Raw genomic sequence first — 43,567 nt, forward strand, 5'->3', positions numbered from 1 at the left:
ACTGCCAGCAGGTCATCCAGCGAAAGGCCCAGGCTTTTACGCAAGACGAGCACGATGGACTCCTGGGCCGGCGTCAGCGTGGTTTGCAGTCGATGAGGGGTATGGGAGGCGTCATGAACCGATGCACGCTTCTTCCAGCGAGCGATGGTGGAGACACTCACGCCAAAGCGCTGGGCCAGAACCCTCATGGGCTCCTTGCTGACCTGGATCTCGGCGCGGATCCTGGGTGTCGTGGTGGCGTTCTTGTGCAGCCTCAGATGCATCGTTTCAGCTCCAGCATGACCTCTCGCGCCAAGAGTAAACCACGGCGTGAACCAATTAACCAATCATCCGGGACACGACACATAGCGCTGTTCAATTGGCCGCAGCCAGCCGCAGATCGCATGCATCATCTCCTCGGTTTCTTCGTCATCGATCACCCAGTGACCGCGCGCCGGATAGTAGCGATGCGCAGCCTGCGGGTAACGCGCCACCGCCGCGCGCACCACCGCAGCTGGCGTCAATCGATCCTGTCCACAGCTCACCACATATACCGGGCAGCGCACCTCGTCTGAATGGACCGCAGCTGCACGCGCGAGATCTGCCCACCACAGCGCGATCTCGGCCGTCGCACGGCCGGATTCGTGGACCAGTGTTTCGTACAGGGTCCGGTGCCGGTCCACCGGCACGCCGTTGAACAGCGATGTACTGGCGCGCTCCAGACTCGGCTTGTAGGCATTGCGCCAGAACCGGCCGCTCATCAACCACGGTGCGAATGCAACGACGTTGGACCCGCGCAAGCCGTTGACTCCCCACGGCGGCGCCGGGGTCAGCAGCACCAGGGCCAGCGGCGGAACCCGCGCGGCAAGCTGCTGAGCGAGCAAGGCCCCCATGGAATGTCCGATCAGGATCGGGGGGAGGTCGTAATGCTGCCGCATCACTTCTTCGTACAAGGCATCGACATACTCGCGCAGACTGATGCGTGCCACCTGCAAAGGCTGATCAGGGACCGGCATGTGAGCCGGCAGCGTTGGCGCAAAACAACGGTATCCACGGGGCTCGATCAGCTCGCGCACACGCTGCCAGTTCGCGCCGGTACACCACATGCCGTGGATCAGAACGACCGGGAAAGTCATGGCCCTAGTATCCCGAGACCTGTTTGACCGTATAGCGGTTGAGCCAGGCCGGGGCGAGCTTGTTCACCAGCGCCAGCAGACGGGTCTGGGCACCGGGATACCAGTGCACACGTCGCCGGCCATTCCAGTGGGCGGCCCGCCAGATGACCGCGGCGATGTCCTCGGCCTGCAGATGAACCCCCAGCTTGCCGACACTGGGAGGCTGTTCGATGTCGGTGACCATCGCCGTATTCACGAACAGCGGCAGCACGTCCATGACGCGGACCCCATGTCGGGCCCATTCGATGTCGAGCGCCTCGGTCAGACCCTTGACCGCAAACTTCGTCGCCGAATAGCTCGCATACGCGGGCGAGCCGTAGATCGCCGAGGCCGACGACATGTTGATGACCCGACTACCCGGCGTGCGCCTCAGATGCGGTAATGCGGCAAGACAACCGTTGATGACGCCTTTGAGATTGACATCGACGAGCGCATGGTGGCGCGCCAGCGCAATGTCCTCGAAATGACCGACGGCGAGAATTCCGGCATTGTTGAACATGACATCGAGACGGCCGCCGCTGAACGCGGTGAACCTCTCCAGCGCCTGCGTCAGCGCGGCGGCATCTCTCACATCGAGATACCCGCTCACCGCGGCATCTCCCAGCTCGGCACGCAGGCGCTCGACACCGCCGGAATCGATATCGTAGAGACCGACGCACCATCCGCGCGCGGCAAACAGACGCGCCGTCGCGCGCCCGATGCCGGCTGCCGCACCGGTGATGAAAATCGCGGGTCGGGTCATGGACGCAAGCCAGAAAATAAACGGGCCGTAATCTATCAGTCCGTGCGGCTGCCCCGCATCCTCGGCATTTGCCGACCCACCCCACGACTGGAGATCCCGATGGCCGACCACTCACCCGCCTTTCTCGCCCTCGTCGCCGAGGCACGTACCCGTGTGCGCACAATCGCGGCCGAAGCCCTGCCATCGCTGCTGGCACGACAGCCGACCCTGCTTTTGATCGATGTGCGCGAAGAAAGTGAATATGCCGCAGGTCATCTGCGCGGCGCCCGACACCTCAGCAAGGGCATCATCGAACGCGACATCGAAGCCTTGTATCCGGATCGCGACACACCGCTGTATCTGTACTGCGGCGGTGGTTATCGTTCGGTGCTCGCTGCAGACAACCTGCAGAAAATGGGCTACCGCAACGTCTGGTCGATCGACGGCGGCTGGCGTGCGCTGAAGAACTTACTGCCCACCGAATGACCTCGAACCCGGGAGCAGCAAAAGAGGGGAGCGGAACGCAAAAAACCCAGGGTGCCTATACACAGACACCCTGGGCTTTTGGATCAGTGGCGGAGCGGACGGGGCTCGAACCCGCGACCCCCGGCGTGACAGGCCGGTATTCTAACCAACTGAACTACCGCTCCATGGTGGGTGCTGACGGGCTCGAACCGCCGACATTCGCCTTGTAAGGGCGACGCTCTACCAGCTGAGCTAAGCACCCGTGGCAACGCTGTCAGCAGGTGCCGAGCACATCCAACGACCCGGAACCAGCAAAGACGGCTACTTTACCATGTCCTTGAGCGCCTTGCCAGCCTTGAAGGCCGGCGTCTTGCTCGCCTTGATCTTGATCGTCGCGCCGGTCTTGGGGTTGCGGCCCGTGCGGGCGGCCCGCTCACGGACGAGAAAGGTGCCGAACCCGACGAGCGAGACCTTGTCGCGCTTCTTCAGCGCCTTACCGATGACCTCGAACAGGGCATCGACGGCACGCCCGGCATCGGCCTTGGAAAGGTCGGCCTTGTCGGCGACCGCATTGATCAATTCCGTCTTGTTCATCTCGAGTGTCCCCTGAGAAATGTTGATGAGTGGCAGTTGCCGCGTGGCTGGATCCTCTATGCACCGCGATGACGACCCGTGCAGCAGAATCCGTCGCGAACCGTGGTGTCGGTCCCACGTCCCGGTGTACCTGAGCCGCGGCCGAGCCATTACGCTGCACAGCCGCTAGAGTTCGCTGGGGTGTGGGTTGCGGCGCTTTATAACAAGCAGGTTCCCGAGCGTCAACAAAGCACCTCCCCGCACCCGGTACAGGCGGGCCGTACACCCAACGTAACCGCATGGACACAGCAGGAACTCCGTCGCGCAACGCACGTGCGTCGATTACGTATCACCGTGTCAGTGATCACCGTTGATACTGGCCGGTGCCCGAAAGTCCTCGATGCATTTGCTACACTCGGTTACCCCCACCGGAAATACTCGACGCATGCGCCTGATTCGTGGCCGCAGAGCCTCACGACTGTTGCTCCTCGCAGGCTTGTCCATGCCGCTGGCCGCAGCCGCAACGCCAGACATCAGCGAACGCGCCGTTCGCCTCGACCAAACCATACAGGCGCTCAAGGACGAAACCGTCGAGCTCACCCGCGAGGCGCAGGCGATCGAAACCGATGCGCTGATCCCGGAATACGAGCGCGTATCGGTTTATCTGGGAGTCGGAGTACGCGGGCTGCTGCTCGAGAGCGTCAGCGTCGCCATCGACGATCGCGCGCCCGAGGTCTACCACTACGAAGAACAAGACGCACGTGCACTGCTCGCCGAACACAGCCTGCATCGTGTACTGCGCACATCCGTCGCCCCCGGCCCGCATCGGATCCGCGTCTCCTTCACTGGCCGCTACGCCGACGACAAACCGGATGCCCCACCGGTAACCAGCAGCTATGAGGCCATTTTCGACAAGGACCACCGTGAGGCCGAACTCGAATTCCGCATCGTGCGCGCGAGCCGCTTCGGCAACGAAACGCGCCTGAGCATGAAACAGTGGCGGAAACGGCAATGAGGCGCATCGCACTGTTCGCATTCGCCGCGCTGGCCGTATTTTCCGCCAGCGCCGCCGAACTCTACGTACCCGGCACACTCGATGATCCACGCGTGCGCGCGGCCGAATACCTGAGCCGTGACGATCGTCATTTTTCCGCGATCGTGGAGTTACGGCAGATCGGCGATGGCATCGATCCGCTGCGCATGCCGGCGGACTACCAGTGGCGTCTTGCGGACAGCTACCTTGCGTTCGGCATGCGCGATCGCGCCGCCGCCATCTACCGCAATCTCGCGGCGACGACCGCCGATCCCGTGCGGATGGGACGCGCCATGCTGAACCTGGCCGAGTTCGAGTACGAGCGCGGCTATCTCGCCGAAGCGCGGGCAACGCTCTACCGTGTGCGCGAAGGCCTGCCGCAGACCTTGCTCGAACAATGGCAGGATTTGCTCGCGCGCGTGCTGCTCGCCGAGGGCCGCTACGGCGAGGCCGTGGAAATCCTCACTGAGCTGAACAATTCCGACCGGCAGTCGCCGTACATGCGCTACAACCTCGCCGTCGCCTTGATGAACGACGGCCGTGTGCCTCAAGGCCAGACCGTCCTCGACCGCATCGGGCGCATGGTGCCGCAGAATCTGGAGGAGCTCGCATTACGCGACCGCGCCAATTTGAGTTTGGGCTGGCACTTCCTGCAGAGTCAGCAGGGTGGCACCGCCAAGCCGATTCTCTCGCGCGTGCGCCTCGAGGGGCCGTTTTCCAACCGCGCCCTGCTGGGCCTGGGCTGGGCCGAGCTGGCCCCCCAGGGCGAGCGCATCGCCAAGGTCCAGGTCGGTGACGAACAACCCGATGCCAGTCCGTTCACGACGTTCTCGACGCTGGGCATATTGCTACGTCCCGGATTCGTCGAGGAAGACATCTTCAAGCGCGCCGGCATGCGCGCCTTCCGCCTGCGCAAGGCCAGCAAGGACGAAGAGGAGGCCTTGCGCCGGGCCCTGGTACCATGGGTCGAGTTGATCTCGCGCGATCCGATGGACAGCGCCGTGCAGGAAGCCTGGCTCGCCATCGCCTTCACTCTCGACCGTCTGGGCGCCTACACCCAAGCCCTGCAATATTACGAACGTGCGGTCAACGTCCTCGACAATGCGCGCGCTCGCATGACCGCAGCAATCGCATCGATTCGCCAGGGGCGCATGGTCGAGACCATCGTGCGTCGCGAGATCGATTCCGAAGCCGGATGGGAGTGGAAGCTGCTCGACCTGCCGGACGCTCCGGAAACCTATTTCCTGCAAAACCTCCTCGCCGAGCACCGCTTCCAGGAAGCGCTGAAAAACTACCGCGACGTCCGCATGATGGCACGCACCCTCGATGCCTGGGCGCCGCGACTGCGTGCCATCGAACAAAGCCAAACCGTCGACACGCGTGCGCCCATGCGTCCTGAGGAATTGATCCGCCGCGCCCGCAGCGACTGGCGTCCGCCGTGGTCCGATCTGCCGATCCGTCTGACGCTCGATCGCAGCCTGTCACCACCGGTTGATGATCGCACGGCCACCGCTCCTGCCGCGGCAGTACTGCTGCCTTCGCTGAAACTCGCGCCGCCGCCGGCACGCTTCAACGGCCCCGCGGAACGGGCGCGTACCGCGCAGCAGCGCATCGCCAACCTGCGCGAACAGCTCGCACTCGCCGGTGCCGAGCAGGCCAAACTGCTGCAAGACATGGCCCTGGCCGAACTCGAGGCCCAGAAACGCCAGATCGAGCGCTATCTCGTCGAAGCCCGCTTCGCACTGGCACGGCTCTATGACCGCCAGAAAAAAGGCGAACTCAACAATGAATGAACCGCGCTGGATACCCCTGACGACAGCGCTCGTGCTGTGCACGGCGCTGATTGGCTGCACGCCGAAGGCAGTGCGGGAAAGCACACCTCCCATCGGCAAAACCGTCGGCAAGCTGGAGCAACCCTCTGCGGACGTGCTGCCGATCATCCCCTCGGAGCCGATCGCCCCCGACCCCGGCAAGGCCGTGGAGAACTACCGCAAACTGCTCGAACTGGCGCCGGACCCCGAGACCAAGGCCGAGGCCCAGCGCCGCCTCGCCGATCTGCAGGTGCAGATCGAAGACAGCCGTGGCGTGACGGCGGAATCGGAAAAAGCGCTGCAGGAAGCGGTCGATCTCTATAACAAGCTGCTTTACGCCAACCCGCACAGCAAGGACAACGACCGCATCTTCTACCAGCTGGCCCGCGCCCAGCAGAATCTCGGCGAGACCGACGCCGCGATCGACACACTGCGCCGGCTCGTCGAACGGCATCCGGACTCCAGACTGGCTGGCGATGCGCGTTTCCGCCGCGCCGAGCTGCTGTTCTACCGCGGCCGCTATGCCGAGGCCGAGGTCGAATACAAAGCCGTGATGGACCTTGCCGATGCCACGCCTTTCTTCGAACCGGCGCAGTACAAGTACGGCTGGTCCCAGTACAAGCAATCCAAGTACGAGGAGGCGGTCACCACGTTCTTTGCCGTGCTCGACCGCGAGCTGCCTCCCGGCGAACCCTTCGATCCCGAACCGACGCTGGCGCAGGTGGCCAAGACGAAGAACGAGCTGGTCCGCGATTCGCTGCGCGTGATCACGCTCTCGCTCACTGCGCTCGGTGGCGGCCCGGCGCTCAGCGCCTATCTGTCGGCGCACGGCGATCCGCGCTTTTATGCGTTTGTCTATGCCGCGCTGGGCGAGGCACTGCTCGACAAACAGCGCTACACCGATGCTGCGGGCGCTTACGCCGCGTTCATCCAGCGCTATCCGACCTCACCCCACGCGCCGGCCTTCCAGTCGCGCGTCATCGGTGCCTACCGCGACGGCGGCTTCCGCGATCTTGTCGTCCAGGAAAAAGAACGCTACGCGACGACCTACGACCCAGCCGCACCCTACTGGAACGGCCAGCCGGCGACGAAGGAGGTCATGGCCGAGCTGCGCAAACACCTCGAGGATCTCGCCAAGCATTATCACGCCCGCGCGCAAGCCGATCGTGTCCAGCATCAGGCCGACTTTCTGGTTGCCGCACGCTGGTATCGCCGCATCATCGAGCTGTATCCGCAAGACCCGCAGCTCGCCGACATCCACTTCCTGCTCGGCGACAGCCTGCTCGACGGCGGACGGACCCTCGAAGCGGCCCAGGAATACGCGCGCACCGCCTACGATTACCGGCCCTACCGGCGTGCCGGTGAAGCGGCGTATGCCTCGGTGCTGGCCTACCACAAGTACGCACAAGAAGTCTCCCCGAAGGCGCGGCCGGCTGTTCTGCGCAACGCAATCGATGCCAGTATCCGCCTGGCCGACGAATTCCCGGGACACCCGCAAAAATACCCAGTGCTGACTCAGGCGGCCCAGGATTTGTATGAGCTCAAGGCCTACGATGAGGCGATCGCCGTCGCCGCCCGCGTACTCGAAGCGCCGCAGACGGTCGATGCAAGACTGCGCCGCATGGCCTGGAGCGTCACCGGCGACGCCCACTTCGCACAGGCGCGCTATGCACAGGCAGAAATGGCGTTCACCGAAGAGTTGCGGCTGACTGCGGCGCGGGCGGCCGAACGCGACGAAATCGTCGAGCAACTGGCGGTATCGATCTACAAGCAGGGCGAGGCGGCACACAAAGGCGGCGATCTGAAAGCCGCTGCCCATCACTTCCTGCGCCTGGGCCAGATCGCACCAAACTCGAAGATCCGGGCGACGGCCGAATATGATGGCGCCGCTGCGCTGATCGCGCTCGAAGACTGGGGCAGTGCAGCGCGCGTCCTCGAAAATTTCCGTGTGCTCTTCCCCAACCATCCGCTCGAAGCCGATGTCGACAAGAAACTCGCCGTCGTCTATCAGCGTGACGGCAAACCACTTTTAGCTGCGCGTGTGTTTGCGCGGATTGCGCGCCGCGACGACGAAGGCGTGGACATCCGCCGCGAGGCGGCGTGGCTGTCGGCCACCCTGTTCGACACGGCCCAATCCGCCGAGGAAGCCGAGGCAGCTTACGACTTTTATGTGCAGCGCTTCCCGCGCCCGCTTGACCGCGCCCTCGATGCCCGCAGCCGTCTCGTCGATTACGCCCGGCCGCGCGGCGGCGAGCTGCTGGAACGCCGCCTCCAGGAACTGGTGAGCGCCGATGAAACCGCCGGCGCCGAACGCAGCGACCGCTCGCGGGCGCTGGCCGCACAGGCGAGCCTGGATCTCGGCCGCATCGCCGCGGCGCAGGCCAAATCCTTGACGCTGACATTGCCGATCGAAAAAAGCCTGCCGCGCAAAAAACAGGCCATGGAAAAAGCAATCCGCTGGCTCGATCGTGCAGCCGCCTACGGCTTTGCCGAAACAACGACGGCGGCGACTTTCGAGCTCGGTGACCTCTACCAGGACTTCGGTCGGGCCCTGCTGCGCTCCGAGCGGCCGCGCAATCTCAAGGGACTGGAACTCGAACAATACGATTTACTGCTCGAAGAACAGGCCTACCCGTTTGAAGAGCAGGCCATCGCCGCGCACGAAACCAATCTGCGGCGCATCAAGACGGGTGTTTATGACAACTGGATCGCGAAAAGCGCCGCCGCCCTGGCGCAGCTCGCACCGGCGCGCTACGGCAAGCGCGAACAGGGAGAAGAGCGCTATGCATCGCTCGACTGATCGCCGGGCACGGATCGCCATGCTCATCACGGTGCTGGCCCTGTCGGCCTGCAGCCCGTTGCGCGAGCGCCCAGAGCCGCCGCTCCCATCCGGTCCGGATCAGGCACCACAAGCGCCTGCGGCCACACCGGCAACGCCCGCAGCCACCGCACCGGACAAGGGGGATCCGCAGGCCCGCTTTGCCGCCGCCCTGGCGCTCTGGCAACAAGGCCAGACTGGCGAGGCCGAGCAAGCCTTCGCCGCGCTCGCCCAGGACTTTCCCGACCACGCCGGACCGTGGACGAACCTAGGGATTCTCTACGCCAAGTCCAATCGCCGCGAGCAGGCCATCGGCGCGCTTGCCAAGGCGGCATCGTTGAATCCCGACAACAAGGTGGCATTCAACTGGTTGGGTATCCTTTACCGCGAGGCGGGCGATTTCACCCGTTCACGCCTGTCCTACGAGCGCGCCCTCAAGCTCGACCCAGACTACGCACTGGCCCATTTCAACCTCGGCATCCTCCTCGACGTGTATCTGAAACGCCCCGCCGAAGCTTTGCCCCATTACCGCGCTTACCAGCAGATCGCGGGCCAGGACGATCTGCGTGTGCTCGCCTGGATTGCGGAGATCGAAGCCGCCCAGGTTGCGCCCGCAGTGCCATCGGGGCCCGGATCATCCAAACAGGAGCAACAACCATGACGGCCAGCCGCCTTGCAGCGCTGCTCGCCGCGATGCTCACGTGCGCGGCACAAGCCCAGGACGAGATGCCGGCCATCGGCGGCCTGCCGCAGCCAACCGCACCGGCGCGTACCGCCGAGCCGCGTGCAGGCACGACGATCGTCGGCGAGCAGGAATCCCCGATCGGCCTGTACATCATGCCCTGGCGCGATGCCGAACCCGAACCCGGCATGGACCGGCCTGCACGCCTGCTGCAGGAAAAACTGCTGCCACTGGATGAGGCGGTCTTCGTCCGTCAGATCGAATACCACACCGCCTTGAGCAAGGCGCTCAAGCAGAAAGGCGTCGTAACCCCCCAGGAACGCTGAAACCTAGCCTCCTGCAACACTTATCATCCCACCATCGCATCCAAGACAGAGGGTTGACCCATGGAGTTTGTTACCACCGTCCTGCGCTTCTTCCAGAGCGGCGGCGCGTTCATGTATCCGATCCTGATCGTCATGATCGTCGGCCTTGCCATCGCGCTGGAGCGCGCGCTCTACCTGCGCCGCGCCAATGCCGAAAACCGCGCCCTGTGGTCCGAATTGTTGCCGCTGCTCAACCGTGGCGATTACCAGGCCGCCGAACGGCTCGCCAGCGAGTCCGAAACCGCGATCGGACGTGTGCTCGGCTTCGGTCTCGCCCGCGCCCGCGGCAATGCGACACGCAGCGAGATCGAAATGGCGATGGAAGAGAGCATCATGGAGGTCACGCCGCTGCTCGAGCGCCGCACGCATTACCTCGCGACCTTCGCCAACATCGCGACGCTGCTGGGCCTGCTCGGCACCATCATCGGCTTAATCCAGGGCTTCAATGCCGTCGCCAACGTCAACCCGGCGGAAAAAGCCAGTCTGCTCTCGGCCTCGATTTCGGTGGCGATGAACACGACGGCCTTTGGTCTGATCGTCGCCATTCCGCTGCTGCTCGCCCATGCCTGGCTGCAGTCCAAGGCCAACGACCTGATCGACAGCGTCGAAATGGCCGCGATCAAGTTCTTGAACAGCCTCGGATTGAAGGAATAAGGCTGCGCCATGTTTGCCCGCATGCGCCGCGCGCGCCGCCAGGACACGGTGGAGCTCAACATCACGGCCTTCATGAACCTGATGGTCGCGCTGGTTCCGTTTTTGCTGATCACCGCCGTGTTCACCCAGCTGACGATCAAGGAGCTCGGCCTGCCGGACAGCTCGCGCGCACAAACATCCTCGGACAACGTCAAACGCGGTCTGTCCGTGATCGTGCGCGATTCCGGGTTGACGCTGACCCAAAACGGCAGCGTCATCCAAAGCTGGCCGAAAACGGACAGCGGGTACAACTACGCAGCGCTCGGCCAATCGCTCGCCGAAATCAAAAACCGTAATCCGGCGGAAGACCGCATCACCCTGCTGCTCGAACCCGCCGTTCCCTATGACGTCCTGATCCAAGTCATGGATACCGTGCATTACCTGCCGGCCGCACGCGAAGGCGTGCTCGTCGATATGTACCCACAGATCTCGGTCGGTGATGCGCCGCCGCTGGAGGCTACCCCGTGATTCGCTCACGCACCCTGCGGACCCAGCGTCTGGAACGGCGGCGCAAGCGCAACCGTCCGGGGCAGCTCAATCTGACGTCGCTGATGGACATCTTCACGATCCTGGTGTTCTTCCTGCTCGTGAATTCGTCCCAGGTCGAAGTCCTGCCCAACCCGCGCACACTGACCCTGCCCGAATCGGTTGCCGTGCAGGGCCCGCGCCAAACGGTGCTGTTGATGGTCACGCGCGAGGAAATTCTCGTCAACAATGAACCGGTCATGCGGGTGGAAGATGCGGCCAATACGACCGGCACCCTGCTCGCCCCCTTGAAATCCCGCCTGCTGCAGGAAGGCTTGATGCCGGTACTTGGCGCAGCGACACCGGGGGCAGTCTCGCGGGGCGAGATCAACATCATGGCCGACAAAGACATTCCGTATCAGCTGATCAAAAAGATCATGGCGACCTGTACCGAGGCCCGCTTCGCCAAGATCTCGCTGGCGGTTGCGCATCGTGAGGGGGGAAGCGCGCGATGACCGCCCAGACCATCCACTGGCAGAGTTGGGATCTTGCGGCGGAATCCGATCGCCGCTTCCGCCGCCTGGTGCTCATCGTCGGCATCCCGCTGCTTGCGATCGGCCTGATCATCCCCTTCCTCGAGCTGGTCGGCCTGACCCGCGGCGGCGGCACGCTCACCGGATCGCGCTATGTCGAGCTGCTCCCGGAGCAACCGGCACCGGTGGCCGAGAAAGTCGAGGAACCCAAGCCGGCGGAGCAAGACCAGCCCAAGCCGGAAACGGTCAAGGCCGAACCGCAGACTGCACCGGAGCCCCCACCCGAGGTTCGCCAGCAGCAGGCTGTCGAACGCGCGCGTGCAACCGCTGCCCGCTCCGGGGTCATGGCGTTTGCCGACCAGTTGCAGGCGCTGCACACCGGGGTTGCCTCGCTCCAGCGTCCGGATCAGGCGCTGCGCTCGCTCGACAGCACCAGCGGCGGTGGTGCGGTGACCAGTGGCGACAGCCAGGTCTTCGAACAGTCGGCGGCACAGAACTCCGGCGGCATCGGCACTCCCAACGCAACCGGAACGACGCGCCGGACGCAAACCGGCACTGGGCTCGGCGAGCGGCGAACCACCGTGGTCGAAAGTCCGGTCGGTTTCGGCCAGGATCGCACGCGCCCGGGCCAGGGCGGCGACAAACTCATCGCCGGGCGCACGCTCGAAGAAATCCAGCTCGTGTTCGACCGCAACAAAGGGGCATTCACGGCAATCTACAACCGCGCCGCACGCGAGAATCCCAACCTGGGCGCAGGCAAGATCGTCATCAGCCTGACGATTGCGCCGGACGGCAGCGTCACCGAGTGCAAGCTGGTCTCGAGCACCTTCAACGATCCCGAACTCGAACGCAAAATCGTGCAGCGTGTGCTGCTGATGAACTTTGGCGCGAAAAACGTACCGCCCTATACCTACCCCAACTACCCGATCCACTTCCTGCCGTCGTGACCATCCTGTGGCCGTCACGCCGGACATCGGATATAAGGTCGCGCTCAGGCGGGTTGCTTGAAACTCAAGCCCCGGCCCTTAAAACTCGTCACTTGTGCCCGCACAGGATGTAGCGCCCATGGGTTTGCTCGCAGGCAAAAAAGCACTGATCACCGGCGTCGCCAGTGATCGCTCGATCGCTACCGGCATCGCGGAGGCCTTCCACCGCGAAGGCGCGGAAATCGCCTTCACCTATCAGAACGACCGTCTCAAAAGCCGCGTCGAGGAGTTTGCTGCGAGCCTGGGCTCGAAAATCGTGTTGCCGCTGGATGTCGCCGAGGATCGACAGATCGACGAGGTGATGGGCGAGCTCGGCAAGACCTGGGGCGGACTCGACATCCTCGTGCATTCCATCGGTTTTGCGCCGCGCGAACAGCTTTCCGGCAAGTACCTGGACGTGCTCACACGCGAGGGCTTCCGCATCGCCCATGACATTTCCAGCTACTCGTTCGCCGCGCTCGGCAAGGCCGCGCGGCCGCTGATGCGCGGACGCAGCGGCTCGATGCTCACGCTGACCTATCTCGGAGCCGTGCGCGCGGTACCCATGTACAACGTCATGGGCCCGGCCAAGGCCTCGCTCGAAGCCAATGTGCGCTTCATGGCGGCGCAGCTCGGGGAGGAAGGCATCCGCGTCAACGCCATCTCCGCCGGGCCGATCAAGACGCTGGCCGCTGCTGGAATCAGCGGGTTTCGCAGCATGCTGGCACTGGCCGAGAAAGCGGCGCCGCTCAAGCGCAATGTCACGATCGAGGAAGTCGGCAACGCTGCAGCCTTTCTCTGCTCTGATCTTGCTTCCGGCATCACCGGCGAGATTCTCTACGTCGATGCCGGCTACAACATCGTCGGCATGAGCTTCATCGAGTGACGTCGGACGCCGGCGCCTCGATCTCGCCTTCGAGTCGGGCGATGATCACAGTGCCCGTGAGATCGCCAAAGACGTTCACCGCAGTGCGGCACATATCCAGGATACGATCGACAGCGAGGATCAGCCCGACTCCTTCCATCGGTAATCCGACCGCCGACAGGATTACCGCGATTGCGACCAGGCTTGCCGAAGGAATGCCAGCGACACCGACCGACGTCAGCAATGCCAGCGTCACGACGACGAACTGACTGATGAAACTCAGCTCCAGACCATAAGCCTGGGCGATGAACAGCGCTGCGGCGCACTCATAGAGCGCCGTCCCGTTCATGTTGACGGTCGCACCCAATGGCAAGACAAAACCGGATACGCGATCGCTGACACCCGCGCGCTGCGCGCAGCCGAAAGTCACCGGCAGCGTCGCCGCCGACGAACTCGTCGAGAAAGCCGTGAGCAGCGCCGGCACCGATAGCTTCAGATGCCTGAGTGGATCGAGCCCGACCAGGCGCACGAGCAGCGGCAGCACGATGAACGCCTGGATCGACAGCGCGACCAGGACGGCAAAGAAAAAGACGAGCAGCGGATGCAATGCCGACCAGCCGGTCTGCGCCACGGTCTTACCAACGAGTGCAAACACACCCAGTGGCGCAAAACGCATGACCCAGCCGGTGATGCGAATCATCACTTCATACAGCCCCGCCCAGAAGCGCTGCTGGACCTCAGCCAGCTCGCGTGGTAACCGCGCCGCGAAATAACCGAACAGCAGGCTGAAAAAAATCAACGCCAGCATCTCGTTGTCGGCCGCGGCCTGCACCAGATTGGGCGGCACCATGCGCAGCACGACGCCCACGAAATCACGACCATCGCGACCCTGAACTTTTTCCAGCACCGCATCTGCGCTGGCATCAAGCCCGAGCCGTGCCCCGGCGGGTTGACCGTCGACGATCCCAGGTTGCACGGCATTGATAATGACAAGCCCGAGCACAATGGCGCCCAAGGTCGTCGTCGCGAAATACAACACGGTTTTCCAGCCGATGCGGCCGAGCTCGTTGCTTGCGCCGATGCTGATGATGGCATGGATCATCGCCCCGACGATCAGAGGCACGATCAGCATGCGCAGGGCGTTGAGAAACAGCGTGCCGATGAAATCGGCCAGCTTGATGAACCATGGCGCATCACCGACGATGCCACCGACGGCCATGGCCGCGAGCAGCGCGATGGCGATCTGCCAGTGCAGCTTCATGTGTCGAGATTCCACTTGAAACGAAAAAGCCGTTCGTGGCCTGATTGAACCACGAACGGCTTGGATACCGCCAACCGGATCAACCTTCCGGACTGGGAGCCTCGGCAACCGGCGGCCTGAGGATCTCGACGCCGACGCTGTTCTCGACGCGCTTGAGATAAGCGCTGAACTCGGCCCCGGCGATGGCATCGCGCAGGCGCTGGCGTAGCACACCAGCCGTTGCGCCAGGATCGGCGGGCGGGGTCACGGCAGTCAGCATGAGTACGGCGCGACTACCATCCGGCAAGACGGCCTCACCGTAGCTGGCCGCACCTTGTGCCGGCCTGGGTAGTTTGAACACGGCATCGACAACCGCACGCTCCACCTTGGTGTCGTCGCGGCGAATTGCACCGGGATTACGCAACTCCCCATTCTTGGCGCTGACGATCTGCTGGAACTCGGTGCCTGCACGCACGGCATTGAGCGTTTCCTGCGCTTCCTCGGCAACCTTGCGGCGTGCCGCCTCGTCGATCAGCTCGGCGCGCACGGCATCGGCCACTTCTTCCAGGGTTTTCTGCCGTGGGGCTTCATAGTCCGCCTTGCGGATAACGACGATGTGGTTATTGCCCAACGAAATCGGCTTGCTGTTCTCGCCATCCTGCAGCACTTCGGGTGAGAACGCTGCGGCGATCACGTCCTCGTTGGCGGCAATGCCGGTGCCACCGCCGCGCACGAACCAGTCGGTGGTCTTGACTTCAAGCTGCAGCGCTTCGGCCACGGGTTCGAGAGCGCCAGCATTCTCGAACGCGAGCTGCTCGAGCCGATCGGACAGCTCCTGAAAGCGCTGCTGACGCTCACGGGTCTGGAATAGTTCGGTGAGTTCGCGTTGCACGGCGGGATCCTCGAAGGGACGCACCACCGGCGGCTTGATCTCGTCGACACGGATCAAATGCCAGCCGAACTCGGTCTCCACCGGCGCACTCACCTGCCCTTTGTCGAGCGAAAACAAGGCATCTTCGAAGGTCTTGACCATCTGCCCGCGACGCACCCAGCCGAGATCGCCGCCCTGATTCTTCGAGCCGACGTCTTCGGAGTGGGCCTTGGCCAGCTCGGCGAAATCGGCCCCGCCGTCGATCTGCGCCTTGAGCGCCTCGGCTTTCTTGCGCGCGGCGTCCTTGTCGGCACCGAAACCGATCAGGATGTGTCGCGCACGGCGTTCGGTCTGCGAAGTGAACCGACCGGCCTTCTCCGCTTCATAGAGCACCTTGAGGACATCCTGCGACGGCGGCGGCCCGGGCGGCAACGCATCCAGCGCCAGCTCGACATAGGCGAGCTTCACACGCTCGGGTGCCATGTACCGGGCCTTGTTCTGCTCGTAGTGGGCTTGCACGTCCGCATCGGCGACCGTCACGCGGTCGCGATAGCGGGCCACATCGAAGATCGCGTACTGCAGCGTGCGTTGCTGGTCGTACAGCTGCGCCGCCTGGCGCACCTCGACGTCGGTCACGAACGCCGTATCGACGACGGCCTCGCGCATCTGGTTCATTTCGATGGTGTCGCGCAGCTGCGCCTCGTAACGGTCCGGGGTGTATCCGACACGGGTGAGGGCGTCGCGATAGGCCTGGGTGTCGAACCTGCCGTCGCGCTGGAACGCCGGCTCCGTGCGGATCGCCTCGAACAGTGTGCCGTCGTCGGCGCGATATCCGACATCCTCGGTGTATTGGCGCAAGACCACCTCCTGCGTCATGTCGCGCAGCACCGCGTTACGCAGGCGGTTCTGGTCGAGCAGATCGGCACGGAAGTGCTCACCCATCAACTGCACGAGCTGCTGGTAGCGCTGCTCGTACTGGCGGCGAAACTGGGACTCGTAGATCTTCTGGTCGCCGACCTTGGCCACGACGGGATCGCCACCGCCGCCCGTGAACGTCTCGATACCGAAGAATGCGAACGGGATGACCACGATCGCGACGATGAAGCCGGCGATCAAACCCGTCGTGCGGTCGCGAATCTGCTGAAGCATGCGGTACGTCCTCTAGGCCATCTCACGAACGACAAGGCCCGGTCATGCCGGGCCTGTTGAGTCACTGTGTTTGGTGGGCTGCCAGGGACTCGAACCCCGAACCTACTGATTAAGAGTCAGCTGCTCTACCATTGAGCTAGCAGCCCGCTCCACGGTGTACTGCTCGTGGAACTATGGGGTGGACGAGGGGACTCGAACCCCCGACAACCAGAATCACAATCTGGGACTCTAACCAACTGAGCTACGTCCACCATCGGGAGCCTTCCCCGGCGGGGAACGCTCAGGGCCGCGCATGATAGCAGAACCGTTTCCGCGTCAACAGAGTGCAGCGGCTCACGCCGGTGTCCGCTGCCCCCGGAAGCGCTGCATCAGGGCGATCAGCTCGTCGAGGTTGGCCACGACGGCGTCGGGCACGTGCGGCCAGCGCGCGGTCCCGGGGAAGATCCGGTCGATCCACTGCCGGTCCCAACCCGCGCCGTTATAGAACACGGCCGTGACCCCGGCCGCCCGTGCCGCGGCGACGTCGGTCGTGCTGTCGCCAACATACCAGCAATTCTCGGAGGGCTTATCGCCCAGGTTGGCGAGTGCCTTGAGGATGAGATCGGGGTGCGGCTTGCGGCGGGCCACGTCGTCGCCACAGACGATGGTGTCAAACAGCTCATGCCAACCGGTGTCATCGATCGTGTAAATCTCGTGCGCCATGAACGAACGGCTGCGATTGGACAAAACCCCCATGCGCACGCCCATGGCCCGGATCGCCAGGAGGCGGCTGCGCGCGTTGGCTTCCAAGGGTCTGACGGCACCGAAGTGCTTCGCATAGCAGCGGTCGAACTCGCGGTGGGCGATCGTCTTGGCCTCTTCGTCGGGCCCGAACAGCACTTCGAAGATGTCGGTTCGCGAGATCTTGCGTTCGGCCTTGATTTTGGGGTGCAGGTGCGCGTGCTCGCGCACATACTTGACGAGCTTGGCGTCTTCCAGCGTCTTCGACTGCCCGGGTGGCACCAGGCGGTCGAGCAGACCCAGCCTGACCAGCCGGGGCAGCACTTCGTCGAGCGCGTAGTACATCGCATCCATCGTGTCGACCAGCGTCGCGTGCCAGTCGAACAGGACGATCCGCGGGGAGGCTCGCGGCACTTGCAGGATGCTCACGGTACAAGCCTGGCCATCATTTCCCAGTCGGTTGTCCACCAAAGACTGAGGAACGGGGAGGTTTTCACGCCGGCCCGCTTCCTCAAGGGAATAGCGGATCAACGGCCACAAGAATGCCTCAACGACGCCCAGGGGGCGAGCACGCCGGAGGAAAATCCAGCGCCGGGCGCATCGCTCACCGGCTTGATTCGAGCCCGGCGGCCAGCCACCGGCCACCCGGGACACCCTGTCGAGACTCACACCTAGCCAACTGGCTAGTCGCCCCTGGCCGATCGGAGAATTGTGCCGCGGCAGGCAGGCGGCGCAGGCTTGCGCAGTGATCTCACAGGGGGAACTGCGATGCTCGACAAGCCTGCGATCCGTTCATTCGTCGCCACGGCCCACAAGCGCAGCCTGGCACCGAAGCATACGCTGCTCCACGCCGGTGACCAGCCGGATGCGCTGTACCTCATGCTCGAGGGCTCGGTCAGCGTCACGCTCGCCGACGGCGACGGCCGGGAGATGGTCCTGACCTATCTCGGCCCCGGCGAATTCTTCGGGGAATCCTGCCTGTTTGCCGACGCGCGCCACCCCAACATGATCGTCCGCACGCGCGGGCCGACGCTGCTCGCCGAAATGGGCAGGCGCGCCCTGCACAGCTTCATCGACAGCCATCCCGATTTTCTCATCGAGCTGGCCGGACAGCTGGGACAGCGTCTGCAGTGCGTGAATCAGCGGCTCGCCCAGCTCACGTTTCTCGACGTCACTGGCCGTCTGGCGCAAACACTGCTCGACCTCGGCCGCAAGCCGGATGCACTGCCACATCCCAGCGGCGTGATCGTGCGCATCAGCCGCACGGAATTGGCACGTCACATCGGTTGCTCGCGCGAAATGGCCGGGCGTGCGCTCAAAAAACTGCGCCACGACGGCCTGGTCGAGGATTACGGGCGCGGCATCCTGATTTTTGGTGGACCCGAGGCGCTGGCCAGACGAGCGGCCTGAGCCGGGCTCAAGGACCGACGATCGCCGCGAGCAGCGCAGCGCTCTGGGCGAGCGCACGGCGCCACGGCAGGCCGACGATCTCATCTCCGGTCTCAGCATCACGAAAGGGCATCCGCTCGCCATCACCGATGAGGTAGCGGTAGTCCACCGTCACCTCGGTACCGGGAGCGAGATCGGTGAGCGCAAAAACGAATCCGAGATGCCAGAGCGCCGTTGGCGAAAACGAGTGATTGACATAGCACTCGTCGCTCCACTCGGGGGTGATGGAGAACCAGTTTTCGAACCAGCGCACGCTGGAGGCCACTTCGATCGAGTCCGCTGGATACTGGCGCAGGCGCTGCTCCGGCCAGACCGTGTGGACGTTGTCGGGAGCGATGATGACGCAGCCGCGCGCCACGGCGTCCTCGACGAACAGACCACATCCGGCGCCGGGAATGCGCGAAGGTGCGATCCGATACCGCGGAAGAATCATGATCAATGTCTCGTCGTACTGCCGGGCTGCCAGCGCCCGTCGGTCCGCAACCCCGCGACCTCTGCCGCCGTAAAGCGGTAGCTGCGACCGCAGAACTCGCAGGTCACCTCAAACCGGCCATGCTCGGCGAGATGTGTGTCGATCTCGGTCTCGCCCAGTGACAGTAGCATGGCGGCGATGCCCTGGCGGCTGCAGCGACACGCCAGTGCAACCGGGCGCGGCTCGAACAGACGCAGGGTCTCGGCATGGAACAGCCGCCGCAACAGGGTCGGCGCGTCGGTCTGAGCCAGCTCGGGTTCGCCGAGCGTCGCCAACAATGCGCACACATGCGCCCAGTGCGTCTCGCTGCTGTTTTTCTCACCGAGCGGCAGACGCTGCAGGACGACACCGCGGATCTGCCCCTCGCCACAGGCAAGACGCATCCGCGTCGGGATCTGCTCGGACGTTGCGTAATAATGCTCCAGCGCCGCGGCGAGCGAATCACCTTCGATCGAAACCATGGCCTGGTAGTTGTGTTCGCCGTGCCGAGGCTCGAGCAGCAGACCGAGCAAACCGCCGCGCATGAGCGCGGTGAAATCCCCGCTCGCCGTCTCGCTGCACTTGGCCATACCCCGCACCTGCAGATGCTCATCGATCTGGGCAACCAGCATCCTCAGCGCCCCCTGCCCCTGAAACTGCAGGCTCATGCGTCCCTCGAACCGGGTGTTGGCAGCCAGCAAGGGCATCGCGCCGATGGCCTGACCGAGCAACCGGCGTACATCGGGCGGGTACGGCCTTGAACCGAGGATGGCCTCGATCCCCTGATCGAACTCGACGATCGCACCACGCACGCCAAGATCGGGCAGCAAAAACTCATTGAGCGTGTTCATCGAAGCAACGGGCTGTGAGTGCGCAAATGCACCCGGCGGTTTGCGCATGGCTTATGAGGCCAGCCTGTCCTTGAGCAGCCGGTTGACGAGCTCCGGATTGGCCTTGCCCTGGGTTGCTTTCATCACCTGACCGACGAAAAAGCCGAACAGCTTGTCCTTGCCGGCGCGGTAATCGGCGAGCTGCCGCGGATTTTGGGCGATCACATCCTCGATGGCCTTGCGGATCGCGCCCTCGTCGGTGATCTGCACCAGCCCCTTGGCCTTGATGATCTCGTCGGCCGTGCCCTCGCCGGCGAGCATCGCTTCGAACACGTCCTTGGCGAGTTTTCCGGAGATGGTCTGGTCGGCGATGCGCGCGATCAGACCGGCGAGCATCGCCGCCGTCACCGGCGAGGCCGTGATGTCCTCGCCGCGCTTGTTGAGCGCACCGAGCAAGTCGGTGATGACCCAGTTGGCGCACAGCTTGGCATCCGCACCGGAAATCCGGACGACGTCCTCGTAGTAGTCCGCGAGCGCGGCCTCGCTGGTGAGCACGGTGGCATCGTACTTCGAAAGCCCGTACTGGGTCATGAACCGCTGCTTCTTGGCCTCCGGCAGTTCCGGCATCGTCGCGCGGATGCGGTCGATCTCGGCCGGACCGACGACCACCGGCAACAGATCCGGGTCGGGGAAGTAGCGATAGTCCATCGCCTCTTCCTTGCTGCGCATGGCCCGCGTCTCTCCGGTATCTGGATTGAACAGGCGGGTCTCCTGCACGACTCGCCCACCGGATTCAAGGATGTCGATCTGGCGCTGGATTTCGTATTCGATGGCCTTCTCGACGAAGCGGAACGAGTTGACGTTCTTGGTCTCGGTACGCGTGCCGAAGCGGGTGTCGCCCCGGCGGCGCACGGAGACGTTGGCATCGCAACGGAACGAGCCCTCCTGCATGTTGCCGTCGCAGATGCCGAGATAGACGACGAGCTGGTGCAGTTTTTTCAGATAGGCCACCGCCTCGGCCGGCGAGCGCAGATCCGGTTCCGAGACGATTTCGATCAGCGGCGTCCCGGCGCGGTTGAGGTCGATCCCGGTTGCTCCGGCGAAACCCTCGTGCAGCGACTTGCCTGCATCCTCTTCCAGATGCGCGCGCGTGATGCCGATACGCTTGACCGAACCGTCGGCGAGTTCGATGTCCAAATGACCCTTGGCGACGATCGGCTGCTCGTACTGCGAGATCTGATAGCCCTTGGGCAGGTCCGGATAGAAATAGTGCTTGCGCGCGAACACGCAGCGCTCGGCGATCTGGGCCTGGATCGCGAGCCCGAACTTCACCGCCATCTCCAGCGCACTTGCGTTGAGCACCGGCAGCACGCCCGGCAACCCCAGTGTGACCGCGTCGGCCTGCGTGTTCGGAGCCGCGCCGTACTGCGTCGGTGCGCCGGAAAAGATCTTCGAGCGGGTCAGCAACTGGCAGTGAACCTCGAGGCCGATCACGGCCTCCCATGCGGAAGCATCGTATGCCATGGGTGTGCGCCCTCACCGGAATGCCTGGGGCATCTGTTTGTGGAAATCGGTCGCCTGCTGGTATTGATGCGCCGCATTGAGCAGGCGCGCCTCGTCGAAGTAATTGCCCATCAGCTGCAAACCGACCGGCAGTCCGTCGACGAATCCGCAGGGCAGCGACATCGCCGGAATCCCGGCGAGATTGGCCGCGATGGTGTAAATGTCGTTGAGATACATCGCCACCGGATCATCGGTCTTGGCGCCGAGCTTGAACGCGACATCGGTCGTGGTCGGCCCGAGCACCAGATCGACCTGCTCGAAGGCGCGCCGGAAATCCTCGCAGATCAGCTTGCGCACCTTCTGGGCCTTGAGATAGTAGGCATCGTAGTAACCGTGGCTCAGCACGTACGTGCCGATCATGATGCGGCGCTGCACCTCGGGGCCGAAACCCTCGCCGCGCGAGCGCTTGTAGAGCTCCTCCAGCGTTTTCACGCCCTGCGCCCGGTAACCGTAGCGCACACCGTCGTAACGCGCGAGGTTGGAACTGGCCTCTGCTGGCGCGACGACGTAATACGTCGGCACCGACAACGGCGCGTTCGGCAATGAGATCTCCGAGATCACTGCTCCGAGCTGCTCGAAAACCCCCACGGCTGCCATCACGCGCGCGCGCACTTCCGGCGCAAGCCCTGCGGCGAAATATTCCTTCGGCAGGCCGATGCGCAGCCCGCGGATCGGCCGGTTAAGGCCAGCGACGAGATCATCGACGGGACGGTCGACGCTGGTCGAATCGAGCGGGTCGAATCCGGACATCGCCTGCAGCACGTAGGCGGCATCCTCGGCCGAGCGCGCAACGACGCCGGCCTGATCGAGGCTGGACGCAAACGCGATCATGCCGTAGCGGGATACGCGGCCATACGTGGGCTTGATGCCGGTGAGATTGGTCAACGCCGCCGGCTGACGGATGGAACCACCCGTGTCGCTCGCGGTCGCCACCGGCGCAAGCCCGGCCGCGACCGCCGCCACCGAACCGCCAGAAGAGCCGCCGGGCACGCGTGTGAGATCCCACGGGTTTTTCACCGGTCCATACCACGAGGTTTCGTTCGACGAGCCCATCGCGAACTCGTCCATGTTGCATTTGCCGAGCATGACCATGCCGGCCTCGTGGTGCAGCTTTCTCACGATCGTCGCGTCGTAGGGCGCGATGAAATTGTCGAGCATCCGCGAACCGCAGCTGGTCTTGACGCCCTGCGTACAGAAGATGTCCTTCTGCGCGAGCGGGATACCGGTGAGCGGGCCGCCCTCGGCGCGGGCCAGCTTTTCATCGGCGGCCGCGGCCTGTGCCAGCGCCTGCCCGGCGGTCACCGTAATGAAACTGTTGATCTGGCCATCGAATGTCTCGATGCGCCGGAGATAGTGCTGGGTCAACTCGCGCGCGGAGAACTTGCGTGCGCGCAGGCCGGCGGCCATTTCTTTGAGGGTCAGTGAGTGCATGTGGACACGCAGTCGATAACGAAAACCGGGTGGAACCAGTCCTGCCTGCCAGATACCGGTCCCGGCCTCATTCGATCACCTTGGGCACGATGTACAACCCGTTCTCGACCGCGGGCGCGAGAGCCTGGAACACCTCGCGTCGGTCGGTTTCGGTGACCACGTCCGGGCGCAGCCGCTGATGCATCTCCAGCGGATGCGCCATCGGCTCCACGCCCTGGGTATCGGCGCGGGCGAGCTGGCCGACCATCTCGAGAATGTCGGAGAGCTGGCGGGCGTAATGCGCGGCCTGCTCGGGGCCGAGCGCAAGGCGTGCCAGATGCGCCACCTGCTGGATGTGTTCGATCGAAAAGCTCATGGCCGGATCCGGGTCGTGGAAGCGGGTCGAAACCGCGCTGGACGGGCCTTTTCCCGGCCACGGCCCGGCGCGGAAGGGGCACGTGGCCGCGGAAAAATGGTTTAAGATGCGCGGCCTCGCCATTCTACTGGATTGTGCAGCCCGCCGATTGAGCCGGGCACGTTCGTATCCTCGTCCACTCCGGAAAATCAACGCATCAGGCCCTCGCGATGTTCGACGCCGTCCGCCGTTTGTTTGTCAATGACCTGTCCATCGATCTGGGCACGGCCAACACCCTGGTCTATGTGCGCGATGAAGGCATCGTCCTCAACGAACCGTCCGTGGTCGCGATCCGCATGGACGCGCGCGGCGCAAAGAAAGTCGAAGCCGTCGGCATCGAGGCCAAACAGATGCTCGGCCGCACACCGACCAACATCACCACCGTACGCCCGCTGCGCGACGGCGTGATCGCCGACTACACCGTCACGGAAAAAATGCTGCAGCATTTCATCCGCAAGGTGCAGAAAGGCCGGATGATGCGCCCGATGACGCGCGTCGTCGTCTGCGTGCCATATGGCTCGACGCAGGTCGAGCGCCGCGCGATCCGCGAGTCGGTCGAAAACGCCGGCGCGCGCAAGGTCTGGGTCATCGAGGAGCCGATCGCCGCGGCGCTGGGCGCCGGCATCCCGATCGGCGAGGCGCGCGGCTCGATGGTGGTGGACATCGGCGGCGGCACCTCCGAAGTGGCGGTGATCTCGCTCAACGGCATCGTCTATGCCGAGAGCGTGCGCATCGGCGGCGACAAGTTCGACGAAGCCATCGTTTCCTACGTGCGCCGCCAGTACAACATGCTGATCGGCGAAGCCACCGCCGAGCGCATCAAGATCCAGATCGGCACCGCGTTCCCGGGCCACGAGGTGCAGGAGATCGACGTCGTCGGCCGTCACCTCGCCGCTGGCGTGCCGCGCAATTTCACGATGAACTCCAACGAGATCCTCGACGCGTTGCAGGAGCCGCTCTCCGGCATCGTCAAGGCCGTGAAGCAAGCCCTCGAACGCACGCCGCCGGAACTGGGCTCCGACGTGGCCGAGCGCGGCATCGTGCTGACCGGCGGCGGCGCGCTGCTGCGCGACCTGGACAAGCTGATCTCCGAGGAAACCGGCCTGCCGGTGATCATCGCCGACGATCCGCTGACCTGCGTCGCCCGCGGCGGCGGCATGGTGCTCGACATGCTCGACCGCCAGTCGGATTTCTACAGCCTGGACTGAAAAAGATCCGACCCAGGCGTCGGCCGCAGTGGACGCATTGCCCGTCCGCGCTGCGGACCCTATGCTTTCCGTAGTATCCGCCTTCGGACTGCCTTGCTGCTTCGCGCGCGACTTTGAACACGCTGCCCGAGACCCATCGCCGACCCCTGTTCCCGCGTGGGCCGAGCCTGGGGCTGCGCACGCTGCTGCTGGCCGGATTGTCCCTCGCGCTGATCTTCAACGACTCGCGCAGCGATGCCCTGCAGCCAGTCCGCTCGACGCTGTCCTTCCTGCTCGCGCCGCTGGTCTGGGCGGCGGCGCTGCCGCACCATCTGGCCGCGGCCGCGGAAAACCTGGATTCCCGCGAAGCCCTCGAGCGCGAGAACCGCGCGCTCAAGGAGAAACAGTTGCTGCTGGAAGTCCGGCTGCAGCGCATGGCCGCACTCGAAGCGGAAAACCGCCGCATCCGCGAGCTGCTGGCTTCTGCCGCGCGCATCGACGACCAGGTCCTGATCGCCGAAATCATCGCCGTCAGTCAGGACCCCTACCGCAACCAGATCACGCTCAACAAAGGGGCGCGCGACGGCGTCTACCGCGGTCAGGCGCTGGTCGACGCCCATGGGGTGCTCGGACAAATCGTGGAAGTCGGTCCCAGGCAGTCGAAGGCGTTGCTGATCACGGACCCCGATCACGGCATCCCGGTAGAGGTGAACCGCACCGGCATGCAGACCATCGCCATCGGCAGCGGCGACGAACGCGGCCTGCGCCTGCCCTTTCTCGCCAGCAATGCCGACATCAAAGTCGGCGACCTTCTGGTCTCCTCGGCGCTCGGTGGCCGTTTCCCGGCCGGCTATCCGGTCGGCACGGTGTACGAGGTCAAGCACGTCGCCGGAGAACACTTCATGGAAGCCTATGCCTCGCCGGCGGCGCGCCTCAACCAGGGGCGTCAGGCCCTGCTGGTGTGGAGCGAGCACTTCCATCGTTCCGATGAACACGACGACGCGCTGCAGGCGCCCGCTGCAACCACGGACCCGGCGCCATGACCCCGACGCGCACCCTGGTCCTGGGTTTCGTGGCGAGCCTGCTGCTCGCCTTGCTGCTGCAACTGATCCGGCTTCCGGAACTGCTCGCCGCGGCACGGCCGCTGTGGGTGCCGTTGATCCTCGCCTACTGGGCCCTGCGCGAGCCGCGCATCTCGACGCTGTTCCCGGCCTTCGTCACCGGACTGCTGCTCGACGTGCTGTTCGGCACCCCGCTCGGCCAGCATTCGCTGGGGCTGGTGCTGCTGGTGTATCTCGTCGAACGCATGCGCAGTATCTTCATTCTGTTCCCGCTGTGGCAAGCCACCCTCGCGCTGATTCCGGCGTGGGTTCTGTTCAGTTTCCTGATGTTCTGGATCGACGGAGCGACACAGCACCGCGCCGATGCCTGGCTGCGCTGGCTGCCGGTGCTGTCAACGACCTTGTTCTGGCCGCTGTTGTTCAGCGTCATGGAAACCCTGCGCCAGCCCGATGACGATGAATGAGGCCGTGAACATGATCGGCCGCCGCCAACCATGACGATCTTGGGTGCGCGCCGCCGCCGGGAAACCCTCAAGAACGTTCAGGCCGAACGCGAGACCTTCTTGCGCCGCAGCCTGATCGCGGTACTGTTCATGCTCGCCGGCGTGGTTGCGCTGATCGTCCGGCTGGTCGACCTGCAAATCCTCCAGCACGCGTATTTCTCGACCCGCGCCGACGACAACCGCATGCGCGTGGTCCCGGTCGCGCCGGTGCGTGGCCTGATCTATGACCGTCATGGCACCGTGCTGGCCCAGAACCAGCCCGCCTTCGTCCTGGAGATCACACCGGAACAGGTCGAGGACATGGACCAGCTGCTGCGCGAGCTGTCCCAGGTCGTGACCATCAGTGAGGCCGATATCCAGCGTTTCCGCGAACGTGTCCGCAAAACACCCCGTTACCGTGGTGTGCCGCTGCGCACGAATCTGTCGATGGAGGAAGTCGCACGCTACGAAATCCGCCGTCATGAATTTCGCGGCGTCGAGGTCACTGCAGGACTGTCGCGCAACTATCCACTCGGGGCCAGCGCCGCACACGTGGTCGGCTATGTCGGCGGTATCACCGAACAGGAACTCCAGCGGGTTGACGAGCGCGCCTATCAGGGCATCAACCAGATCGGCAAGGTCGGTGTCGAGAAAAGCTACGAAGACCTGCTGCGCGGCAAACCCGGCGCCAAGATCATCGAGGCCAATGCCTTTGGCCGCCCGCTCGCCGAGCTCGAGTACCGGCGCGGCTATCCCGGCCGCAACCTGTATCTATCGATCGACGCCCGGGTGCAGCTCGTCGCCGAACAAGCCCTCGGCGATTTGAATGGCGCCGTCGTCGCGATCGATCCGCGCAACGGCGAGGTCATCGCCCTGGTCAGCAAGCCGGGGTTCGATCCGCACGCCTTCGTCGAAGGCATAGACGCCGTCCGCTATAAGGCTTTGCTCGAAGATCCCCGCCGGCCACTCTACAACCGGGCGCTGCAGGGAACCTATCCACCGGGCTCCACGGTCAAACCGGCGATGGCGCTCGCCGGCCTCGAGTTCGGCGTCACCGAGCCGGAGCATCGTGAGTTCTGCCGTGGCGAAATCACCCTGCCGGGATCGAGTCGCAAATACCGCTGCTGGAAGCGCACCGGGCATGGCTGGGTCGACATGGCAGCAGGCGTCATGCGCTCCTGCGACGTGTACTTCTACCAGCTGGCCCTGAGTCTGGGCATCGACCGCATGCATGCGGCGATGACTGGCTTCGGCCTCGGACATCCGACGGGACTCGATCTGCCGCTGGAAAAGAGCGGACTCTATCCATCGCGCGAATGGAAACGGCGCGTGCGACGCGAAAACTGGTACCCGGGCGAAACACTCAATGTCGGCATCGGCCAGGGCTATACCACCGTGACCCCGGTGCAGCTCGCGCAGATGACCGCGCGCATCGCAATGCGCGGTGCCGGCTTCAAGCCTCATGTGCTCATGGCTATCGAAGACCCGATCACCAAGACACGCGAGACAGTGCCGCCCGAGCCGCTGGAGCGGATCGAGCTGAAGGACAATACCAATTGGGCGAAGGTCATCGCGGCCATGGAAGACGTAGCACATTCTCCCGCCGGGACGGCTTACCGTATCGGCCGCGACGCACCCTACCGTATCGCCGCGAAAACCGGCACGGCGCAGGTCGCCGCTTTGCGGCAGGATGAGAAGGTGGCGCCCACGCTGGAGGAAACTCCCGTGCACCTGCGCGACCACGCACTGTTCATCGCCTTTGCACCAGCCGATGATCCGCGCATCGCCGTGGCCGTGATCGCCGAGCATGCCGGCCACGGTGGAGCCGCCGCATCGCCGATCGCACGGCAGGTCATGGATCAGTATCTGCTCGGCGAGGTGCGCTACAGTCCAGCGGCGACGCAGACCACCACACCAAGTGCGCCCACCGCGCCCGAAGAGGTCGAAGAATGATTGCCCAGATGCTCCACGCTGCGCGGCCGCGCAAACCCGAACCGAGCCTGGGCGACTGGCTTGCCGCCTGGCACATCGACTGGCCGCTGCTGGTCATGCTGCTGATGGTCGCAACGCTCGGCGTATTCGTGCAGTATTCAGCGTCCGGGCACTCGCTTCCGGCGATGTGGAGCCAGATCCAGCGCGTGATGCTGGGGCTCATCGCGATGGTTGCCATCGCCCAAGCGCCGCCCGACGTCTACCGCGCCGCCGCGCCTTGGGCTTATGCCGTTGCGACATTGCTGCTGGCTCTGGTCCTGCTGCTCGGCGACCACGCCAAAGGTGCACAGCGCTGGCTCGACCTCGGCTTCATTCGCTTCCAACCCTCGGAGCTGATGAAGCTGGCCATGCCGGTGACGATCGCCGCCTTTCTGCACGGCCGGCGCCTGCCGCCGAACTTGCCGACGATCGGTACCACCCTGTTATTGATCGGCATTCCTGCCGGTCTGATCATGGATCAGCCGGATCTGGGCACGGCGCTCCTGATCATCGCTGCAGGCGGATTTGCGCTGTTCTTCGCAGGATTGCAGTGGCGCTGGATCCTCGGCGCACTGGGGGCGGTCGCAGCGGCGGCCCCGTTGCTGTGGGAACGCCTGCACGACTACCAGCGCCAGCGAATCCTGACCCTGTTGAATCCGGAAAGCGACCCGCTCGGCACCGGCTACCACATCACCCAATCCAAGATCGCGATCGGCTCCGGAGGTCTGTTCGGCAAGGGCTGGCTCAACGGCACCCAGGCCAAGCTCGACTTTCTGCCGGAGGCGCATACCGACTTCATTTTCGCCGTCCTTGCCGAGGAGCTGGGGTTTCTCGGCGTCATCCTGCTGCTTGCGCTCTATCTCGCCATCGTCGGCCGCTGTCTGTGGATCGCGCTGCGCGCCCAGGACACGTTCCAGCGCCTGCTGGGCGGTGCGCTGGCGCTGACCTTCTTCGTCTATGTCTTCATCAACATCGGCATGGTGATCGGCCTGCTACCGGTGGTGGGCGTGCCGCTGCCGCTGGTCAGTTACGGCGGCACCTCGGCGGTGTCCCTGCTCGCCTGCTTCGGTATGCTGATGTCGATCCACACCCACCGCAAACTGCTCGCCCAGTGATGGCGTTCCCGACGATCCGCTGCCTCGCCCTGCTGCTTGCGACCGCCGGCCCCGCCTTTGCCGACTATAGCGGCCACCCGCGCGTCCCCGAGCTGCTCGATCGCCTTGCCTCCGAATACGGATTCAGCGCTGCAGAACTCGAGCAGGTCCGCTCCGCACTCGCCAATGCGCAACGCCTGCCACAGCTGGTCGAGCAGGAACAAAAAGCGCCGGAAAAGACCGAGACCTGGACCCAGTATGCGCGCCGGATCGATGCGACCCGTATCGAACAAGGCATCGCGGTCTTGCATGAGCACGCCGCATGGTTTGCACGCGCCGAAGAGGAATATGGCGTCCCGCCCGCGATGATCGCCGGCGTGCTCGGTATCGAAACGCGCTATGGCCGGATCACTGGCTCGGTGCGCGTGCTCGATGCGCTATCGACCCAAGGCTTCGAACATCCCTCGCGCCATCGTTACTTCTTCAGCGAACTCGCCGAGTATTTCGCGTTCTGCCGTGAGCTGGACATCGCACCGACCGCACCGCAGGGTTCCTATGCCGGCGCGATGGGGGCGGCGCAATTCATGCCGAGCAATTACCGACGCTTGGCGGTGGATTTCGACGGCGATGGCCGCCGCGACCTGTGGCGCCTGCCCGATGCGATCGGCTCGATCGCCCGCTATCTGACCGAATACGACCCATCCCGTGCCTGGCGCCGCGGCGAGCCGGTCATCGTCGCAGCCCGCCTCACCGGCGCACACCTCGCCCCAGGCACACCGGTCAATGGTCGTCGGGTGACCCATCGGGCTGCGGACCTGCCGGCGCTGGGGCTCGCTACCGAGGTGGCACTTCCGCCCGACACTGCGGTCGGCATCATCGAACTGGAACTCGACAACGACGGCCGCGAATACTGGGTTGCCCTGGCCAATTTCTATTCGGTGATGACCTACAACCCGCGCGTGTATTACGCCATGGCCGTGGCCCAGCTCGCCCGGCGCATCGACGAAGCCCTGCTCGTGGCCCGGCAGGCCGAGGAGCCGCCCGGGTGATGCGTAGCGGCACGCACACCCTCATCCTGCTCGGGCTCGCAGCCGGCATCGCCGCCTGCAGCACGGCCCCACCCCACCGGCCGAGCCCCCAAGTCATTCCGGTGGACCGCGACGGCCGTTATGCGCTGTCCGAGGATGCAGCGCCGCATCCGGACGAGGTGCCGCCAGACCTGAATGCGATTCCCGACGCCGTCCCCCGCGTCGAACCGCGCGCCCGCAGTGGCAATGCACCGGTGTACGAGGTGTTCGGCAAGACCTATCGCGTCCTCGATTCCAGCAAGGATTTCCGCGAGCGTGGCATGGCCTCGTGGTACGGCAAGAAATTCCATGGCTATCGCACCGCCAGCGGCGAGATCTATGACATGTATCAGATGACGGCCGCGCACAAGTCACTGCCGCTGCCGAGCTACGTGCGCGTAACCCGCCTGGACAACGGCAGAAGCGTCATCGTGCGCGTCAATGACCGGGGCCCCTTTCACCCTGGCCGCGTCATCGATCTGTCCTACGCGGCTGCCGCCAAACTCGACATGCTCGATGCCGGCAGCGCGCCGGTGGAGATCGTCGCACTCGATCCACTCGCGTCGACACCGCCATCCGAACACTGGCTGCAGGTCGGTGTCTTCGAGGATCCGATCAGCGCCGTGGTCCTGCGGGAAACCTTGACCGACCAAGGTCATCCGGGTGCGCAGATTCTGATCGAAGAGAGCGAGCGCGGCACGCTGCACCGCGTCGTACTCGGCCCCTACACCGACATCGGCACGGCCCAATCCTTGCGAAGCCGTCTGTCCGATCTGGGATACACCCCCTCGTGGATACGCCCGTGATTGTGGAAGTAAAACACCGCCGAGCCCATCGGCGCGTTTGGATACAATCGCACGCCCGCCAGTTGTTCCCCCTCTCTTCGACATGAAGCATCCGATCCGCCTTCTGCTTTGCCTTTTCTCGCTGTACTGGCTCGGACAACCGGCTACGGCCCAGGTACCGAGCCCGCCCGAGATCAACGCACGCAGTTACATCCTCTACGACTACGCCAGTGAGCAGGTGCTGGCCGAGAAAAACGCCGACGAGCGCGTCGCGCCAGCCAGCATCACCAAGGTGCTGACCAGCTACATCGTCTTCGACGAAATCCGCCAGAAGCGGCTGTCGCCCGACGACAAAGTCCTGATCAGCGAGCGCGCCTGGCGCCAGGGGATCGATTCATCCGAATCACGCATGTTTCTCGAAGTCGGCTCGCAGGTCCGGCTCGAGGACCTGCTGCGCGGCATCATCGTGCAGTCCGGCAATGACGCATCGATTGCGATCGCCGAGCATATCGCGGGCAGTGAATCGGCGTTCGCCGGGCTGATGAACGACTATGCCAAACGCCTGGGCATGCACAACTCCCATTTCACCGACGCCTCGGGCTTGCCACACCCGGAGCACTACACGACGGCGCGCGACCTCGCGATCCTCGCGCGCGCGCTCATCCATGACTTCCCGGAGTGGTATCCGCTGTTCGCCGAGCGCGAATTCACCTGGAACAAAATCCGCCAGATCAACCGCAACCTCCTGCTCAACCGCGATCCGAGCATCGATGGCATCAAAACCGGTCATACCTCGGAGGCCGGTTACTGCCTGCTCAGCTCGGCCCAGCGCGATGGCCGCCGTCTGATCGCTGCCGTCATGGGTGCACCGAGCTGGGCCTACCGCGAGCAGGCCACGCTGGAACTGCTCAACTACGGTTTTCGCGTGTTCGAAACCGCAAGCCTGCTCGGACCGGACAAACCTGCGCAGACCGTGGAGGTTTACAAAGGCGCCGCACGCAGCGTCGCCGTCGGCACCCTCAAACCGGTGAGCATCTCGCTCGTGCGCGGCAGCTCGGAACGCGTGCAGATCAACACACAGGTGAACCAACCGCTGATCGCACCGATCACCCAGGGTCAGGTCGTAGGCTCAGCCACGTTCACCCTCGACGGCAAAACCCTCAAAACCGTGCCCGTGGTGGCCTTGACCGACGTGCCCAAGGGCGGCTTCCTGCGCTGGCTGATCGATACGATCCGCCTCTGGTTCGGTTGGTAACCGCCCCGCATATCCGCGCATGGCTTTGCCACCGCCCGTAATGCGCGATCTCGGCTGTGTGGACTACACCGAGAGCTTTACGCGCATGCGCGCCTTCACCGCTACACGCGATGCGCAGACCCCGGATGAGATCTGGCTGCTCGAGCACCCGCCGGTCTTCACGCAGGGACAGGCCGGCCGTGCCGAGCACCTGCTCGCGCCGGGGGATATCCCCGTGGTGCAGTCGGACCGCGGCGGGCAGGTCACCTACCACGGCCCCGGACAGCTCGTCGTCTATTTCCTGCTCGACCTGACGCGCCTAGGTTACGGCGTGCGCAGCCTGGTCACCCGCATCGAACAGGCGATGATCGATGTACTCGCCGGTTATGGCATTCACGGTTATGCCGACCGGGATGCACCCGGGGTGTATGTCGATGACGCAGGCGGTCACCCGGGGCGCGCCAAGATTGGCTCGCTGGGCTTGCGCGTGCGCCGCGGCTGCACGTATCACGGTTTATCGCTCAACGTGGCGATGGATCTTGCGCCGTTCTCGCGGATCAATCCCTGTGGCCAGAGCGGCCTGCGCATGACCCAGATCGCTGATCTGGGCGGCCCTTCCGCGGTCGCCACCGTCGCGCACGATCTCATCCCGCATCTGCTGCATCGTCTCGGCTACGCCTGAGCCTCATCCACCGCACGCCGGCATCCCCGGCTACAATTGCAACGCACACGATACCCCCCGGACCGGCCCCTACGCCGGTACGCCCAAGGACCATGACGGACTCTGCCTCCGACAACCTGGTGCAAGTGCGCGGCCTGCGCTTCGGCCACGGCAGCCGGCTGATCTACGACGGTGTGGACGTGGACATCCGCCGCGGCCGCGTCACCGCAATCATGGGGCCGTCGGGCACCGGCAAGACCACGCTGCTGCGCCTGATCGGCGGGCAATGGCGCCCTCATGCCGGCACCATCCTGTTCGATGGACAAGACGTGCACCGGCAAAGCCGTGCCGGCCTGTACCGGATGCGTCGGCGCATGGGCATGCTGTTCCAGCACGGCGCGCTGCTGACCGACCTGTCGGTATTCGACAACGTCGCTTTTCCGCTGCGCGAGCACACCCGGCTGCCGCCCCGCCTGATCCGCGACATCGTGCTGATGAAACTCGAGGCCGTGGGCCTGCGCGGCGCATGCGACCTCTATCCCGAACAACTCTCCGGAGGTATGGCCCGCCGCGTCGCGCTGGCGCGCGCGATCGCGCTCGACCCGGACATGGTCATGTACGACGAACCCTTCACCGGGCAGGATCCCATCAGCATGGGCGTGCTCATGCGCCTGATCCGCTCGCTCAACGAATCGCTGGGCATCACCAGCATCGTCGTGTCCCATGACGTCGATGAAGTCCTGTCGATCGCCGATTACGCCTACATCGTCGCCGGCGGCAAGATCCTCGACCACGGCACGCCGGAGGCGATCCGCAGTTCCGCTTCCGAATTCGTCCAACAATTCCTGCAAGGCCGTCCGGATGGGCCGGTGGCCTTCCATTACAAGACAGCCCGCACACTGAGCACCGATCTAATGGGAGAAACAGCGTGAGTCGGCGCAGCTCGATGCCCCGGTTGCCCGCTTTCCGATTCATTCCGCGCGCACGATTCCTGCGCGCGATCGCATCCGGCGCGGCAGCGGATGGAGCGACGGCATGAGAGGCATCTGGCAGATTCTGTCGGATTTTCTCGCCGGGCTCGGCCGGGCCCAGTTTTTCCTGGCCGCGATCGTCGCTGCCATCCCGGCGGCGCTCGCGCGGCCGCGGCTGATCATCCAGCAGCTCTACAGTGTCGGCGTGCTGTCGCTGATCATCATCGTCATTTCCGGCAGCTTCGTCGGCATGGTGCTGGGCCTGCAGGGTTACCGCACGCTCGTGCGCTTTGGCGCCGAAGAATCCTTGGGTGTATTCGTTGCGCTCGTCATCATCCGCGAGCTCGGTCCGGTGGTAACCGCCTTGCTGTTCGCCGGCCGTGCCGGCTCGGCGCTGGCCGCCGAAATCGGTCTGATGCGCGCTACCGACCAGCTCTCGGCGATGGAGATGATGGCCATCGACCCGGTACGGCGTGTGATCGCGCCGCGTTTCGTCGCTGGCCTCATCGCCATGCCACTGCTCGCCGGCATTTTCAGCGTGATGGCGATCGGCGTCGCCGGTGGCCATGCCATCGGCGTCGAGCTCCTGGGCGTGGATGCCGGCAGCTACTGGTCACAAATCCATTCCAGCGTCGCGATCGAAGACATCCGGCAAAGCTTCATCAAAGCGATCGTGTTCGGCGCTGCGGTGAGCTGGATCGCGGTCTATCAGGGCTATCACGCCGTACCGACCTCGGAAGGCGTCTCGCGTGCCACGACGTCCACCGTCGTCGTCTCCTCGCTGAGCATCCTCGCGCTGGACTTCGTGCTGACCGCATTCATGTTCCATTAATGACCTTTGCTCAAGCCTAGGACGAAGACTCATGCAATCAAAAGCGCTGGAGATCCTGGTTGGGTTTTTCGTGTGCCTGGGCGTCGCGGCCGTGTTCGTGCTGACCTTCCGCGTCGCCAGCCTCGAGACGACGAGCACCGGTAAGACGTATGCAGTCACCGCCCTGTTCGAGAACATCGGCGGGCTCAAGCCCGGTGCCGCCGTGACGCTCGCCGGCGTCAAGATCGGGCGGGTACGCAGCATCACCATCGATCCGGCCACTTTTGAAGCCGTCGTGACGCTCGATATCAGCAACGATTACGCCTCGATCCCGGAAGACAGCGACGCCCGCATCCTCACCGCCGGCCTGCTTGGCGAGCAGTACGTGGGCATCGTGCCGGGTGGTGCCGAAGAACCCCTCAAGGACGGCAGCCGCATCAAGTTCACCCAATCCGCATTGGTACTGGAAAACATCGTCGGCCAGTTCCTGACGAACATGACGGCGAAATCCGCGCAGTCAGGTTCTGACGGCACGCAATAGGAGTCCAACAGATGACACGCATGCTCGCACTGCTGAGCGCAGCTCTGATCGCCACCGCGACGTGGGCCGCAGAAGCGCCTGACGAAATGGTCAAGCGGGTGTCGTCTCAGCTACAAAGCCTCATTGCCCAGAACCACGCCGCGTACAAAGCCGATCTGAACAAGTTCTACGCCACCGTCGACGACGTGGTCGTGCCGCATTTCGACGTGCCTTTCATCGCCCGCAGTGTGCTGGCGCGCAACTGGCGTGATGCGAGCGAGGAACAGCGCACGCGCTTTGCCCAGGCTTTCAAGGACATGCTGATCCGCTCCTATGCCAATGCCCTGCTCGAGTACCACGACTCGGTCGAAGCGCAGTGGAAGCCGTTGCGGCTTGCGCCCGAAACCAGCGACGCGGTCGTGCACTCCGCGCTGATCCGCAAAGATGGCAAGCCGCCGGTGAATCTGAGTTTCGCCGTGCACAAGGTCGGCGACGAGTGGAAGATCTACGACATCATCGTCGAGAACATCTCGCTGGTGCAGAATTTCCGCGGCCAGTTCCACGCGGAGATCAAGCGCAGCGGTCTTGATGCCGTGATTGCGCGCATGGAATCGGGTGCCTATGGGAAACCCGGCGCGGCGGGCAGCGACGGTGGCAGCACCGGACCATGACGGCCAAGACCCAGCTCACCGGTGAACTCACGCAGCAGCGCGTACCGGAACTGCTGACGCAGATCGGCACGCTGGCCGCCGCTACCGAAATCGATTTGTCGGGGGTCACGCGGACCGACAGCGCCGGGCTTGCCCTGCTGCTCGAAATCAGCCGGCGCAGCCACCACAGGCCGGTACGCTTCGTGCGTGCTCCGGAGCAGCTGCGCGCGCTGGCGCAGTTTTTTGGCATCGCGGCATTGTTGCGGCTGACCTGACGCAAGCACCCTCGCCAAACCCTTTAGAATCGAGCCACAGTGCGCCGCACGGCCTAAAGCCTGTAGTGCCGTGCGATGCGCTGGACCTTTTCCATCAAGCCTGTCGGGGATATATGCGCTCTTGCATTCTGGCTGTGGTGATGCTGATCGCGGGCTGCGCTCACAGCCCTACCTATGCACCAGAGGATCCGCTGGAGCCGGTGAACCGCGCGGTCTATGCCTTCAACAACACCGCCGATCGCTGGGTACTCAAGCCGGTTGCACAGGCTTATGTCGCGGCGGTTCCGGCAGAAATCCGCAGCACCGCATCGCGCTTCCTCGGCAACCTGCTCTATCCGACCACCATCCTCAATGACCTGCTGCAGGGCAAATTCGCCCAGGCCGGCCGCGACACCACTCGCTTTCTGCTTAACACGAGCTTTGGCCTCGGCGGTCTGCTCGATCCGGCCACGCGCATCGGCTGGACCGAGAACCGCGAGGACTTCGGCCAGACGCTCGCGGTCTGGGGGGTGGGCGATGGCTGGTTTCTGATGCTGCCCTTCCTCGGGCCGAGTACGAACCGTGACCTCGTCGGCCGTGGCATCGATGTGTTCGCCCACCCGCTGTACTACGCCCCGCCCGAAGTCGCGATTCCGCTCGAAGCCGTCGATATCGTCGATACACGCGCGCAGTTGCTCGGTACTGAACAGGTGCTTGCGCAGCAGTTCGATCCTTACGCCTTCCTGCGCAGCGCCTATCTGCAGCGCCGGCGCGGCCTGATCTACGACGGAAATCCGCCGCCGGAAGAAGACGACTGGGGCGAGTGAAGCGCAAACCCGCCGATCCTGGATCCGTTGGTGGAATCGTTCTTCCTCAGGCGACCCAGCGCCGTGCGTTCTGGAACAGGCGGAACCACGGCGTCTTGCCCATTTCGCGACGTGGCCACCAGGAGCCGGTGACGCCCGAGATCGTGCGCTCGGGATGCGGCATGAGAATGGTCACACGCCCATCTGCGTTGCAAAAGGCGGTAACGCCACCCGGCGAGCCGTTGGGATTGGCCGGATAACGCTCGGCAATTCGGCCGTGGTTGTCGATATAACGCATCGCCACCTGCGCGTTGCGCTGCAGCCGCTCGAGCTGAGCCGGATCCTCGAACTGCGCGCGCCCTTCGCCGTGGGCAACGGCAATCGGCAGTCTCGAACCGGCCATGCCGGCAAAGAACAGCGATTTTGATTCCACTATCTCGACCTGCGACCAGCGGGCCTCGAACTGCTCGCTGCGGTTACGACGGAACACCGGCCAGTCCTGCGCGCCGGGCACGATGGATTTGAGCGCGGCAAACATCTGGCAGCCGTTACACACACCGAGAGCAAAGCGATCCTCGCGCGCCAGAAACTGCGCGAATGCCTCGCGTGCGCGGGGGTTGAACAGAATCGTCTTCGCCCAACCCTGACCGGCACCGAGCACATCCCCATAGGAAAAACCGCCGCAGGCGACCAGACCGACGAAATCGGCGAGCTGCGTACGACCCTCGAGGATATCCGTCATATGCACATCCACCGCCTCGAAACCCGCGGCGTGAAAGGCATACGCCATTTCGTACTGGCTGTTGACGCCCTGCTCGCGCAGGATCGCGACCTTGGGCCGGCGCGCGAAATGCGGTGCGCCCACCGCGGGATCAAAGCTCAGTTGCACGCTCAAACCCGGATCATCCTTGACGCCGATTGCCTCGAACTCCTCGCGCGCACAGTCGGGATCGTCGCGCAACGCAGCCAGACGGTAACTCGTTTCCGACCACGCCTTGTGCAGGCGCTCGCGTGCGTCGCGGAACAACCGGCGACCGCCGCGGCGTATGGTGATGGCATCGTCGGCCGCAAGCGTTCCGATGTCGTGGACGGCAAGCCCGGCATCGCGCAAGGCCACACTCACCGCAGCGGCAGCGTCCGTCCGCACCTGGATGACGAAACCGAGCTCCTCGTTGAAAAGCGCGGCGACGCCATCCTCTCCCAAGGCCGTGATGTCGATATCGATGCCGCAGTGTCCGGCGAATGCCATCTCCGCAAGGGTCACGAACAGGCCACCATCGCTACGGTCGTGATAAGCCAGCAGGTGACCCTCGGCATTGAGCCGCTGGATCAACGCGAATGCAGCCTTGAGCTGCTGCGGCTCATCGAGATCGGGCGGGACATCGCCGATCTGCGCATAGACCTGCGCCAGCGCTGAACCTCCGAGACGGCAGCGACCATTGCCGAGATCGACGAGCAGCAGGCGCGTCTGTCCCGCGTCGGTGCGCAGTTGCGGCGTCAGGCAACGGCGCACGTCGGTCACCGGTGCGAAGGCGGACACGATCAGCGACAGAGGGGCGGTCTGCACGCGCGTCTGACCACCGTGCGTCCACAGGCTCTTCATCGACAGGGAGTCCTTGCCCACCGGAATCGCAATGCCCAGTTGCGGACACAGCTCGGCGCCGACGGCCCTGACCGTATCAAACAGCCGCGCATCCTCATCATCCTGCCCGCAGGCCGCCATCCAGTTGGCCGACAGGCGCACGTCGGCGAGTCGGGCGATCGGCGCCGCGGCAATGTTGAGCACGGCCTCGGCCACCGCCATGCGCCCCGACGCCGGCGCATCGAGCAAGGCCAGCGGCGTCCGCTCGCCCATGGCCATTGCCTCACCAGTTACCGACTCAAAACCCGTGGCCGTCACCGCGCAGTCGGCGACAGGCACCTGCCAGGGGCCGACCATCTGATCGCGCACCGTCAATCCGCCGACGCTGCGATCCCCGATGGTGATCAGAAAATTTTTGGAAGCGACCGTCGGCAGCGCGAGCAGCCGTGCCACTGCCTCGGCGATGTCGATCCCGGCGGTGGACAGCGCCGGATAGCGGCTCGGCCGGCGCGCGGTCGTGCGTTTCATGCGCGGCGGCTTGCCCAGCAAGACCGGCATCGGCATGTCCACCACTGGGCGGTTCTCGATGCGGTCCTCGACCAGCAGACGGCGCTCGACCGTCGCCGTCCCCACAACGGCGTACGGACAACGCTCGCGCGCACAAATCGCGGCAAAGCGCTCCACATCCTGCGGCGCCAGCGCGAGCACATAGCGCTCCTGCGCCTCGTTGCACCAGATCTCCATCGGCGACAGCGCCGGATCGGCACACAAAATGTCGCGCAACTGGAAATGGCCGCCACGATCGTCGGCATGCACCAGCTCGGGCAGCGCGTTGGACAGGCCGCCGGCCCCGACGTCATGGATGGACAGAATCGGATTGGCGTCGCCGAGCGCCCAGCAGGCATCGATCACCTCCTGACAACGGCGCTCCAGTTCGGGGTTGGCACGCTGCACTGAGGCAAAATCGAGCTCTGCGCTGCTACTGCCGGTCGCCATCGATGAAGCTGCGCCGCCGCCCAATCCGATCAACATCGCCGGCCCGCCGAGCACGATCAGCTTGGCACCTTCGACGACCTTGCGCTTGTCGACGTGCGCGGCGCGGATGTTGCCGTAACCGCCGGCGATCATGATCGGCTTGTGATAACCGCGGTTGCGGCCATCCGGCGTCACCATCTCGAAGGTGCGGAAATAACCGCTCAGATTCGGACGGCCAAATTCGTTGTTGTAAGCCGCGGCGCCGATCGGTCCTTCGAGCATGATCTGCAGACTGCTCGCCATGCGCGCCGGCGCCCCCTGCGCACGCAGCGCATCGGTGCATTCCCACGGCTGCTCGAATCCCGGAATACGCAGGTTGGAGACCGAAAAGCCGCACAATCCCGCCTTGGGCTTGGCCCCCCGGCCCGTCGCTGCCTCGTCGCGGATCTCACCGCCGGCGCCCGTACCGGCACCCGGATGCGGCGAAATCCCGGTCGGGTGGTTGTGCGTCTCCACCTTCATCAGCATGTGCACCGGCTCGTGATGCTCACGCCAGACATGATCCGCATCCGGGAACCAACGCATTGCCGTAAAGCCGTCGATGACGGCGGCATTGTCCTTGTAAGCCGACAGCACACCCTGCGGCGAGGCCGCATACGTCATGCGGATCATCTGAAACGGCGAGTGCGGCTGCAGCTCGCCATCGATGGTGAACTCGGCGTTGAAGATCTTGTGCCGGCAATGTTCGCTGTTGACCTGCGCGAACATCATCAGCTCGGCGTCCGTCGGATTCCTGCCGGCCTCGAGGTAGTAACGCACCAGATAAGCGATCTCTTCCTCGGACAGTGCCAGCCCCCATTCGCGATTGGCACTCATCAATGCCGCTGCGCCGCCGGCGAGCACATCCACCGTGCGCAACCCGCGCCGCGTCTGGGCATCGAACACGTGCGCCAGATCCTCGAAGCGGGTCAGCACCGATTCCATCATCGGATCGTGCACCACGCTCCATGCCGACTGCGGCAGTGCGGACACACCAGTGAGCCGGATCGCACGGCCATGCTCGATGCGCCGCACGCCAGACAAGCCGCAAACCCGGGCGATGTCCGTCGCCTTGCTCGACCACGGCGAGGTCGTGCCAATCCGGGGCACGACGTAAAGCGTCAGATCCGCCGGCTCGATCGCAGCGGGACCGTCGCCGAGCAGACGGCGCAGATCGGCCTCCGGCACCCCGTCGGCATCCACCAGATAAAAATCACGGACGGCAACGGCCCGCAGCGCCGGAACATGAACGCGCAAAGCGTCGAACAGACGGGCGATGCGAAAGGCCGAAAAACTCTCGGCGCCGGGCAGAACGGTCACGGGCATGGGTCTTGATCAGGATCACCGGCTCATCGGCGCCGGGGCGTCATTTTCGCATGCCGCAGCCAGTCAAGGCAGGCTAAACCACCTCCCGCCATCCAAGACCTGCATCCTGCTCGGCGCAAACCAGCCAGGCGGGATCATCCTCCAGCACCTCGGCCACCGCACGGCGCGCCAGTGCCGGCGTGTTGTTAGTCTCGGACAGGTGCGTCAGCACCAGATGCTGCAAACGCCTCACCGCATAACCGCGCAGCAGGCTCGCGGCCTGCTCGTTGGACAAATGCCCACGCCCGCCGCCGACACGCAGCTTGAGCGCAGGTGGATACGGGCCGTCGCGCAGCAGATCCGGATCGTAATTGCACTCCAGCAGCAAGGCATCGCACCCGGCGAGCATCGCGCGCATGTGCGGCGTCACCGCACCGGCGTCCGACAACACACCCAGCCGCAATCCCCTGGCACCGAACACGTACTGGCAGGGCTCGCGCGCATCGTGCGGCACCGGATAGGGCTGGACCTCCAGCTCCCCGATCCGGAAAGCCTGGTGTGGGCTAAAGCGCAAACAGTGCGGCACGTTGCGATCCTTCCAGATCGCGTAAGAGCCATGCGTCATCCAGACCGGGATACGGTAGCGGCGCGCCAGGCGCGCGACACCGCTCAGATGATCCCCATGCTCGTGTGTCACCAAAATCGCATCGAGTGCGGCAGGCTCGATCCCTAAGCGCTGCAACCGCAGTTCAGCCTCGCCGAGCGCAAACCCACAGTCGATGAGCACGCGCGTCCCGCCGGACTCGACCAGGGTTCCATTCCCCCTGGAACCCGAGCCCAGCATCGCAAACCGCATCACTTCTTCGGATCCTTGCCGAAGTTATAGATCGGAAACGGCGTGACCTTGGCCCCGGTGTCCGCGCCACCGACGATGCGCGCCGAACCGCGTTTGCTCACCTCGTCGATGCGCACGACCGCATGCACCGGCACATAGAAACGCTCGACATCGGCGAACTCCTGCTTGAGTTTCTCCTCGCTGGTATCCACCACCAGAGTCGTATTCTCGCCAAACACCAGCTTGCCGATCTCGACGAACCCGAGCATACCCCCGCCATGACTCACCTCGCGGGCATACACCTCATACACCTGGCCCTGGTTCATGAAACTGACGCGATACAGACGTTGCTTGGCAGACATGGCGATCGGGACTGCTGGACAGCCCTGGATTCTAAGTGAACCGCCCCGAGAACCGGGGAAGTTGATTGGTTTAATAAGTTGACGCTCCTATCGAGCGAGGCATTGCTGATAGTGAGTTATCTTCAGTAGTTTGCCTGAAGCTTCTGCAAACGGGATGTCCCTATCGGCGTGAGCAGTCGGTTGTGGTTGAACCTGTGCGCCATTGCAGGGTGGCTGAAAAAGTGGCTGGCCGAGCAGATGGTTGAGAACAACGTGATCAGGCACGCTCTTCGGACAGGGAGGCCGGCCAGGTCCTCGCCCAGGGGATTCTCAGCACGCGGTCGGGCCGTGAGCTGGTCGAGGCGGCGGCGGACGGTCTGCGTAACGAAATCCGGGGTTCGGTGAACAGCCAGAACCCCCTCGATGTGACCCTGCCCCCGGGGGCGAATGCTTCCACGCTCAACACCGCGCTCGCAGTCGGGGCCGTGACGGGCATGTTCACGGGCTTCCTGGGCGGACGGCTCGGCGGCAAGGGCGCCGGGGCTGCGGGGGCAGCCGAAAGCGTCGCCGGGGCCGCCGAAAGCGCCGCATCCTCCGGTCTCCTCGCCGCCATCGGACGTGCCGCCGTCCCCGCGGCCGCTGCCGCCGGTGTGGGTGTGGCGGCGTTCGTGGCGACCGACTGGCTGGTCAGGGACGGGGAATTCACCCGCGAGTCGCTCGACAACTTCCGCGACTGGATGCGTGAGAACACCCCCCGCAGCGCGGCCGACCCGTCCCAGCCGCTGTCCGTCGATGGGCGCCCAGCCCAGTCGCCGGGCGTAATGCCCGACGCCCGGGACGTGGTGAAGCCCTGACGCTCTGCGCGCGCCCGTCACGATTCCCAGATGTTCTTGAAGTGGATGTTGCCGGGCAAATGGCTGTAGCCGGGGCTGGTTATCATGTCCTGCTCGAGGTCTCTGCGGAAGCGATCCATGACATCGTCATCGTCCCACGCGGGGGTGACCACGGGCACCCAGACGGGTACGGGCACGAGGGGCACCGGCACGGGACACGGCAGGGACCGGGCGGCGACGTGCGCGTTGCGCACGATGCGCACGCCATAGAGGGCGAGCGCGGCGAGGCAGGCGTAGAGCGCCGGCAGCGGTTGATCCACCCCCAGGCCGGGGGTCAGCGCAAAGGCCGCCGCGCCCAGCAGGGCGCCCGCCGTCAGCAGCGCGCCCGCCGCCGCGATGATGGGCGTCATGTACCGCGCCTGCACCGGGCGCGGGTCGGGATCGGCCGGATCGAGCCGGTCCACCACCCAGGCCCAGGCGCGGTTCAGCGCAGCCGGGGTACCCAGCAGCACCAGCCAGAATACGCACCAGCCGGTGGCGCCGTTGCACAGCGCCGCGCCTGCAAGGATGAGGGTCAGCAGCAGCCACCGCCGGGCGCGGGTGCGGTAGAGGTCCGCCCAGTCGCGCAGCATCGCGCGGTTGCGCGCAACCGTCTCTTCGGGCGGGGCCGTGGGCTGGGAATCGATCATCCTGGTCATGTTCGTTACCTCCTGACCTACGCCTACCACGTTTTTGCGCGTATTGCAATCTTTTGTCGATTCCGGGGGTCGCCGACCTAGAGAGGGTATGGACGACACGAATCTCGCCCCCCTGATCGAGCGGCTCGCGGCCGAGGTCGCCGCGCGCGTCGCGCCCCGCATTC

General features: G+C 64.6%; 43 protein-coding genes, 4 tRNA genes and 1 pseudogene. 28 read left to right on the top strand and 20 right to left on the bottom strand.

The window, feature by feature from the left end:
• From BMZ48_RS06190 to BMZ48_RS06200, 3 genes and pseudogenes are all read right to left on the bottom strand, one after another.
• Positions 1-263: pseudogene (locus tag BMZ48_RS06190) on the bottom strand (IS481 family transposase); the annotation flags it as partial.
• 63 nt (positions 264-326) lie between these two features.
• Positions 327-1,115 carry an alpha/beta hydrolase gene (locus tag BMZ48_RS06195; protein ID WP_091533019.1) on the bottom strand — a complete coding sequence of 263 codons (789 nt, stop codon included), beginning with the start codon at positions 1,113-1,115 and terminating at the stop codon, positions 327-329.
• Between the two features lie 4 nt (positions 1,116-1,119).
• Positions 1,120-1,896 carry an SDR family oxidoreductase gene (locus BMZ48_RS06200; RefSeq protein ID WP_091533022.1) on the bottom strand — a complete coding sequence of 259 codons (777 nt, stop codon included), beginning with the start codon at positions 1,894-1,896 and terminating at the stop codon, positions 1,120-1,122.
• A 99-nt stretch (positions 1,897-1,995) separates the two neighbouring features.
• Between BMZ48_RS06200 and BMZ48_RS06205 the strand changes: the two genes are divergently transcribed.
• Positions 1,996-2,361, top strand: coding sequence for a rhodanese-like domain-containing protein (locus tag BMZ48_RS06205; RefSeq protein WP_091533024.1), 366 nt, complete (start codon positions 1,996-1,998; stop codon positions 2,359-2,361).
• A gap of 87 nt (positions 2,362-2,448) precedes the next feature.
• Here BMZ48_RS06205 and BMZ48_RS06210 read toward each other — a convergent pair.
• The 3 genes from BMZ48_RS06210 to BMZ48_RS06220 all read right to left on the bottom strand — a co-directional run bounded on the left by BMZ48_RS06210 (position 2,449) and on the right by BMZ48_RS06220 (position 2,934).
• Positions 2,449-2,525: transfer RNA gene (locus BMZ48_RS06210), tRNA-Asp, on the bottom strand.
• Between the two features lies 1 nt (position 2,526).
• Positions 2,527-2,602: transfer RNA gene (locus BMZ48_RS06215), tRNA-Val, on the bottom strand.
• 59 nt (positions 2,603-2,661) lie between these two features.
• A complete protein-coding gene (locus BMZ48_RS06220; RefSeq protein ID WP_091533026.1) occupies positions 2,662-2,934 on the bottom strand; it encodes an HU family DNA-binding protein in 273 nt (90 codons plus the stop codon).
• Positions 2,935-3,415: 481 nt separating this feature from the next.
• Here BMZ48_RS06220 and BMZ48_RS06225 point away from each other — a divergent pair, with 481 nt between their 5' ends.
• From BMZ48_RS06225 to BMZ48_RS06270, 10 genes are all read left to right on the top strand, one after another.
• On the top strand, positions 3,416-3,928 hold the full coding sequence (locus BMZ48_RS06225) for a hypothetical protein (protein ID WP_091533028.1): 513 nt from the start codon (positions 3,416-3,418) through the stop codon (positions 3,926-3,928).
• Positions 3,925-5,739 carry a tetratricopeptide repeat protein gene (locus tag BMZ48_RS06230; RefSeq protein ID WP_091533030.1) on the top strand — a complete coding sequence of 605 codons (1,815 nt, stop codon included), beginning with the start codon at positions 3,925-3,927 and terminating at the stop codon, positions 5,737-5,739. Before BMZ48_RS06225 ends, BMZ48_RS06230 begins: the two co-directional genes overlap by 4 nt.
• Positions 5,732-8,557, top strand: coding sequence for a tetratricopeptide repeat protein (locus BMZ48_RS06235; protein WP_234981545.1), 2,826 nt, complete (start codon positions 5,732-5,734; stop codon positions 8,555-8,557). The genes BMZ48_RS06230 and BMZ48_RS06235 overlap by 8 nt, the downstream gene beginning before the upstream one ends.
• A complete protein-coding gene (locus BMZ48_RS06240; RefSeq protein ID WP_234981546.1) occupies positions 8,541-9,236 on the top strand; it encodes a tetratricopeptide repeat protein in 696 nt (231 codons plus the stop codon). Before BMZ48_RS06235 ends, BMZ48_RS06240 begins: the two co-directional genes overlap by 17 nt.
• Positions 9,233-9,583, top strand: coding sequence for a hypothetical protein (locus BMZ48_RS06245; protein ID WP_091533036.1), 351 nt, complete (start codon positions 9,233-9,235; stop codon positions 9,581-9,583). Before BMZ48_RS06240 ends, BMZ48_RS06245 begins: the two co-directional genes overlap by 4 nt.
• 60 nt (positions 9,584-9,643) lie before the next feature.
• Entirely contained in the window at positions 9,644-10,276 is a 633-nt protein-coding gene (locus BMZ48_RS06250) for a MotA/TolQ/ExbB proton channel family protein (RefSeq protein ID WP_091533038.1), read from the top strand.
• Positions 10,277-10,285: 9 nt separating this feature from the next.
• Positions 10,286-10,783 carry a biopolymer transporter ExbD gene (locus tag BMZ48_RS06255; RefSeq protein ID WP_091533040.1) on the top strand — a complete coding sequence of 166 codons (498 nt, stop codon included), beginning with the start codon at positions 10,286-10,288 and terminating at the stop codon, positions 10,781-10,783.
• Positions 10,784-10,854: 71 nt separating this feature from the next.
• Entirely contained in the window at positions 10,855-11,295 is a 441-nt protein-coding gene (locus BMZ48_RS06260) for an ExbD/TolR family protein (RefSeq protein ID WP_268762371.1), read from the top strand.
• Positions 11,292-12,260 (top strand): AgmX/PglI C-terminal domain-containing protein, encoded by a 969-nt coding sequence (locus BMZ48_RS06265; RefSeq protein WP_091533042.1) that lies wholly within the window; start codon positions 11,292-11,294, stop codon positions 12,258-12,260. The genes BMZ48_RS06260 and BMZ48_RS06265 overlap by 4 nt, the downstream gene beginning before the upstream one ends.
• A 118-nt stretch (positions 12,261-12,378) precedes the next feature.
• Entirely contained in the window at positions 12,379-13,164 is a 786-nt protein-coding gene (locus tag BMZ48_RS06270; RefSeq protein WP_091533044.1) for an enoyl-ACP reductase FabI, read from the top strand.
• Here the strand turns inward: BMZ48_RS06270 and BMZ48_RS06275 are convergent.
• The 5 genes from BMZ48_RS06275 to BMZ48_RS06295 all read right to left on the bottom strand — a co-directional run bounded on the left by BMZ48_RS06275 (position 13,154) and on the right by BMZ48_RS06295 (position 17,552).
• A complete protein-coding gene (locus BMZ48_RS06275; RefSeq protein WP_091533046.1) occupies positions 13,154-14,404 on the bottom strand; it encodes a dicarboxylate/amino acid:cation symporter in 1,251 nt (416 codons plus the stop codon). The two genes, BMZ48_RS06270 and BMZ48_RS06275, sit on opposite strands and share 11 nt — an antisense overlap.
• A 79-nt stretch (positions 14,405-14,483) precedes the next feature.
• Positions 14,484-16,403, bottom strand: coding sequence for a SurA N-terminal domain-containing protein (locus BMZ48_RS06280; RefSeq protein ID WP_091533048.1), 1,920 nt, complete (start codon positions 16,401-16,403; stop codon positions 14,484-14,486).
• 71 nt (positions 16,404-16,474) lie between these two features.
• Positions 16,475-16,549: transfer RNA gene (locus BMZ48_RS06285), tRNA-Lys, on the bottom strand.
• A 28-nt stretch (positions 16,550-16,577) separates the two neighbouring features.
• A tRNA-His gene (locus BMZ48_RS06290) sits at positions 16,578-16,654 on the bottom strand.
• An 82-nt stretch (positions 16,655-16,736) separates the two neighbouring features.
• Entirely contained in the window at positions 16,737-17,552 is an 816-nt protein-coding gene (locus BMZ48_RS06295) for an HAD family hydrolase (protein WP_091533050.1), read from the bottom strand.
• A gap of 339 nt (positions 17,553-17,891) precedes the next feature.
• Between BMZ48_RS06295 and BMZ48_RS06300 the strand changes: the two genes are divergently transcribed.
• Complete coding sequence (locus BMZ48_RS06300) at positions 17,892-18,533, top strand: cyclic nucleotide-binding domain-containing protein (RefSeq protein WP_091533052.1); 642 nt, start codon at positions 17,892-17,894, stop codon at positions 18,531-18,533.
• A 7-nt stretch (positions 18,534-18,540) separates the two neighbouring features.
• Here the strand turns inward: BMZ48_RS06300 and BMZ48_RS06305 are convergent, their stop codons facing one another.
• The 5 genes from BMZ48_RS06305 to gatC form a co-directional block, all read right to left on the bottom strand.
• On the bottom strand, positions 18,541-19,005 hold the full coding sequence (locus BMZ48_RS06305) for an SET domain-containing protein-lysine N-methyltransferase (protein WP_091533054.1): 465 nt from the start codon (positions 19,003-19,005) through the stop codon (positions 18,541-18,543).
• A 2-nt stretch (positions 19,006-19,007) separates the two neighbouring features.
• Positions 19,008-19,874 carry an Hsp33 family molecular chaperone HslO gene (gene hslO / locus BMZ48_RS06310; RefSeq protein ID WP_159431100.1) on the bottom strand — a complete coding sequence of 289 codons (867 nt, stop codon included), beginning with the start codon at positions 19,872-19,874 and terminating at the stop codon, positions 19,008-19,010.
• 51 nt (positions 19,875-19,925) lie between these two features.
• Positions 19,926-21,377 carry an Asp-tRNA(Asn)/Glu-tRNA(Gln) amidotransferase subunit GatB gene (gene gatB, locus BMZ48_RS06315; RefSeq protein WP_091533058.1) on the bottom strand — a complete coding sequence of 484 codons (1,452 nt, stop codon included), beginning with the start codon at positions 21,375-21,377 and terminating at the stop codon, positions 19,926-19,928.
• Between the two features lie 12 nt (positions 21,378-21,389).
• Positions 21,390-22,847, bottom strand: a complete 1,458-nt coding sequence (gene gatA, locus BMZ48_RS06320; protein WP_091533060.1) for an Asp-tRNA(Asn)/Glu-tRNA(Gln) amidotransferase subunit GatA — start codon at positions 22,845-22,847, stop codon at positions 21,390-21,392.
• Positions 22,848-22,914: 67 nt separating this feature from the next.
• Entirely contained in the window at positions 22,915-23,202 is a 288-nt protein-coding gene (gene gatC / locus BMZ48_RS06325; protein WP_091533062.1) for an Asp-tRNA(Asn)/Glu-tRNA(Gln) amidotransferase subunit GatC, read from the bottom strand.
• A 209-nt stretch (positions 23,203-23,411) separates the two neighbouring features.
• Between gatC and BMZ48_RS06330 the strand changes: the two genes are divergently transcribed.
• The 15 genes from BMZ48_RS06330 (at position 23,412) to BMZ48_RS06400 (ending at position 36,816) form a co-directional block, all read left to right on the top strand.
• The gene (locus BMZ48_RS06330; protein WP_091533063.1) at positions 23,412-24,449 is read left to right on the top strand and encodes a rod shape-determining protein; all 1,038 of its coding nucleotides are present in this window, start codon (positions 23,412-23,414) and stop codon (positions 24,447-24,449) included.
• A gap of 113 nt (positions 24,450-24,562) precedes the next feature.
• Positions 24,563-25,471 (top strand): rod shape-determining protein MreC, encoded by a 909-nt coding sequence (mreC, locus tag BMZ48_RS06335; RefSeq protein ID WP_091533065.1) that lies wholly within the window; start codon positions 24,563-24,565, stop codon positions 25,469-25,471.
• Positions 25,468-25,953, top strand: a complete 486-nt coding sequence (gene mreD / locus BMZ48_RS06340) for a rod shape-determining protein MreD (RefSeq protein ID WP_091533067.1) — start codon at positions 25,468-25,470, stop codon at positions 25,951-25,953. The genes mreC and mreD overlap by 4 nt, the downstream gene beginning before the upstream one ends.
• 30 nt (positions 25,954-25,983) lie before the next feature.
• Positions 25,984-27,924, top strand: coding sequence for a penicillin-binding protein 2 (gene mrdA / locus BMZ48_RS06345; RefSeq protein ID WP_091533069.1), 1,941 nt, complete (start codon positions 25,984-25,986; stop codon positions 27,922-27,924).
• Positions 27,921-29,057 (top strand): rod shape-determining protein RodA, encoded by a 1,137-nt coding sequence (rodA, locus tag BMZ48_RS06350; protein ID WP_234981548.1) that lies wholly within the window; start codon positions 27,921-27,923, stop codon positions 29,055-29,057. Before mrdA ends, rodA begins: the two co-directional genes overlap by 4 nt.
• A complete protein-coding gene (locus BMZ48_RS06355) occupies positions 29,057-30,085 on the top strand; it encodes a lytic murein transglycosylase (RefSeq protein ID WP_091533073.1) in 1,029 nt (342 codons plus the stop codon). The genes rodA and BMZ48_RS06355 overlap by 1 nt, the downstream gene beginning before the upstream one ends.
• On the top strand, positions 30,085-30,909 hold the full coding sequence (locus BMZ48_RS06360) for a septal ring lytic transglycosylase RlpA family protein (protein ID WP_091533075.1): 825 nt from the start codon (positions 30,085-30,087) through the stop codon (positions 30,907-30,909). Before BMZ48_RS06355 ends, BMZ48_RS06360 begins: the two co-directional genes overlap by 1 nt.
• A gap of 82 nt (positions 30,910-30,991) precedes the next feature.
• A complete protein-coding gene (locus tag BMZ48_RS06365) occupies positions 30,992-32,143 on the top strand; it encodes a D-alanyl-D-alanine carboxypeptidase family protein (RefSeq protein ID WP_091533077.1) in 1,152 nt (383 codons plus the stop codon).
• A 19-nt stretch (positions 32,144-32,162) separates the two neighbouring features.
• Positions 32,163-32,804, top strand: coding sequence for a lipoyl(octanoyl) transferase LipB (gene lipB, locus BMZ48_RS06370; RefSeq protein WP_091533079.1), 642 nt, complete (start codon positions 32,163-32,165; stop codon positions 32,802-32,804).
• A 92-nt stretch (positions 32,805-32,896) separates the two neighbouring features.
• Positions 32,897-33,715, top strand: coding sequence for an ABC transporter ATP-binding protein (locus BMZ48_RS06375; protein WP_091533081.1), 819 nt, complete (start codon positions 32,897-32,899; stop codon positions 33,713-33,715).
• A gap of 103 nt (positions 33,716-33,818) precedes the next feature.
• Entirely contained in the window at positions 33,819-34,586 is a 768-nt protein-coding gene (gene mlaE, locus BMZ48_RS06380) for a lipid asymmetry maintenance ABC transporter permease subunit MlaE (protein WP_091533083.1), read from the top strand.
• A gap of 31 nt (positions 34,587-34,617) precedes the next feature.
• The gene (mlaD, locus tag BMZ48_RS06385) at positions 34,618-35,106 is read left to right on the top strand and encodes an outer membrane lipid asymmetry maintenance protein MlaD (RefSeq protein WP_091533085.1); all 489 of its coding nucleotides are present in this window, start codon (positions 34,618-34,620) and stop codon (positions 35,104-35,106) included.
• Positions 35,107-35,117: 11 nt separating this feature from the next.
• Entirely contained in the window at positions 35,118-35,756 is a 639-nt protein-coding gene (locus BMZ48_RS06390; protein ID WP_091533087.1) for an MlaC/ttg2D family ABC transporter substrate-binding protein, read from the top strand.
• The gene (locus BMZ48_RS06395) at positions 35,753-36,010 is read left to right on the top strand and encodes an STAS domain-containing protein (protein WP_091533089.1); all 258 of its coding nucleotides are present in this window, start codon (positions 35,753-35,755) and stop codon (positions 36,008-36,010) included. Before BMZ48_RS06390 ends, BMZ48_RS06395 begins: the two co-directional genes overlap by 4 nt.
• A gap of 140 nt (positions 36,011-36,150) precedes the next feature.
• The gene (locus BMZ48_RS06400) at positions 36,151-36,816 is read left to right on the top strand and encodes an MlaA family lipoprotein (protein ID WP_268762367.1); all 666 of its coding nucleotides are present in this window, start codon (positions 36,151-36,153) and stop codon (positions 36,814-36,816) included.
• A gap of 46 nt (positions 36,817-36,862) precedes the next feature.
• On the opposite strand, the gene purL is transcribed toward BMZ48_RS06400, so the two are convergent.
• The 3 genes from purL to BMZ48_RS06415 form a co-directional block, all read right to left on the bottom strand.
• Positions 36,863-40,711: a phosphoribosylformylglycinamidine synthase gene (gene purL / locus BMZ48_RS06405; RefSeq protein WP_091533397.1), complete on the bottom strand. Its 3,849-nt coding sequence runs from the start codon at positions 40,709-40,711 to the stop codon at positions 36,863-36,865.
• A 79-nt stretch (positions 40,712-40,790) separates the two neighbouring features.
• Complete coding sequence (locus tag BMZ48_RS06410; protein WP_091533093.1) at positions 40,791-41,552, bottom strand: MBL fold metallo-hydrolase; 762 nt, start codon at positions 41,550-41,552, stop codon at positions 40,791-40,793.
• The gene (locus BMZ48_RS06415; protein ID WP_091533095.1) at positions 41,552-41,893 is read right to left on the bottom strand and encodes a DUF1820 family protein; all 342 of its coding nucleotides are present in this window, start codon (positions 41,891-41,893) and stop codon (positions 41,552-41,554) included. Before BMZ48_RS06415 ends, BMZ48_RS06410 begins: the two co-directional genes overlap by 1 nt.
• 380 nt (positions 41,894-42,273) lie before the next feature.
• On the opposite strand from BMZ48_RS06415, the gene BMZ48_RS06420 reads away from it, so the two are divergent.
• The gene (locus tag BMZ48_RS06420) at positions 42,274-42,726 is read left to right on the top strand and encodes a hypothetical protein (RefSeq protein ID WP_091533098.1); all 453 of its coding nucleotides are present in this window, start codon (positions 42,274-42,276) and stop codon (positions 42,724-42,726) included.
• 17 nt (positions 42,727-42,743) lie between these two features.
• Here the strand turns inward: BMZ48_RS06420 and BMZ48_RS06425 are convergent, their stop codons facing one another.
• A complete protein-coding gene (locus BMZ48_RS06425; RefSeq protein ID WP_143383642.1) occupies positions 42,744-43,403 on the bottom strand; it encodes a hypothetical protein in 660 nt (219 codons plus the stop codon).
• Positions 43,404-43,567 lie beyond the last annotated feature (164 nt).

It is taken from the genome of Fontimonas thermophila (assembly GCF_900113085.1).
In the GTDB taxonomy this organism is placed as follows: Bacteria; Pseudomonadota; Gammaproteobacteria; order Nevskiales; family Nevskiaceae; genus Solimonas; species Solimonas thermophila.

What these genes read in the sequence shown, in the direction of transcription:
- BMZ48_RS06195 (WP_091533019.1), bottom strand. Translation starts at nt 1,115, where the DNA reads ATGACTTTCCCGGTCGTTCTGATCCACGGCATGTGGTGTACCGGCGCG.
- BMZ48_RS06200 (WP_091533022.1), bottom strand. Translation starts at nt 1,896, where the DNA reads ATGACCCGACCCGCGATTTTCATCACCGGTGCGGCAGCCGGCATCGGG.
- BMZ48_RS06205 (WP_091533024.1), top strand. Translation starts at nt 1,996, where the DNA reads ATGGCCGACCACTCACCCGCCTTTCTCGCCCTCGTCGCCGAGGCACGT.
- BMZ48_RS06220 (WP_091533026.1), bottom strand. Translation starts at nt 2,934, where the DNA reads ATGAACAAGACGGAATTGATCAATGCGGTCGCCGACAAGGCCGACCTT.
- BMZ48_RS06225 (WP_091533028.1), top strand. Translation starts at nt 3,416, where the DNA reads ATGCCGCTGGCCGCAGCCGCAACGCCAGACATCAGCGAACGCGCCGTT.
- BMZ48_RS06230 (WP_091533030.1), top strand. Translation starts at nt 3,925, where the DNA reads ATGAGGCGCATCGCACTGTTCGCATTCGCCGCGCTGGCCGTATTTTCC.
- BMZ48_RS06235 (WP_234981545.1), top strand. Translation starts at nt 5,732, where the DNA reads ATGAATGAACCGCGCTGGATACCCCTGACGACAGCGCTCGTGCTGTGC.
- BMZ48_RS06240 (WP_234981546.1), top strand. Translation starts at nt 8,541, where the DNA reads ATGCATCGCTCGACTGATCGCCGGGCACGGATCGCCATGCTCATCACG.
- BMZ48_RS06245 (WP_091533036.1), top strand. Translation starts at nt 9,233, where the DNA reads ATGACGGCCAGCCGCCTTGCAGCGCTGCTCGCCGCGATGCTCACGTGC.
- BMZ48_RS06250 (WP_091533038.1), top strand. Translation starts at nt 9,644, where the DNA reads ATGGAGTTTGTTACCACCGTCCTGCGCTTCTTCCAGAGCGGCGGCGCG.
- BMZ48_RS06255 (WP_091533040.1), top strand. Translation starts at nt 10,286, where the DNA reads ATGTTTGCCCGCATGCGCCGCGCGCGCCGCCAGGACACGGTGGAGCTC.
- BMZ48_RS06265 (WP_091533042.1), top strand. Translation starts at nt 11,292, where the DNA reads ATGACCGCCCAGACCATCCACTGGCAGAGTTGGGATCTTGCGGCGGAA.
- BMZ48_RS06270 (WP_091533044.1), top strand. Translation starts at nt 12,379, where the DNA reads ATGGGTTTGCTCGCAGGCAAAAAAGCACTGATCACCGGCGTCGCCAGT.
- BMZ48_RS06275 (WP_091533046.1), bottom strand. Translation starts at nt 14,404, where the DNA reads ATGAAGCTGCACTGGCAGATCGCCATCGCGCTGCTCGCGGCCATGGCC.
- BMZ48_RS06280 (WP_091533048.1), bottom strand. Translation starts at nt 16,403, where the DNA reads ATGCTTCAGCAGATTCGCGACCGCACGACGGGTTTGATCGCCGGCTTC.
- BMZ48_RS06300 (WP_091533052.1), top strand. Translation starts at nt 17,892, where the DNA reads ATGCTCGACAAGCCTGCGATCCGTTCATTCGTCGCCACGGCCCACAAG.
- BMZ48_RS06305 (WP_091533054.1), bottom strand. Translation starts at nt 19,005, where the DNA reads ATGATTCTTCCGCGGTATCGGATCGCACCTTCGCGCATTCCCGGCGCC.
- hslO (WP_159431100.1), bottom strand. Translation starts at nt 19,874, where the DNA reads ATGAACACGCTCAATGAGTTTTTGCTGCCCGATCTTGGCGTGCGTGGT.
- gatB (WP_091533058.1), bottom strand. Translation starts at nt 21,377, where the DNA reads ATGGCATACGATGCTTCCGCATGGGAGGCCGTGATCGGCCTCGAGGTT.
- gatA (WP_091533060.1), bottom strand. Translation starts at nt 22,847, where the DNA reads ATGCACTCACTGACCCTCAAAGAAATGGCCGCCGGCCTGCGCGCACGC.
- gatC (WP_091533062.1), bottom strand. Translation starts at nt 23,202, where the DNA reads ATGAGCTTTTCGATCGAACACATCCAGCAGGTGGCGCATCTGGCACGC.
- BMZ48_RS06330 (WP_091533063.1), top strand. Translation starts at nt 23,412, where the DNA reads ATGTTCGACGCCGTCCGCCGTTTGTTTGTCAATGACCTGTCCATCGAT.
- mreD (WP_091533067.1), top strand. Translation starts at nt 25,468, where the DNA reads ATGACCCCGACGCGCACCCTGGTCCTGGGTTTCGTGGCGAGCCTGCTG.
- mrdA (WP_091533069.1), top strand. Translation starts at nt 25,984, where the DNA reads ATGACGATCTTGGGTGCGCGCCGCCGCCGGGAAACCCTCAAGAACGTT.
- rodA (WP_234981548.1), top strand. Translation starts at nt 27,921, where the DNA reads ATGATTGCCCAGATGCTCCACGCTGCGCGGCCGCGCAAACCCGAACCG.
- BMZ48_RS06355 (WP_091533073.1), top strand. Translation starts at nt 29,057, where the DNA reads ATGGCGTTCCCGACGATCCGCTGCCTCGCCCTGCTGCTTGCGACCGCC.
- BMZ48_RS06360 (WP_091533075.1), top strand. Translation starts at nt 30,085, where the DNA reads ATGCGTAGCGGCACGCACACCCTCATCCTGCTCGGGCTCGCAGCCGGC.
- BMZ48_RS06365 (WP_091533077.1), top strand. Translation starts at nt 30,992, where the DNA reads ATGAAGCATCCGATCCGCCTTCTGCTTTGCCTTTTCTCGCTGTACTGG.
- lipB (WP_091533079.1), top strand. Translation starts at nt 32,163, where the DNA reads ATGGCTTTGCCACCGCCCGTAATGCGCGATCTCGGCTGTGTGGACTAC.
- BMZ48_RS06375 (WP_091533081.1), top strand. Translation starts at nt 32,897, where the DNA reads ATGACGGACTCTGCCTCCGACAACCTGGTGCAAGTGCGCGGCCTGCGC.
- mlaE (WP_091533083.1), top strand. Translation starts at nt 33,819, where the DNA reads ATGAGAGGCATCTGGCAGATTCTGTCGGATTTTCTCGCCGGGCTCGGC.
- mlaD (WP_091533085.1), top strand. Translation starts at nt 34,618, where the DNA reads ATGCAATCAAAAGCGCTGGAGATCCTGGTTGGGTTTTTCGTGTGCCTG.
- BMZ48_RS06390 (WP_091533087.1), top strand. Translation starts at nt 35,118, where the DNA reads ATGACACGCATGCTCGCACTGCTGAGCGCAGCTCTGATCGCCACCGCG.
- BMZ48_RS06395 (WP_091533089.1), top strand. Translation starts at nt 35,753, where the DNA reads ATGACGGCCAAGACCCAGCTCACCGGTGAACTCACGCAGCAGCGCGTA.
- BMZ48_RS06400 (WP_268762367.1), top strand. Translation starts at nt 36,151, where the DNA reads ATGCTGATCGCGGGCTGCGCTCACAGCCCTACCTATGCACCAGAGGAT.
- BMZ48_RS06410 (WP_091533093.1), bottom strand. Translation starts at nt 41,552, where the DNA reads ATGCGGTTTGCGATGCTGGGCTCGGGTTCCAGGGGGAATGGAACCCTG.
- BMZ48_RS06415 (WP_091533095.1), bottom strand. Translation starts at nt 41,893, where the DNA reads ATGTCTGCCAAGCAACGTCTGTATCGCGTCAGTTTCATGAACCAGGGC.
- BMZ48_RS06425 (WP_143383642.1), bottom strand. Translation starts at nt 43,403, where the DNA reads ATGACCAGGATGATCGATTCCCAGCCCACGGCCCCGCCCGAAGAGACG.